Annotated in this window: 51 protein-coding genes, 1 other RNA gene and 3 pseudogenes (2 of these 55 only partly in view); 19 read left to right on the top strand and 36 right to left on the bottom strand. The window is 40.4% G+C overall.

Going from position 1 to position 57671, the window contains the following annotated elements:
- The 6 genes from AAEU30_RS06780 to AAEU30_RS06755 form a co-directional block, all read right to left on the bottom strand.
- A protein-coding gene (locus AAEU30_RS06780) for an amidohydrolase family protein (protein ID WP_421959855.1) crosses the window boundary here: on the bottom strand, positions 1-161 show its 5' portion. 3025 nt of this gene lie to the left of the window's left edge; only the first 161 of its 3186 coding nucleotides appear in the window; its start codon is at positions 159-161; its stop codon lies off the left edge, out of view.
- 102 nt (positions 162-263) lie between these two features.
- Positions 264-1088 carry a M90 family metallopeptidase gene (locus AAEU30_RS06775; protein WP_421959854.1) on the bottom strand — a complete coding sequence of 275 codons (825 nt, stop codon included), beginning with the start codon at positions 1086-1088 and terminating at the stop codon, positions 264-266.
- A gap of 88 nt (positions 1089-1176) precedes the next feature.
- Entirely contained in the window at positions 1177-4068 is a 2892-nt protein-coding gene (locus AAEU30_RS06770) for a ligand-binding sensor domain-containing diguanylate cyclase (RefSeq protein WP_421959853.1), read from the bottom strand.
- Between the two features lie 162 nt (positions 4069-4230).
- On the bottom strand, positions 4231-4869 hold the full coding sequence (locus AAEU30_RS06765) for a CatA-like O-acetyltransferase (protein WP_421959852.1): 639 nt from the start codon (positions 4867-4869) through the stop codon (positions 4231-4233).
- 97 nt (positions 4870-4966) lie between these two features.
- Positions 4967-6007, bottom strand: coding sequence for a Leu/Phe/Val dehydrogenase (locus AAEU30_RS06760; RefSeq protein WP_421959851.1), 1041 nt, complete (start codon positions 6005-6007; stop codon positions 4967-4969).
- 399 nt (positions 6008-6406) lie between these two features.
- Positions 6407-7933 carry a fumarate hydratase gene (locus tag AAEU30_RS06755; RefSeq protein ID WP_421959850.1) on the bottom strand — a complete coding sequence of 509 codons (1527 nt, stop codon included), beginning with the start codon at positions 7931-7933 and terminating at the stop codon, positions 6407-6409.
- A 160-nt stretch (positions 7934-8093) separates the two neighbouring features.
- On the opposite strand from AAEU30_RS06755, the gene pabB reads away from it, so the two are divergent.
- The 3 genes from pabB to AAEU30_RS06740 all read left to right on the top strand — a co-directional run bounded on the left by pabB (position 8094) and on the right by AAEU30_RS06740 (position 11503).
- Positions 8094-9440 (top strand): aminodeoxychorismate synthase component I, encoded by a 1347-nt coding sequence (pabB, locus tag AAEU30_RS06750; RefSeq protein ID WP_421959849.1) that lies wholly within the window; start codon positions 8094-8096, stop codon positions 9438-9440.
- 6 nt (positions 9441-9446) lie between these two features.
- A complete protein-coding gene (locus tag AAEU30_RS06745; protein WP_421959848.1) occupies positions 9447-10028 on the top strand; it encodes an NUDIX hydrolase in 582 nt (193 codons plus the stop codon).
- Between the two features lie 98 nt (positions 10029-10126).
- Complete coding sequence (locus AAEU30_RS06740) at positions 10127-11503, top strand: L-serine ammonia-lyase (protein ID WP_421959847.1); 1377 nt, start codon at positions 10127-10129, stop codon at positions 11501-11503.
- A gap of 54 nt (positions 11504-11557) precedes the next feature.
- Here AAEU30_RS06740 and cysB read toward each other — a convergent pair whose 3' ends face one another.
- On the bottom strand, positions 11558-12535 hold the full coding sequence (gene cysB / locus AAEU30_RS06735; protein ID WP_421959846.1) for an HTH-type transcriptional regulator CysB: 978 nt from the start codon (positions 12533-12535) through the stop codon (positions 11558-11560).
- 322 nt (positions 12536-12857) lie between these two features.
- Between cysB and AAEU30_RS06730 the strand changes: the two genes are divergently transcribed.
- Positions 12858-13616, top strand: coding sequence for a hypothetical protein (locus tag AAEU30_RS06730; RefSeq protein ID WP_421959845.1), 759 nt, complete (start codon positions 12858-12860; stop codon positions 13614-13616).
- 36 nt (positions 13617-13652) lie between these two features.
- Here AAEU30_RS06730 and AAEU30_RS06725 read toward each other — a convergent pair whose 3' ends face one another.
- Positions 13653-14945 carry an NCS2 family permease gene (locus AAEU30_RS06725; RefSeq protein WP_421959844.1) on the bottom strand — a complete coding sequence of 431 codons (1293 nt, stop codon included), beginning with the start codon at positions 14943-14945 and terminating at the stop codon, positions 13653-13655.
- Between the two features lie 127 nt (positions 14946-15072).
- On the opposite strand from AAEU30_RS06725, the gene AAEU30_RS06720 reads away from it, so the two are divergent.
- The 3 genes from AAEU30_RS06720 to AAEU30_RS06710 all read left to right on the top strand — a co-directional run bounded on the left by AAEU30_RS06720 (position 15073) and on the right by AAEU30_RS06710 (position 16653).
- Entirely contained in the window at positions 15073-15528 is a 456-nt protein-coding gene (locus AAEU30_RS06720; protein ID WP_421959843.1) for a tetratricopeptide repeat protein, read from the top strand.
- Positions 15529-15697: 169 nt separating this feature from the next.
- Positions 15698-16132, top strand: coding sequence for a SulA-like leucine-rich domain-containing protein (locus tag AAEU30_RS06715; protein ID WP_087534226.1), 435 nt, complete (start codon positions 15698-15700; stop codon positions 16130-16132).
- A 38-nt stretch (positions 16133-16170) separates the two neighbouring features.
- Positions 16171-16653 (top strand): YchJ family protein, encoded by a 483-nt coding sequence (locus AAEU30_RS06710; protein WP_421959842.1) that lies wholly within the window; start codon positions 16171-16173, stop codon positions 16651-16653.
- A gap of 41 nt (positions 16654-16694) precedes the next feature.
- Here AAEU30_RS06710 and AAEU30_RS06705 read toward each other — a convergent pair whose 3' ends face one another.
- Positions 16695-16928, bottom strand: a complete 234-nt coding sequence (locus AAEU30_RS06705) for a DUF6500 family protein (RefSeq protein WP_421959841.1) — start codon at positions 16926-16928, stop codon at positions 16695-16697.
- Between the two features lie 487 nt (positions 16929-17415).
- On the opposite strand from AAEU30_RS06705, the gene AAEU30_RS06700 reads away from it, so the two are divergent.
- Positions 17416-17811, top strand: a complete 396-nt coding sequence (locus tag AAEU30_RS06700) for a YkgJ family cysteine cluster protein (RefSeq protein WP_421959840.1) — start codon at positions 17416-17418, stop codon at positions 17809-17811.
- 789 nt (positions 17812-18600) lie between these two features.
- Entirely contained in the window at positions 18601-19779 is a 1179-nt protein-coding gene (locus AAEU30_RS06695) for an alginate export family protein (protein ID WP_421959839.1), read from the top strand.
- 104 nt (positions 19780-19883) lie between these two features.
- Here the strand turns inward: AAEU30_RS06695 and AAEU30_RS06690 are convergent, their stop codons facing one another.
- The 5 genes and pseudogenes from AAEU30_RS06690 to AAEU30_RS06670 all read right to left on the bottom strand — a co-directional run.
- Entirely contained in the window at positions 19884-20615 is a 732-nt protein-coding gene (locus AAEU30_RS06690) for a MauE/DoxX family redox-associated membrane protein (protein WP_421959838.1), read from the bottom strand.
- Positions 20616-21374: 759 nt separating this feature from the next.
- Positions 21375-22208, bottom strand: coding sequence for a hypothetical protein (locus tag AAEU30_RS06685; protein ID WP_421959837.1), 834 nt, complete (start codon positions 22206-22208; stop codon positions 21375-21377).
- A 142-nt stretch (positions 22209-22350) separates the two neighbouring features.
- A complete protein-coding gene (locus tag AAEU30_RS06680) occupies positions 22351-22818 on the bottom strand; it encodes a hypothetical protein (protein WP_421959836.1) in 468 nt (155 codons plus the stop codon).
- 114 nt (positions 22819-22932) lie between these two features.
- Complete coding sequence (locus AAEU30_RS06675; RefSeq protein WP_421959835.1) at positions 22933-23589, bottom strand: hypothetical protein; 657 nt, start codon at positions 23587-23589, stop codon at positions 22933-22935.
- 339 nt (positions 23590-23928) lie between these two features.
- Positions 23929-24195: pseudogene (locus tag AAEU30_RS06670) on the bottom strand (transposase); the annotation flags it as partial.
- Between the two features lie 2 nt (positions 24196-24197).
- Between AAEU30_RS06670 and AAEU30_RS06665 the strand changes: the two are divergent.
- Positions 24198-24529, top strand: a pseudogene (locus AAEU30_RS06665) (tyrosine-type recombinase/integrase); the annotation flags it as partial.
- Positions 24530-24716: 187 nt separating this feature from the next.
- On the opposite strand, the gene ffs reads toward AAEU30_RS06665, so the two are convergent.
- Positions 24717-24813, bottom strand: an RNA gene (ffs, locus tag AAEU30_RS06660) — signal recognition particle sRNA small type.
- A gap of 155 nt (positions 24814-24968) precedes the next feature.
- Complete coding sequence (locus AAEU30_RS06655; protein ID WP_421959834.1) at positions 24969-25838, bottom strand: DUF3014 domain-containing protein; 870 nt, start codon at positions 25836-25838, stop codon at positions 24969-24971.
- 175 nt (positions 25839-26013) lie between these two features.
- Between AAEU30_RS06655 and AAEU30_RS06650 the strand changes: the two genes are divergently transcribed.
- On the top strand, positions 26014-27159 hold the full coding sequence (locus AAEU30_RS06650) for a patatin-like phospholipase family protein (protein WP_421959833.1): 1146 nt from the start codon (positions 26014-26016) through the stop codon (positions 27157-27159).
- Between the two features lies 1 nt (position 27160).
- Here the strand turns inward: AAEU30_RS06650 and AAEU30_RS06645 are convergent.
- Positions 27161-27670: pseudogene (locus AAEU30_RS06645) on the bottom strand (TrkA C-terminal domain-containing protein); the annotation flags it as partial.
- Positions 27671-27737: 67 nt separating this feature from the next.
- Here AAEU30_RS06645 and AAEU30_RS06640 point away from each other — a divergent pair.
- Complete coding sequence (locus AAEU30_RS06640) at positions 27738-28634, top strand: GGDEF domain-containing protein (protein ID WP_421959832.1); 897 nt, start codon at positions 27738-27740, stop codon at positions 28632-28634.
- Between the two features lie 31 nt (positions 28635-28665).
- Here the strand turns inward: AAEU30_RS06640 and AAEU30_RS06635 are convergent, their stop codons facing one another.
- From AAEU30_RS06635 to lpxB, 6 genes are all read right to left on the bottom strand, one after another.
- On the bottom strand, positions 28666-29004 hold the full coding sequence (locus tag AAEU30_RS06635) for a hypothetical protein (protein ID WP_087530678.1): 339 nt from the start codon (positions 29002-29004) through the stop codon (positions 28666-28668).
- Positions 29001-30314 carry a tRNA lysidine(34) synthetase TilS gene (gene tilS / locus AAEU30_RS06630; RefSeq protein WP_421959831.1) on the bottom strand — a complete coding sequence of 438 codons (1314 nt, stop codon included), beginning with the start codon at positions 30312-30314 and terminating at the stop codon, positions 29001-29003. Before tilS ends, AAEU30_RS06635 begins: the two co-directional genes overlap by 4 nt.
- 107 nt (positions 30315-30421) lie before the next feature.
- Positions 30422-31378 (bottom strand): acetyl-CoA carboxylase carboxyl transferase subunit alpha, encoded by a 957-nt coding sequence (gene accA / locus AAEU30_RS06625; RefSeq protein WP_087530680.1) that lies wholly within the window; start codon positions 31376-31378, stop codon positions 30422-30424.
- 16 nt (positions 31379-31394) lie between these two features.
- Positions 31395-34886 (bottom strand): DNA polymerase III subunit alpha, encoded by a 3492-nt coding sequence (dnaE, locus tag AAEU30_RS06620; RefSeq protein ID WP_421959830.1) that lies wholly within the window; start codon positions 34884-34886, stop codon positions 31395-31397.
- Positions 34886-35482, bottom strand: coding sequence for a ribonuclease HII (gene rnhB / locus AAEU30_RS06615; protein WP_421959829.1), 597 nt, complete (start codon positions 35480-35482; stop codon positions 34886-34888). The genes dnaE and rnhB overlap by 1 nt, the downstream gene beginning before the upstream one ends.
- Positions 35472-36629: a lipid-A-disaccharide synthase gene (gene lpxB / locus AAEU30_RS06610; protein ID WP_421959828.1), complete on the bottom strand. Its 1158-nt coding sequence runs from the start codon at positions 36627-36629 to the stop codon at positions 35472-35474. Before lpxB ends, rnhB begins: the two co-directional genes overlap by 11 nt.
- A gap of 372 nt (positions 36630-37001) precedes the next feature.
- Between lpxB and AAEU30_RS06605 the strand changes: the two genes are divergently transcribed.
- Genes AAEU30_RS06605 through cydC form a run of 5 tightly spaced genes read left to right on the top strand, consistent with a single transcriptional unit; the run spans position 37002 to position 43364 of the window.
- The gene (locus AAEU30_RS06605) at positions 37002-38588 is read left to right on the top strand and encodes a cytochrome ubiquinol oxidase subunit I (RefSeq protein WP_421959827.1); all 1587 of its coding nucleotides are present in this window, start codon (positions 37002-37004) and stop codon (positions 38586-38588) included.
- On the top strand, positions 38585-39724 hold the full coding sequence (gene cydB / locus AAEU30_RS06600) for a cytochrome d ubiquinol oxidase subunit II (protein ID WP_421959826.1): 1140 nt from the start codon (positions 38585-38587) through the stop codon (positions 39722-39724). The genes AAEU30_RS06605 and cydB overlap by 4 nt, the downstream gene beginning before the upstream one ends.
- A gap of 11 nt (positions 39725-39735) precedes the next feature.
- The gene (gene cydX, locus AAEU30_RS06595) at positions 39736-39888 is read left to right on the top strand and encodes a cytochrome bd-I oxidase subunit CydX (protein ID WP_421959825.1); all 153 of its coding nucleotides are present in this window, start codon (positions 39736-39738) and stop codon (positions 39886-39888) included.
- A complete protein-coding gene (gene cydD, locus AAEU30_RS06590; RefSeq protein WP_421959824.1) occupies positions 39878-41638 on the top strand; it encodes a thiol reductant ABC exporter subunit CydD in 1761 nt (586 codons plus the stop codon). Before cydX ends, cydD begins: the two co-directional genes overlap by 11 nt.
- A complete protein-coding gene (gene cydC, locus AAEU30_RS06585; RefSeq protein WP_421959823.1) occupies positions 41631-43364 on the top strand; it encodes a thiol reductant ABC exporter subunit CydC in 1734 nt (577 codons plus the stop codon). Before cydD ends, cydC begins: the two co-directional genes overlap by 8 nt.
- Positions 43365-43525: 161 nt before the next feature.
- On the opposite strand, the gene lpxA is transcribed toward cydC, so the two are convergent.
- The 13 genes from lpxA to rpsB form a co-directional block, all read right to left on the bottom strand.
- Positions 43526-44296 carry an acyl-ACP--UDP-N-acetylglucosamine O-acyltransferase gene (lpxA, locus tag AAEU30_RS06580; RefSeq protein ID WP_421959822.1) on the bottom strand — a complete coding sequence of 257 codons (771 nt, stop codon included), beginning with the start codon at positions 44294-44296 and terminating at the stop codon, positions 43526-43528.
- A 2-nt stretch (positions 44297-44298) separates the two neighbouring features.
- A complete protein-coding gene (gene fabZ / locus AAEU30_RS06575; RefSeq protein WP_421959821.1) occupies positions 44299-44751 on the bottom strand; it encodes a 3-hydroxyacyl-ACP dehydratase FabZ in 453 nt (150 codons plus the stop codon).
- A gap of 10 nt (positions 44752-44761) precedes the next feature.
- Positions 44762-45802, bottom strand: coding sequence for a UDP-3-O-(3-hydroxymyristoyl)glucosamine N-acyltransferase (lpxD, locus tag AAEU30_RS06570; protein WP_421959820.1), 1041 nt, complete (start codon positions 45800-45802; stop codon positions 44762-44764).
- Between the two features lie 9 nt (positions 45803-45811).
- Positions 45812-46330, bottom strand: coding sequence for an OmpH/Skp family outer membrane protein (locus AAEU30_RS06565; protein ID WP_087530693.1), 519 nt, complete (start codon positions 46328-46330; stop codon positions 45812-45814).
- An 11-nt stretch (positions 46331-46341) separates the two neighbouring features.
- Positions 46342-48813, bottom strand: coding sequence for an outer membrane protein assembly factor BamA (bamA, locus tag AAEU30_RS06560; RefSeq protein ID WP_421959819.1), 2472 nt, complete (start codon positions 48811-48813; stop codon positions 46342-46344).
- Positions 48814-48906: 93 nt separating this feature from the next.
- Entirely contained in the window at positions 48907-50259 is a 1353-nt protein-coding gene (gene rseP, locus AAEU30_RS06555; RefSeq protein WP_421959818.1) for a sigma E protease regulator RseP, read from the bottom strand.
- 1 nt (position 50260) lies between these two features.
- Positions 50261-51466 (bottom strand): 1-deoxy-D-xylulose-5-phosphate reductoisomerase, encoded by a 1206-nt coding sequence (gene ispC / locus AAEU30_RS06550; RefSeq protein ID WP_421959817.1) that lies wholly within the window; start codon positions 51464-51466, stop codon positions 50261-50263.
- The gene (locus AAEU30_RS06545; protein WP_421959816.1) at positions 51463-52329 is read right to left on the bottom strand and encodes a phosphatidate cytidylyltransferase; all 867 of its coding nucleotides are present in this window, start codon (positions 52327-52329) and stop codon (positions 51463-51465) included. The genes ispC and AAEU30_RS06545 overlap by 4 nt, the downstream gene beginning before the upstream one ends.
- 16 nt (positions 52330-52345) lie before the next feature.
- The gene (gene uppS / locus AAEU30_RS06540) at positions 52346-53125 is read right to left on the bottom strand and encodes an undecaprenyl pyrophosphate synthase (protein WP_087530697.1); all 780 of its coding nucleotides are present in this window, start codon (positions 53123-53125) and stop codon (positions 52346-52348) included.
- A gap of 58 nt (positions 53126-53183) precedes the next feature.
- Complete coding sequence (gene frr, locus AAEU30_RS06535) at positions 53184-53705, bottom strand: ribosome recycling factor (protein ID WP_370693511.1); 522 nt, start codon at positions 53703-53705, stop codon at positions 53184-53186.
- 50 nt (positions 53706-53755) lie between these two features.
- The gene (pyrH, locus tag AAEU30_RS06530) at positions 53756-54505 is read right to left on the bottom strand and encodes a UMP kinase (protein WP_087530699.1); all 750 of its coding nucleotides are present in this window, start codon (positions 54503-54505) and stop codon (positions 53756-53758) included.
- Between the two features lie 158 nt (positions 54506-54663).
- Complete coding sequence (gene tsf / locus AAEU30_RS06525; protein WP_087530701.1) at positions 54664-55515, bottom strand: translation elongation factor Ts; 852 nt, start codon at positions 55513-55515, stop codon at positions 54664-54666.
- 104 nt (positions 55516-55619) lie between these two features.
- Positions 55620-56348, bottom strand: a complete 729-nt coding sequence (gene rpsB / locus AAEU30_RS06520) for a 30S ribosomal protein S2 (RefSeq protein ID WP_421959815.1) — start codon at positions 56346-56348, stop codon at positions 55620-55622.
- A gap of 245 nt (positions 56349-56593) precedes the next feature.
- Here rpsB and map point away from each other — a divergent pair, with 245 nt between their 5' ends.
- Both map and glnD read left to right on the top strand, forming a co-directional pair.
- Positions 56594-57406 carry a type I methionyl aminopeptidase gene (map, locus tag AAEU30_RS06515; protein WP_254911125.1) on the top strand — a complete coding sequence of 271 codons (813 nt, stop codon included), beginning with the start codon at positions 56594-56596 and terminating at the stop codon, positions 57404-57406.
- Between the two features lie 12 nt (positions 57407-57418).
- Positions 57419-57671: the 5' portion of a [protein-PII] uridylyltransferase gene (gene glnD / locus AAEU30_RS06510; protein ID WP_421959814.1), read on the top strand. It continues 2363 nt past the right edge of the window; only the first 253 of its 2616 coding nucleotides appear in the window; its start codon is at positions 57419-57421; its stop codon lies off the right edge, out of view.

Raw genomic sequence — 57671 nt, 5'->3', positions numbered from 1 at the left:
ATCCAAGTGCCTTGGTTAACATTAATCGTCGCATCGACGAATTTGCCTTGAGGGGCATCTACTTGCCATTTTTGTCCATCAGCTTTATCAGCTGCTTGCGCATTTGAATAAAGTGCTAATGATACTGATACCGCTAATGCTGTTTGAAGCAGTTTTTTCATCAAATTCTCGCTTGTTCTTGTTGTTTATTATTACCTTGATGATTGCAACAAAAAGCAACGCAAGTTACCAGCGATATTTGATAAAGCGTGTTTATTTAGCGGTTAATGCCATTTAATTGGATCAAACTGGTAATAGTTCACCAACATAGTGTAAATTTCAGGGTCATAGTGACGCAGCTCACTGGGCTTTTCCAAAAAGGTTTCAGTGATCACTGCAAAAAATTCAGCTTCGTTAGTCGCGCCATAACTATGGATAACATGGGGCATACTATAGGCTACATGCATTTTTAGTTGATTATAAGCGCGGCTAAACACTCTCGCCCACTCTTGATAATCACCAGTTTTTGATAAAATTGGCGTACCCGTAGTTTTGCCTGTTTCTTGATCAAGTTGGTGCGCAAATTCATGAAACACTAAATTATGGCCATCACTTGGTAATCGGTTGCCTTCAAGTACATCACGCCAACTTAAAACCAATGTACCTCCGGGCCATGACTCGCCTTGGCGCACCGTATTATGGTAGCTGACTAAACCAGCATTATCACGAGAGGTTTGTGGGGCATAATAGGCGCTTGGGTATAATAAAATCTCTTTAACATTTTTATACAAAGGCCACGGCTTATTTAGCACGAGTACACAGGCGTCCGCTGCAACAATCAATTTCATTGGTTCGCTAAGCTCTAAACCATCGCAACCTATAAAGCGTTTTTCATTTAAAAACCACACAATATGACGCTCAAGTTTAGCGCGATCTGCATCGGTCATCTTTTGATAAATAGGCATATAGCGCAGTAATAGTGCTTTTTGTTTATCGTTAAGGCGGTATTCTCGGTATTTTGTTTGCCAAATGCGATTTTGAATTAACGGCCAGCGCCAATAAACGACAACGAACGCTATTAACGCCAAGATAAGTAAACCATTAACCATGTGTAGGCTCGGTGAAGAAAGTCTAACTTATTAATATGACCGTCAAAGCCATATTTCAATCGTTGACTTTAAATTTAACAATGTGTGATTACGGTTGCACTACTTCAACTCGATTGCGCCCAGTGTTTTTTGCTTTATATAAAGCTTGGTCTGCTTGCACTAATAACCGATCATATTCATCCACCAAGCTTGAATCTGCGATGCCAAAACTCACCGTCACTTTGAGCCCCATGGCAATGGGTGAAAAATCATAACTCTCTATATCGAGCCTTAATTGCTCACAAATTTCAACTGCTTGCGTGGCCGTTTTATTTGGTAGAAGTAAAGTAAATTCTTCACCTCCCCAACGTGAGACTTGGTTTGCATTATCATTACAGCATTGTTGCAAGATAGTAGCGATCACACATATCACTTTATCTCCCACAATATGTGACCAGTTATCGTTAATACGTTTGAAGTGATCAATATCAATTATTGCAATGCTAAGTGGTTGACCTGATTGCTTAATATTGTCGAAATTTTCAGCTAACCAATTATCAAATGCACGTCGATTTGGCATTCCGGTTAATTGATCATGACTTGCCTGATGAGCAAATGCATCGGTTTGCTGCTGTAAATCTCGAGTTTGCTGTTTCACGCGTAGCTTTAACTCTTTTTCAATTTTTTTATAGTGATATAAACGGTATTTATAAAGCCCAAAGAACAGCAAAATCAATGAGAAAAACACCATTAATTTGAAACTTAGTTTTTGCCAGAAAAATGACTGAATAACAAAATCCAACGCTTTATGGTTTTCTTGCCATTGTCCATTAGGGTAGCCTGCTCTGACCATAAAAGTGTATTTGCCCGGCGCCAAATTTGTATACTCGGTGATATTGAGTTGCTGTCGGTCGACCCATTTATCATTATAACCTAACAACTTGGTTTGAAACTTTATCCGCTGGGGCATTATAAAACTAAGCCCGGCGTAGTGAAATGAAATACGATCAGAACCCGGCGGTAATAATACTGCTTCACCTTTTGTTATAAGTGGTGTGTTTTTACCATCGACGAGGATACTTTCTATCACAGTGGGTAATTCAAGCTGCGACGCTCGTTTTAATCGCTCTGGTAATGCAGTAGCTGCACCTTGCGCCGTAGCAAACCAAATACTGCCATCCTTATGCAGTACAGCGGCAGGGTTAGAGCCACCATTTGCCTGAGCACTAAGCATGCCATCGCCTTCATCGTACATTTGATAATGTAAGGCATCAGCTTTGTGCTGTGAGTTGTTTAATAATTCATTAACTTGATGCTGATTGACTTGAATGATTCCACGATTACTCGAAAGCCAAAAAGAATCGCCCTGCGCAACAATCTGAAAAAGTTTATCAACAGGTAAACCTTGCTCTCGACCTAGCATTGCAACATCACCTGTATCAATGTTGAATCGAATAAGGCCGCGATCGGTTGCCATCCACATGTATTCATTTTGAGAGTAAAAGCCAAACGCATATTCAGCATTAAATTTACGAGGGAAAAGCTGACCTTTAAACTTACCTAAAGTGTCATTAAACATGGCAACTCCGACCCCAGTACCAACCCAAACGTTACCTTTTGAGTCAAGCTCCAGCGCCATGATAAAATCACCAGGGAGTCCTTGCTTTGTTGTAAACTGTGTTAGTGAACCATCTACTTCTATACGTGTCAGGCCTGTCGCAGTGCCAAGCCACAAGCGCTGTTGATTATCAAACAGTAACGCTCTGACTTCATTACTTGCCAGACCTGAGTCACGATTAATAACAGTATGAATCTGACCATTTAAAACCCGCATTACACCCGCAGTATAAGTGCCTAACCAAACACCACCGCTGTCATCTTCGGCTAAACTTAATACTGACAAAGGTTTGTCACTATCAACAAGTGAAAATGATTCAATGTGATCATTGTACATTCTATTCAAGCCAGTACTGCCGCCCAGCCAAATACTGCCATCAGAGTGCGACATAACTGTACGTATATAATCAGAGCTTAGGCCACGTTTTTTAGACCATGATGAAAAAGGCGCTTCTCTTAAACGGTATAGGCCACCGTTCGTACCAACCCAAATACTATTCTCTCTATCTTGTAGCAGGGAAAGAGTACGATTACCAGGCAGACCAGCTTTTGCATCAAGATGCTCAAGGCCAAAACCACTCAACCTAAAAACACCGTTATTAATAGTACCAAACCACAGATCATGATGATCATCTTCTAATAAACTAGAAATTGACTCACCATTGAGCTGTTGATGAACAGGAGTGAACTTCCCATTACTGAATTTCCATGCCCCTCTTTCACCACCCACTATAAGTTGCCCTTGACGTGTCAGTAGTAAGGTATAAATAGGAGCACTTGGCAAACCCATATCAGCAGTAATCAAGCGCGCTTTTTTATTTTCTATTTTATATAAACCATCACTGGTTGCAGCCCAAATAACCCCATCGAGGTCTTGAATTAACCGATAAGCACTTAAATTAATTAATATATGAGTTTCAATATCCGAGTCAGCCGCGCGATACACTAAGCCTTTTCCCTCAAGGGCTAGCCAAAGTTCGTTAGTATTGGTTTTTAAAATATGATTAACCATGGCCTCAGCTTGAGGTTTGGTATGCCATTGCCCATGTTGTAAATGACTTACGCCACCGCGAGCACCAACAATATATAAACTCCCGTCCGCTTGAGCAGATAAACTACGTAAGCCCGAATCTGGCAGGCCTGGAATTTCAGAGCGGGTAAATAACTTAAACTCACGGCCATTATATCGTGCAAGCCCTTCCCAGGTCGCAACCCAAATATAACCATCATTGGTTTGAGCTAAACTATTAATACTATTGTGAGGTAAGCCCGAGCGAGTGCTCCATGTTTCAGAGAAGTAATCATTTAAAGGAAGACGCGTCTGCTCATTTGCAAAGCACACAGATTGAATCATTAAAAACAGAAATACACTTATTCGTAGCATTATATCGAACGCCTTTCCAACTACTAATTAATGATTTAGCTATAAAAAAATTAATTGCATAATGATTTAGACTTAATTTGTTGTCATTATTATTGACCGCTTAGTAAGCATACTAGCATAGTATTAATTTCAATTTCATTAACAAGCTATTTATACAAGTAATTATTTTTTGCAATAAGCCTTAATACTTTCAGTATAGCAATCAACAAATCTGGCAACATGTAGTCCATCCATCAAAGCATGATGTACATCAATGGAGAGTGGTATTTTTCCGGTCTCGGTATTGTATTTACCAAAGACTAATTTAGGAATACCTAAGCTTGTACCTTGGTGGTGCGCATGGGAAAAACTAGTAAAGTCCAACCAAGGTAATACGGAGATATGAATTAAGTCAGCTTGGCCTTCTGTTTTAGCAAAGGCAGCAGAAAATAACGACTGCTGCTTAGTTGACTCACTCACTTGATGGGCATGTTTTGCAAACGTTGAAAAGTCATCATAGGCGTTAAAGTAACTAAATCTAAAGGTGTCATCTGCCGCCAGCTCTACTACGCTGGCTCGCGTGCTTTGGAGTTGTATAGGCTTATCATCAACAATGCGCAACTGCATCGGCTGGTACTGATGACAGGCACGTAGTGCTAAAAATATATAGCTTTGAAAAAATGAGTGCTGGTGAGATTTACAATATTGATATAACTGCTGTACATCTAATTGTATACAAACATTAAAGTATGGTTGGGTAAAGTTTTTAAAAAGCTCAAAATGTTGAGCCCGTGGCCAGTTATTTAAATCAATAGGAGTCATTATAATTTTTGTGAGCGGTAAAACTAAAGTGTAGCTTGATTTTGCAAAGCTATAAAGAAAAAGGCGCGCGCCTGCACGCCTTTAATTTACTATGGTGTTAAAGACCGTTAGCAATGATCTCTTGTGCCAGTTCATCGGCAATAAGATGCGTAGATTTTTGCTCTTTTTCGCTACGAGCAAAAATTTCCGTCAAGGTCGTAAAAATACCTTCAACATGTTTATTAGATGCTTCTTCAGAATAACCTTCTGGTGCAGTTTCATAATAAACATTAATAATGCCACCAGCGTTAATTACATAATCTGGTGCATATAAAATGCCTTTTTCACGAATAATTTCACCATGGCGAGACTCTGCTAACTGGTTGTTTGCACACCCTGCAATGATTGTCGCTTTTAAACGCGGGATAGTATTATCATTAACCGTAGCGCCCAGTGCACACGGCGCATATACATCAACATCTAAGTCATAGATATCATCAATGCCAACGGCTGTCGCTGCAAAATCATTGACTACTCTATCAATTGCAGCCTGATTTATATCAGTAACAAATAATGTTGCACCCGCTTCATGTAAATGTTTACACAAACCATAAGCAACCGCGCCTAAGCCTTGCACGGCTACTTTAACGCCGCTCAAATCTTGATGCCCGCGTTGATGCTGTAACGCCGCTTTAATACCTAAAAACGTACCATAAGCTGTAAAAGGAGATGGGTTACCACTTTTACCTTCAAGGCCAAGTACATAATTAGTTTCTTTATTCATAATAGCCACATCAGCGCAGGTGATATTTACATCCTCAGCAGAATAGTAACTACCATTTAAACGCTCTAATTGACGACCAAAGGCACGAAATAGTTGTTCTGATTTGATTTCTTTTGCATTACCAATGATCACCGACTTGCCCCCACCAAACGGCAAGCGTGCAACGGCATTTTTATAAGTCATACCTTTTGATAAACGCAATGCATCGACTATCGCATCATCATCGTTGGCATAATCCCACATTCTACAGCCGCCAACAGCAGGCCCCAAGTTAGTATTATGTACGGCAATGATTGCACGTAGGCCTGATTCTTTATCTGAACAAAAAACCACTTGTTCGTGGTTATCAAAGTCAACTTGATTAAACACAGCCACTTTATTTTACTCCGAAATTTATTACCCGTGAGAGGGTATGAGCGCTGAAATTGCCAAGACTTTATCACTTCAAATTGCGCCTTACCACTATATGAGATGATAAAACCAAGCAAAATACTTACACATCATAAAGAAATCATAAAACCAGACTTCAATGAACACTTAATTCAAAATAAACCAGAAATATAAATTTATTATGCAAGACAGGAAAGGTGAGTAACTATTACGTTTACGTACACGTAAGATGTTCATTGAGTGTAAAGTAAATATTACAATCTAAAAATCGCTTATATAGCTTTAAATATAGTGGTTTGAGGAGATTACGAGGGTTTTAGAACAACTGGTAAGAGCTGTTTGCGGTATTCAACAGTGTCGAATACCGCATCAGTAAATAACAACTTATTTTAATTTGCTATCTAACTCGGCTATTTTAGCTTTCCAAATTGCAGGGCCTTGCGTATGCGCGTTAGCACCTTCGCTATCAACTGCTACGGTTACGGGCATATCTTCAACTTCAAATTCATAGATGGCTTCCATCCCTAAATCTTCAAATGCCACAACACGTGCTTTCTTGATTGCTTTAGACACTAAATAAGCAGCGCCACCAACAGCCATTAAGTAAACTGACTTATTGTTTTTAATAGACTCTACAGTAGCTGGACCACGCTCAGCTTTACCTATCATGCCTACAATGCCTGTTTTTTCTAGCATCATATCGGTAAATTTATCCATACGTGTCGCTGTTGTTGGGCCAGCAGGACCCACAGCTTCATCACCAACAGCATCCACTGGGCCTACGTAGTAAATAAACTTGTTATCGAAGTCCACACCCTCTGGTAAGCCTTCACCTGAGTTGATCATATCTTGCAGGCGTTTATGTGCAGCATCACGACCCGTTAAGATAGTGCCCGAAAGTAATACCGTTTCACCCATTTTCCATTCTTGCGTATCTTCTTTGGTTAGGGTGTTTAAATCAACACGGCGAGTGCCCTCGCCTACTTCGAACGTCACTTCTGGCCAGTCTTCAAGTTTTGGTGCTTTTAAATCAGCAGGGCCTGAACCATCAAGGGTAAAATGCACATGACGTGTTGCTGCGCAATTAGGGATCATAACCACAGGTTTAGACGCAGCATGAGTCGGCGCAGTTTTAATTTTTACATCAACTACGGTAGTTAAACCACCTAAGCCTTGTGCACCAATACCTAATTTATTCGCACGCTCAAAAATGTCTAAACGCATTTTTTCTTCCGTTGTTTGTGCGCCGCGTTCAATTAGCTCATGAATATCAACCGGATCCATTAGTGATTCTTTTGCAAGTACCGCTGCTTTTTCTGCAGTACCACCAATACCTATACCCAACATGCCCGGCGGACACCAGCCAGCACCCATTGTTGGTAACGTTTTTTCAACCCATGCAGCCACATCATCAGAAGGATTAAGCATAACCATTTTAGTTTTATTTTCAGAGCCACCGCCTTTTGCAGCAACCATTACTTCAATTTCGCCACCCGGTACTAAATCAATGTGTACAACAGACGGGGTATTGTCTTTGGTGTTTTTACGTGTGCCAGCAGGATCGGCAACAATTGATGCGCGTAACGGGTTATCTGGATTTAAGTAAGCACGACGAGTACCTTCGTCAACCATTTGCTGCACAGTTAAATCAGTTTTATCCCATTTAACATCCATACCTACTTTAACGAAACACGTGATGATACCTGTGTCTTGGCAAAGCGGGCGCTTACCTTCAGCTGACATGCGAGAGTTAATTAGAATTTGTGCAATGGCATCTTTAGCAGCTTTACTTTGCTCTTTGTTATACGCTTTTTCGAGTGCTTGAACAAAATCAAGTGGGTGATAAAACGAAATATATTGTAAAGCATCTTCAATGCTATCAATGAAGTCTTGCTGACGGATAGTACTCATAGGGGTTCCTTAAGTTACTTTTACGTATTAATACACGTAACATAAATCAAACCGGTGACGGTGGTTTGTAACGCAATAGGCAACTAAACGCTGCCAAAAAAATTTAACTTATGATACCCTCCCAGCCCGTTTCGAGCCAGTTTTTCAGGGTAAAAAATAGATGATAAAACAACATAAAACCTGTATTCAATTAGACATTTCGCTCAACTGTGTCGAGGTTTTTAGCTATTTCTGTGATTTACCTTATGCCGTCTTGCTTGATTCAGCCAATAGTGAACATGAAAATAGCCGCTTTGATATCATCACCATTGCGCCATTGCAGCGCTTAGAAGTAAAAAACAATCAGGTGTTCATTGATGACGAATTAACAGAACAAAATTGCTTTAGCGTGTTACAAACTCAACTGGATAAGCTAGACAGCACTAAAGCCCACCCTGAGCTGCCATTTAACGGAGGTTGGCTTGGCTATTTTGGTTATGATTTTGGCCGTGTAATTGAAAAACTGCCTGAAAATGCAATTAATGATATTGATATGCCACAACTGGCAGTCGGTCTATACCCTGATGCACTCATCTACGACAAACAACAAAGCACATGGTTTTATATCGCTCAACCAAATACAGATAGACTAGCGCTTTATTTGTCGGCCTTAGACGATACAGCTAAACAGCGCCCCCCTTTTGAAATAACACAAAGGTGGTCATCTAACATGAGCAAAGCGCAATACACCGATAAGTTTGCGCAAATTCAAGCCTATTTAAAAAGCGGTGACTGCTACCAAATAAACCTCGCTCAGCGTTTTAGCGCACAATATAAAGGCAGCGCTTGGCAAGCATATTGTACTTTGCGAGAAGCGAATAAAGCCCCATTTTCAAGTTTTATCAATCACCCCGATGGCGCTATTTTATCAATCTCGCCAGAACGCTTTATTGCCATTAATGACGGACAAATTCAAACAAAACCAATTAAGGGCACTTTGCCCCGCTGCGCCGATGAATCAGCTGATCAACAACAAGCAATTCGGTTACAACGCTCAAATAAAGACCGTGCCGAAAATGTCATGATCGTTGATTTATTACGAAATGATTTAGGTAAAGTCGCAAAGCCTGGCACTGTAAGCGTCCCCTCGCTGTTTGCCATTGAAAGCTTTCCTGCGGTGCATCATTTAGTCAGCACTGTGACTGCCCAATTAGCTGAGGGTAAAACCGCCGTTGATCAACTTCATGCTGCATTTCCTGGCGGCTCAATTACCGGCGCACCTAAAATTCGCGCAATGGAAATAATTGAAGAACTCGAACCCCACCGCCGCAGTATTTACTGTGGCTCGATTGGCTATTTAAGCGCCTGTGGCAACATGGATACCAGTATTACTATTCGTACCTTGGTCTGCCATAAGCAACATATTTACTGTTGGGCAGGCGGCGGCATCGTAGCCGATTCACAAGCTGACTTGGAATACCAAGAAACATACGATAAAGTAAATAAAATACTCCCATTACTGAAGTAAAATACCGTGAACAGCCAACAAATACTGGCCCGTTTTCAGCTGAGTGTTGCTGCCAATTCGCAGCCTTTAATTACGCACCCACAAAAAACACGCCGTGCCAGTGCTGTTATGTTGCCTTTAATCGACGTAAATAACAGCGCACATATTTTACTGTGTAAACGCCCTCATTATTTAAAACACCACCCTGGGGAGATCTGTTTACCTGGTGGAAAGCGAGAATTGAACGACAAAAATTTACGCGATACCGCACTACGTGAATTATATGAAGAGCTTAATATTAACAGCACTCATGTTAATGTAATTGGGCAACTTTCTGAGTATGCAACGTTAACCGGGTTCACTATCACGCCATTTGTTGGAGTATTAAACCCACATACGCAATGGCTTGAAGATCCTAATGAGGTCGCAGCAAGTTTTTTAATTCCACTTAGCGCATTGATTAACACTGACAACTGGCAACCTATACCTTTTCAACGTTTTGGCAAAACGCTCACCCTTGAAGGGTTTTCAACCTCACATGGCCTGCTGTGGGGCGCAACTGCCAGCATTATAAAAAACTTTACAAAACAGCTAGCCATACCAGTTTAAATCTGTGCTACAAAAGGTTACAAGTACTGCATTACACGTTATTATGTGCGACCGTTCAAAGACAGCAGTCGTGCTGAGTAAAAAGTAGAGTAAAGTATATGATCAGTGCATTCGATATGTTTAGTATTGGCATTGGGCCGTCGTCGTCTCACACCGTCGGACCTATGCGCGCTTCGCGTTTATTTGTTAACGAATTACAACAACAAAACCTGTTAACCGATGTCACGAGCGTCAAAGTAGAGTTATACGGTTCACTGGGTCAAACAGGCATTGGCCATGGCTCGGGTAAAGCTGTTATTTTAGGCTTAGCAGGGTACGACCCTGAGACTATCGACGCCGATTTAGTCGATGACATTCTTGCTACTATTGAGAACGAACAGGTTATTTACCTCAATAAAACTCACAAAGCTAAATTTCCCAAGCAAGGCGCCATTGTTTTTCATCGTCGAAAAACACTCCCTAAGCACTCTAATGCAATGGAAATTATTGCGTACAAAGAGTCAGAGCCTGTATACAGCAAAGTGTACTACTCAATTGGTGGCGGCTTTATCGTTACAGACGAAGAGTTTGATAACGAAAAGCAAGCAGCGTTAGATATTCGCGAGCAAAACCCAGCCCCTTACCCGTTTGAAACAGCTAAAGATCTGCTCGATATGTGTAAAGAGTCAGGCTATAGCGTTTCAACACTGATGATGAAAAATGAAAAAACACTTCGTAAAGAAGATGATATAAAAGACGAGTTATTCAATATTTGGCAAGTTATGAAAGCCTGCATTGAACGCGGAATGCGCACCGAAGGTATATTACCCGGTGGTTTAAAAGTAAAACGCCGTGCGCCTAGCCTTCATTTAAAGCTCAATATTGAAGTAAATAACGACCCACTACGTGCAATGGATTGGGTTGATTTATTTGCCCTTGCGGTCAATGAAGAAAACGCCGCTGGTGGTCGTGTTGTCACTGCGCCAACGAATGGCGCGGCAGGTATTTTACCCGCCGTATTGATGTATTATCACACATTTATAAAAGAAGTAGATCGTGATATTGCAACTCGTTACCTGCTCACTGCGGCAGCCATTGGTATTTTGTATAAAAAGAATGCCTCAATTTCAGGTGCTGAGGTAGGCTGCCAAGGCGAAGTAGGCGTAGCCTGCTCTATGGCCGCCGGTGCATTAACTGAAATTGTCGGCGGCAACGTAGTTCACGTTGAAAACGCTGCTGAAATCGGCATGGAGCATAACCTAGGCCTAACATGTGACCCAGTTGGTGGACTCGTGCAAGTACCTTGTATAGAGCGAAACGCTATGGGAGCAATTAAAGCAATTAACGCATCTCGTCTTGCTATTCGTGGTAGTGGTGAACAAAAGGTATCTTTGGATAAAGTAATCAAAACCATGCTTGATACCGGTAATGACATGAAAACCAAATACAAAGAAACCGCCCGTGGTGGTTTAGCTGTAAATATTATTGAGTGTTAAATTTAAACCATTAAAAAAGCCGCAATTTGCGGCTTTTTTATAGCAATAAATACGTTACTTTACAGGTAACTCAATATCTTCAAACAATTTATCAACGTCTTCTTGGTTACGTAATAAACTTGCACGCTCTACGCGCTCTTTTGTTAGGTGCGGTGCAAAACGCTCAATAAAGTCATACATATAACTACGCAAAAAACTGCCTTTTCTAAAACCAATTTTTGTCGTACTGGCTTCAAATAAATGGCTCGCATCAATACACACTAAATCTGTATCAGAGATTTGATCAATCGCCATTGAAGCAACCACACCTACACCTAAACCTAAGCGTACATAGGTTTTAATAACATCGGCATCGGTTGCAGTAAACACAATATGCGGCTCTAAACCTTGCGCATTAAATGCTTTATCAAGCTCAGAACGTCCAGTAAAGCCAAACACATAAGTAATTAATGGATATTGTGCAATATCTGCAACGCTTAACGAGTTTGCTTTTTTAGCAAGCGGATGATCTTTTGCAACAACAATACTGCGATTCCAGTGATAACACGGCAACATCACCAAGTCTGAATATAAATGCAATGCTTCTGTGGCTATGGCAAAATCAGCATCACCGCGGGCTGCCGCATCAGATATTTGCTGTGGAGTGCCTTGGTGCATATGCAATGATACTGCCGGGTACTTTTTCATAAAGCCTTGAATTACACTTGGCAACGCATAACGTGCTTGCGTATGAGTAGTCGCAATATTTAACTTACCTTGATCAGGAAGTGTATGCTCATTCGCAACCGCTTTAATCCCTTCAACTTTAGATAGGATCTCACGAGAGATATTAATTATCTCATTACCGGCGCTGGTCACATGAGTTAAGTGCTTACCACTTCGACCAAAAATTTGTACACCCAACTCATCTTCTAACATGCGCACTTGCTTTGAAATACCAGGCTGAGAAGTAAATAAGCTCTCAGCAGTTGCTGACACATTTAGTTTATGATTTTGGACTTCGACGATGTATCTGAGTTGTTGTAATTTCATAGCTACATTTTTAGTGTTGTTATACTGCTTATTTATAAATGTTGAAGCACGCCAAGCCAAGTTTTATTTCTAATATTTAGAATAAAAAGACTAAACCGACCATTATTTATAAGATTATTGTCCTTAGGCTAGCACAAACGCTCGATATGAGGTAGCCATCTTTTTACAAGATAAGCTGACGAAAAAGCAAAAAATGCATTTTTATAGTTATAAATAATGAGAAAGACATTTTTATTTGTCACAAGCCGCGCAAAACTACCCTGTTAGCATATATTTAATGTAAGATAAAAATTATTAGCTTATAAAACCAGAGACCTAAACCATGATCGTTTCTATTATTATTATGTTGATAGTTGCACTGATTGTTATTGCCTTATGGGTAAGTGCGGTACAACAACATAAAGAGAAACAAGAAACTGAGCGCCGAAAAGAGCTCACAAAGCAAAAAAAGATCATAGAAGAATCTGAAGATATATTGCTCAATAGCGCCAATATCCCAATGTCAGAAAACGCCTACCGCGTAATTCAACGCCGTATATATGATGCACTCACAGCTATGGTGCAATTATCACCGACCTCAAAAGAGCTAAAAAACCGCTTAAATGAAGCAAAAACACGTATGTCAGACCCTGTAGATGCCAGTAACTCGGAAAACCTCGCATTACCTGATAGCGATAAACAATTAATCACGCTTATCCAAGGAATTAAAAAATTAAGAGCGGTTTTACGTTCAGAGCATGGCAAAGGTAAAGTAGATAGCCAAGTATTCGTAGCAGAAGATAAACGTTTAGAAAAACTACAACTGAGAATAAATATCGAAAGCCAAATTAAACGCGGTATATCAGCACGCTCGGCAAATATGGTGGGCTCTGCTCGTCAATACTTTGAAAAAGCCTACGCCACTGTGTCGGCTGTCGCTTATAGTGATGATTACATCAATTCAAAAAAACAAGAACTCGAAGGTTATTTAGAAGCAATAAGTACCGAGCTAAAAGCATCCAACGCAACAGCTTTAAAAAAGAAAACAGAACAAGAGCAAGACGACTTAGATGTACTTTTTGCACCAAAGAAAAAGTGGTAACTCACTTTTTCTTTGGTTGTATTTTATTAGTTTAAACTAGGATAAAAACGCAAATTTAATGACAAACATCGCCGTTAAAATCCACACACTGATACTTACCTCATCACGCTTACCGCATAACACCTTTACCGCTGTGTATGAAATAAAACCCAATGCAATACCATGCGCAATTGAAAACGTTAATGGTGTCATCAGCAATACCACACTTACTGGTATAGCGTCTGTCATATCATCCCAATTTACAAACTTTAAATTTTGTAGCATTAGTACCGCGACATATAAGATTGCTCCAGCGGTCGCATAGGCTGGCACCATTTGCGCAAGCGGTGCAAAGAACATCATTAATAAAAAGCAGATACCCACTACTACAGCCGTTAACCCTGTTCGACCACCAACAGATACACCGGCAACAGATTCAATATAAGAGGTAGTTGTTGACGTGCCTAACATTGAGCCTGCAATTGTTGCCGTACTATCAGCACTTAATGCACGGCCCAAACGTGGCATGTTACCCTTTTCATCCGCAAGTCCTGCTTTTTGTGTAACAGCTACAAGCGTGCCTGAGGTATCAAATAAATCAACAAACAAAAATGCAAAGATCACACTGAGCATTGAAAGCTCAAACGCAGCTGCAAAATCTAACTGCATAAAAGTAGGTGCTATAGAAGGAGGCATTGACACAACGCCGTGGTATTCTACTAGCCCTAAACCAAGCGCAATTAAGGTAACCGCTAAAATACTGATTAATACACCACTTTTGAAGTCACGATAAAGTAATGCAGCAATAATGAAAAAGCTAAAGATAGCTAACAACGGACCTGCAGCAGTAATATCACCCAACTGAACTAATGTAGCGGGACTCGCTACAATAATACCTGCATTTTTAAGGGCTATTAACGCGAGGAACGCACCAATCCCGGTGGCAATTGCTTGTTTGAGCACCAGAGGGATCGCGTTGATTATCCACTCCCTTACTTTGAACAAACTTAAAAACAAGAAGATACAGCCTGACATAAACACCGCACCTAATGCTGCTTGCCAAGTATACCCCATGCCTAAAACAACGCCGTAGGTAAAAAAGGCATTGAGCCCCATACCAGGGGCAAGCGCTAACGGGTAGTTAGCCCAAAAGCCCATAATAAAGCAACCAATAGCCGCAGCAATACAGGTTGCTACAAATGCAGCACCTTGATCCATCCCTGCTTCTGCTAACATGGCAGGGTTTACAAAAACAATATAAACCATGGTGATAAACGTAGTTAAGCCCGCAATACACTCCCGACGAACGGTCGAATCATGAGCTTTGATCTTGAATAGCGCATCAAGCATAATAAAATTTCAGCTAACAAATGAATAATTACGTAATTTTACCATAGATTTTACGAATAACAGGACAAATTACCTTGTATTAGACTAAACTTATGCTGTGAATGAAAACAATAACATGCGTGGTATTATGACAGATACATCTCCAAGCGGGCTGGACTTAGAGCAACAACTAAATAATGTTTTATCCTTTATTACTCAACCGACTAATACGGTACAAAATGAGGGTAAAGCAGATACTCCCGACAATGTCGTTACCAAAGCATTATATTATTTAAAAAACGACCAACCTCCCCTTGCAGCAAAGTGGATGAGACTTGCAGCCATGGCAGGTAATCATCGTGCGCAATTTTACCTAGGCTTGTTTTTTATAAAAGGCCAAGGCGTACCACAAAGTGTATTTCATGGTGCGGTTTGGCTTAGCCTTGCAAGTAGTCAAGGGTATGAACCTGCTACAACAGCGCTAACTGATTTGAGAAAACACCTGACAACAAAGCGCTTTCAAGATGCAAAATGTTATGCGGCAACACTGTATGAACAAATTCACCAGCAACAATTTAATCACTTAATCCCAGCAGCTCCTTAATATGAGCTTAACCACAAAAAACATAAACCACTGATATTTAATGTGATTATATATTTCCGTTCATTTAAAACAAAAAAGTTGATTAAAAAATAGCAAAAAGCACTTGCGCAAAACAACTGTATAAACTACTGTATACACATACTGTATAAACAACCAGTGAGTGAAAGTTATGTTACAGCCTATTACCGTAAGAACTGTTAAAAGCTACCAACAAGATAATCAAAGTGCAGCCGTCAATTTAATTCAAATTGAAGATGAGATATCTGCAACTTTTGAATTATTAAAAGTGCTTCACCATTACAACAGTCAAAATGCGTGGACCCTTTTAATTGCACCTGACCATGTACCAAGTAAAGCATTGCTAGACTCTTGCTCAATTGATACCTCAAAGCTATTAGTGATCAGACAAAAGCACTTGGTTAACTTAGAGTATGTATTAAATTCTGCACTTCATAATGGTAACTTTGCCGCAGTGATCACCTGGACTGATATAGTAAAGGATAATCAGCTTGCTGATTTATCAATCAATTTAGAGCACACTAGCGCAAAATTATATTGTTTTACTAAAACGAAACAGCCAAGTGAGTTAGCATTAGCTCAGTAAGCTGTTAAAATATCGTTTTATCTAACAGGTAAAACATAATGACCTCACTCACGCAAAGCCTTTGCTTGTGCAATAGTAAGCTGAGTTATGCTGACTGCTGTGAAAAGCTACATGCTGGTTCAGCACAGGCAACATCGCCAGAGCAACTTATGCGCTCGCGTTACGTAGCTTATGCTCTAAAAAATGCCAAATACGTTTATCAAACATACGCAAAAGAAAAACAACCCGAAAACCCAGTTAAAGAAATAGCTGACTTTGCTAATAGCTGTCGTTTCAGTAACCTAGATGTAATGGCCGCTGAACACGGTGAGCAAACAGGGGTCGTCGAGTTTTGTGTAAGCTATTTTTATCAAAATTTATATTGCCAGTTGCACGAAAAGTCACGATTTGTAAAAGAAGAGGGGCTATGGCGCTACTTAGATGGTGATATATTTCCCACTACCGATATTAAAGTCGGTCGTAACGATGAGTGCCCATGTGGCAGTGGTAAAAAATATAAAAAGTGTCATGTAAGCTCGTAGTAATAAACAACCACGACACTTGTTTAAAGTAATGGCAGAATTTAAGCCTGCCTTACTACTTGCTCAGCTAAAATCATATCTTTTATTATGTGAGCTTTCACAAAGTGGTCTAACTGATGTGTTTGTATCCACCAACTTGCAACTTCCATTAGTAGTTCTGGCTCATTATTTTTATTGGCAAAAAAAGCATAAAAAGATAAACCTACCTCATCGCCTTTTGCTGCTATTTTCTTATCACATACCTCTATAATGCGGTTTCTTAGCTCTGTACGCATACCTAGTAACCCCCTTAATTTAACAAACACGACTACACCCTTGCAGCTGGGTTATTATGTGATTAATTATATATGAATTAAACTTTTCTTATATCCATAGGTTAAGATAAATAAGACAAGTATGAAACTGGGAACGTCTTGGGAGCTGGGAACTAGAAGTACTAGGCACACCTGAAGTGTTACCGCGGGTAAACTGATTTATGATTGGTATATAGCACATGGTTGCACAGCTACCGCAGTTGTAGTGTGTAACTCATTACAAAAACAAATCATAAAAGATATTTTTAAAAGCACTGCAGCTGTTTTTACTGATATTGAACAAGCTATACAATGGCTAGAACAGAATGACCATGAGGCTGACCTTCTGCAAACTGGTTAATCGCTTATATCTACACTAAATTTAAAGCTGCTTGTATCAAACATTTCTTGGCGGCATTGGACATAATTACTGTATAGTAAAGTAAAGCTATTACAACCAATGTAAAACATGAAAGCATGTAATCAATGTGGTAAATGCTGTATTAAATATGGCGGTGGTGACCTTAATGCCACACAAGAAGAAATTGATTTATGGGAGCTCTTCAACCCCGATATTTTTGCATTCGTTAAAGATAATCAAATATGGCATGACCCACAATCAGGCGAAAAACTCACACAATGCCCATTTCTCGAAATAGCACCTAAAAGTGATCCTCACGCCACCAATAAATATACCTGCAGCATCTACTTAGACAGGCCAGAAGATTGCCAACACTACCCTAGTTTAATAACCGAAATGGTTGCTGATGAATGTGAAATGATCGAAGTCAGTGATTTAAAAAATTACAAAAGAGCACAAACCAAACTAGATTTTATTATGCTTGATAGCCGCCCTAAACGTTGATATTGACATTAAGTAATACGTGCTAAAAATATCTCAACATACCTAAACCTCCCTTTTAATTTTATAAGAAAAATTTAATGATTAAATATGCACCAGTTTAAAGCACACATTATGTCTTAATGATCCATTATTGGTAGATTTCATTGCCCATTCGAATTAACAAAAAAGTAACATGCTGTATTGTATACATTTTAAATAACTGGCACTAACTATGCTTTAACTAAGAAAATTAGTCTTTTAAGACGTATTTTTGCATCTTAAAAATGTACTAACTAATTTAACAACTTATTCAGTTAAAGCTAATAACAATGCAAAGTAGCATTTATTAGTTTGGCATCGTGGCCCACAACAATTCAGATTTATCTGCATTGTTGTGGGCTTTTTTTTTGGAGAAAAAAATGTTGAAAATACCATTAAAGCACCATTGCAAAAGATTATGTCAAGCAGTCATCGCCGGTACTTACTTATCCGCATCATTGCTTACGAGAAAGACGAAGGCTTATACAGTACACCGCAAGCCAATACTACTTATGTTATTGCGTAGGTGAACAATGGAACCAGCACCTTGGATGTGAGAAAAGCGATAAACGACCAGTGCCTGACTTTAGTGTGCACTATCGACACCCATAAGACCGCCTAGCGCTAGCAGAAAATCCGCCGTACAACCGATTACGATCAGACGTACTCACTTTTTATATAACAAACAAAGAAAAGTTGAAGAGATAACTAAATCAACAAAAAACAATCTGATGTCGCTTAATAACAATTAATAAACTTTACGGAATCAACATGAAAAATCGATTTAAATTATCAAAAATTACTTCATTGATATTATTAACTAGTATTGCCTTGCCCACTTATGCCAATACTGAATCAAAAACCACACTTGATTTTAACCTTCGCTATGAAGGCGTTCAGCAAGACAACTTGTTAAAAGATGCTTCAGCCTTAACACTTCGTTCGCGTTTGAACTTTGCAAGCGCAAGTTACAAAGGTTTTTCTGGCGTGATTGAATTTGAAGACTCCCGCCAAGTGGCTGGTGTCGATAGCTACAACGATACAGTAGTTAATAACCCGCTATATTCTGTTATTGCCGATCCGCAAACCACTGAGCTTGACCAAGCTTTTGTAAAATATCATTCAGATAAGTTCACAGCTAAGCTAGGTCGCCAAGTAATTGCGCTTGATAATCAGCGCTTCGTAGGTCATGTTGGCTGGCGCCAAGACAGGCAAACATTTGATGCCCTAACCTTCAATGCTAATGTGGCTGCTAATTTGAAGGCAAGTTACAGTTACATCAATAAACGTAATCGTATTTTTGCACAAGACAAAGACCTTCATTCCAACGACCACCTTTTAAACTTAAGTTATCAAACCGGTTTTGGCACACTCAACGGATATAGTTACCTTCTCGAAGTTGATGAAGGTATAGACAATAGTCTAGATACTTATGGCATTAACTTTAAAGGTAAGAGAGATAAATTTGCGTACTATGCTGAGTTTGCAACACAGCAATCACAAACCAACACAACAGATTATTCAGCTACCTATATCGCCATAGAAGGAGCTTACAGCTTTGAAACGATAACAGCCAAATTAGGTGTAGAACAGCTCGGCAGCGATAATGCTATGTATGGGTTCTCAACACCACTGGCAACACTGCACAAATTTAATGGTTGGGCTGATCAGTTTTTAGCAACCCCTAACGAAGGGCTCGTTGACTTATATGCAGCAATTTCAGGTAATATCTTAGGTGGAAAGTGGACATTTGCTTATCACGACTACTCCGCCGACGAAGCAACACAAAGTGTCGACGATTTAGGTAATGAAATTAACGCTGTTTACAGCAAGAAGTTTGCAAAAAATTATACCGCAGGGATTAAATACGCCATGTACTCAGCTGGCGACGCTGGTGCAGGTAAAGTTGATACCGACAAAATATGGTTATGGATAGCCGCTAAGTTCTAAATTATAGCGCTAGCTTTTGGTTCACTCTTAAAGCTAGCGCTGAACTCATAAACATCTAAACGTTTACCGTGGTAAAATAAAATACGCACTTTTAATCACTTAATTTAGCGAACTAACATCCATATACCTGCTGCAATCATAAACACGTTTTCTGTTAATGAAATAAACCCTAAAGGCACATTACTATCTCCACCGACACAGGCACACTTTAGCTCTCGTTTATCAACGTACACAGCTTTAAATACTGACACAGCACCAATTGTACCTATGAATAACGAAATAGGTGCAACAAGATAAGCCGTGAGCCCGGCCACCATGCCAATTCCTACAAAGGCTTCTAAAAATGGGTAAACATAAGCATAAGGTACAACTTTCATTGCAAGTAAATCATACGTAATAAAGGAGTTTGAAAAACGATATAAATCTTGCAGCTTTTGAATAGCAAGCACAGCCATGGTTAATGCAACAAATAGCTCAGCAGTGCCAATAGAGAATAGCCCCGCACCTAGAGAATAACTAAACGCGATACTCAATAAAAAGGTTACAGCAAATATTGCAAACACAGGTGTATAACTTGTACCTTGCTGACCGGCTTGAGATTTATTAAAAAATGCACGTAAATCGTCATAGCCTCCAATACGTCTATTGTCTATAAATGTTTGAGGTGTCGCTTTTACATTATATTGCTTTTTAAATTCATCAGTTTGCTCTCGCGAAGCTAATAAATGGTCATCAACGTCATAACCCTCGCGCTCTAATAAATCTTTTGATTTAAGTCCAAATGGGCAAATGTGTTCATTCGTAGCCATTCGATAAAGTTGAGCTGACTTACGCATTTTATGCTCCTTTTAATATTGAAAATAAAACTGGACTGTGCGCTTTAACCCTCAGTAGCAAGTTGTTATGTTTAATAATTAAAAAACAAATAAACCAATATCGCTATGCCCTTTGAGATTGTTCATTCGGTATATTATTCAAACATGACTGTAGCTATTACATCGCAGAGCTTAAAAATCAGCTTTACCTGTGCATTTCACGCCGATATCTAACCTCATTCAAAAACTATACCGTAGCATTGCAAAGCAGCGAGTAAAGACAGCAAACGATAAAAAATCACGAAACCTATTTGATGATAACCACCTATGAAAGTGGCTGTTTTAAAGGTATAAACCAAGGGAATTAACATTGCGCTAGGCAATGACTATTTAGCATCACAAGGTTTAGTGTCATTAAGGGATATTTGGATCAACTAAAATAAAAAGGACAGCCATATTTTTCTGGGTAAAATTTACTCAGCGAAATTGACAGGAATGAATTTTTTTGCCAGGGTAAGTCTGGCTTGACTCCTTACCCAACGAAAAAGCCATAACCGTTTACCGTGGGTGAATAATATCTATTAGATCACAGTCACCCAGTGGATTCAAAGTTAAAAAACGAACAATTCAAATTAGGAAGTTAAGTTCCTAAAAAGAGTAATTCTACAGCCTCAACGCTCAACTAACCGGTGAGGTTTGCTGGCACGTTGTTTTGCGTATTTTTGCAAAACGCGTGACCGTAAATCGAATCCGCGTTTAGTTGCTTGTTATGCGTGTTTATTAAAAGCTCAAAGCTTTATCACGACTTATGAAACCGTTTCCATTACATAAATCACAGTCCAATGAAATGTTACGACACTTTGGGCAAGTAATTTGATCATACTCAGCTAGATCTACGCTATCAGCAAGTGATTGCTTTACAGATCCCATGCCATGGCAAAATTCGCAATCATCTCCAGCTAGTTTGCAGCAACCGTTGCATATAGGACATGTGGTTAAAGTTTCTGTGATACTTTGATCTAACCTTGTTACATTAACAGTACTGCTTTGAACTTGCTCAGCAATTTTTATTTGATGTTCAAAATACTTCTTTATAGCGATTTTAAATTGATTTGGATCTTTTTTCCAAGCATCTTGAGATATTCGGATTGATAGAATACCTTCGTCAGAAGCAATAGCAGTATCACGTAAATATGTTTTTTTTATGTTGTTTTCTAAAAAGTGTGTTGGGTATCCATCATACTCAACTCCTATTGAAGCAATCTTTACGATTTCAAAACCTATTTTACGATGTAGTTCAATAACTATGTCAATTGCCCAAGGGTGAGAATTATTGATACTATTTTTCACCTTGTATTGCGGAATTATTTTTACAGTGTGCCCTTTAGAGCCTTTTCCACTGAGAATGAGCTGACTTAAATCTACAATTTGTAAAGGCCTGAATTGACTGATCAGATTGGCGATAACCTCTAACTCTGCAAAAGAGGTTTGCTCAGTACCTTTCAAGTTTACCAATGCTATAGAAACATCATTGCCTACAAGAGGGGTAATTTTTTTATGTAATTTCTTCTGGTTGTTCGTAAAACCACTTACTATGTCGTTTAGACTATTCATTATTCCCCCTTACAAGTTTAGATAATGTGGGGACTTTTCGCAGGTTTTCAAGTAAAACGCATAACGTCCATAACAGCGGACGTGTTTTAAGTTGATGTAGCGTAGCGAAAGCAGCTTAAAACCGTTCCGCTGATTGTGTTTGTTAAAACTTTTTAATTTTAAGGACACGACTAAATGCTTCTGTAAGCTCGTCTCTAAGACTATCTAACTTAGGCTCCAGCTCTTCGATTGCTTTCTGTACTTTTATTAATTCAGATTCATTTTCCGGCATACCTTCTAATCTTTCTCTTCGCCTCAAAAACTCACGATGTACTTGGGTGTTTATTTCAGCTTTTTTAACAACTTTATAAATATCATCAGGCAAAAGGAATTTAGCCTCATTAAAGGCTGTATACAATGCTGTCATCTCGTCGCCTTCATAATCACCCAATCCAAATTGCACGTTATATATAGAATGAACAACTAAATCGTAGATTTTAAAGCGTCGGTCATATAGGTCTAACCTTAGTTTTTCTCTATTGGCAGAATACTGTTGCCATGCAATAAACACAGATGCCATAGCAATAACAGGTAAAGATAACTTCGATACTTCAACTATTTCAGATATCACAACTTTCCTTAGTTTTAACGCCTCGTTAAGAGGCTAAAAATTGTTTGCTAAAATGTGTAGCGAAGCGAAACCGAGCAAACTGTTTTTAGTCCCGCTTAATTGGCTTGTTAGTGTTCAGGGCTGCGATCTATCAAGCCAAAACTCATATTCAATATTATCAATGCTTGATTGACCAGTTAACTCTTTAACTGCAAGTAACATAGCGTAATTGTATTTGTCCAAAGAGCTGCAGATTTGAGGCCCCATATACGCAATAACTTTGTTTTTTTGTATAGCATAATGTGTTGATTCTAGGCTTTTTAAATTAGAGCAAGTTTTAATGTATTTTAAGCAAGCCATAGCACCGCACCACATAGAAAATAATTTGTGATAATTTTGATTAAGTTCGAATACCTCACTTAAATCCATTTCGTCTATTGTATCGATATTTTTAGTGTTAAGTATATTAATAAAATAAGTACGCAATGTAACACCGTCGCTAACATCTTTGTCGAGTTCAAAGTTTAGTTCATTTAAGTATTCAGTTAATTGAGCTTCTTGAATACTTACCAAGTTTTGGCGGTGTTGAATAACTTGAAGGTAAATTTGTACGCATAAAACTGATAAGGTTAATAGCGTTAATATTGGAGCGTAGATCCCGCCAATGTAACCCCCAAGACTTGCCCATTCTGATGACTCTTTCCAAAAGCCTAGACCGAATTGATACACATAGGCCGCAACAGGAAAAACGAGTACAACGGCAAGAATTAAAAATATTATATTTCGACTCACTCAAGACTCCATGTGCACACTAACATTTTAGTATTTATGCGACACGCAGTTTGTGTTGCATAATCGCTTGTTGGACTGAGACGCTACCTGCTCGGTATATCAGAGTTGGTGTTGTTTATGCTATGGGAATTTGCTTTTTAGAGGCGCTAGCTAAATCAGCTAATTTAATAAGCTTACCTATTATAAATTAAGCTTTCCCTGCATTGCTCAGCGTTTATTATCTATTCATTAAACCTAATGTTTAACCGTTAAGCAAGGATATTTTTCTCACGCACAGTCGGGACTAGCCTGAGCAGTTAAGCAGGTTAACTTATTGATTTTATGCAGCAAGCAAGGCTGCTAACTCGTTCGCGCTATTTTATTTGTCGCCACATCTAAATTCATCACGCCAATAAATCGTAAGATACCCGCCTTGCACGACTGACAAGGCCAATGCGGTATTAGTCGTTCTTGCTCTGTCTTCGGCTTCACCGCTTTGAATGGGATTGCTGATGCTTGAGCCTTTATTAACCCTAACTTTCGCTTGCGACACGCATTAGCTAAAAACCCATAGTGTCGAATGCGCATAAACCCTTTCGGTAATACATGTTGTAGGTAACGCCGTAAATTCTGCCTCAAAATCACTGGCGTGGCAGTATTTATTTCCCTCACATATATTAAGTACAGATCCTCAAAGTGGTGAAATAAGACGACATCATTTTCATCATTCGTGTATAAGAAAAGAAATAAAGAAAGCCGTTCAAAAATCGGGATTAACAAAAATAATAACACCGCATACTTTACGCCATTCATTTGCAACGCATCTATTGCAAAGTGGTGCCGATATCAGAACAGTTCAAGCTCAGCTTGGTCATTCAGATGTAAAACAACGCAAATATATACTCATATTTTACAGCAAGGAGCGAACGGTGTAATTAGTCCATTAAGTAAAATATTTTAAACTTTATCAATGCTCACTTCACGGCAAAGGTATGATGAAAAAGCACGCCTATTTGATTAAAAATGATGTCATTACAATTTTGATGAGGATTTACCAAAAGTGCATTATGAGAAAACAATATTCGTAATTTTTACGATAGTTTGAAAAGGGAAATTTACAACACCCAAATGAGGAATTTGGGTGGCAGTCTTACCAGCCACATCTCGGCACACACGTCACAAACTGTGGCTGCTCCCTTCCGGGCCTGACCAGGTTCGCCTGCTAGTGTTGCGAGAGGACCAATAAGACTACCATTGAGGGCCTTGGTTGGCGCGGGAAGGATTATCTCTACTTTTGCACTCTTATTCAAGAGGAAATCAAAAAAGAAAGTGCGATTGCATGTTAAACACACAATCGCACTGTTTTTTATACGATTTAAATCATTGTTCTGATTAATGAGCTATTGCTTATCTAACTCTGCCTTTACATTGCGCAGTACTGCTTTTACTTTTTTCATGTTCTCTGGGCCCATGCGTAATAGCTGCTTTTGTGCTGCAGGTAAACGTTCCCACTCTGAGTAGGCATATTGATAAGTGACAGAGTCTCTTAGTAGCGGCATATCGCCTTTAGGCTCTGGGGTATCAAGTAGTAACTCAATTGCTTCTTCAAGGGTTTGATTAAACGCATCACCTTGATAACCAATTTCAGTGTAGGCATCGTTTATAAGCGGCTTATATTCGTCATACAAACGTACAATTTGTGCTGCACTCATGCTAGTAAATATTTTAACGTACGGGGTATAACGCTCATAGCTATTAGGGTCAATCGTGAGTATTTCCCCCTCAATAACGCTAAAGCTTTCTTCTGGACGTTCTACTGGGGCGTGCTTAGCAGCCACTTTACCTTTTGCTAAATTATCGATAAACACAACACCACGACGAATAACGTCATCAGTAACCAATAACCCCATCACTTGGTCACTTAGGTACTCGTCAATATTAGCAACAACCACCTCATCACTTTCATTTAAATTAGGTAACGGCTTCACTTCTAGCGCAGGCTCCGCATCTCTATTTGGTGGGCGGTTTACAACCTCGGGCTCTGGTAGCGCTTCTGGTTCAGGCTCTGTTACTGCCGGCTCTGGTGTTTTATATTCTTGAATGGGTTGTTCTACAGGTGCTTGCTCAACAACGGGCTGCGGTTCTTCATCCGAGCTTAATAAAACAAATGCGGCAGCACACGCAATAACAATGAGTATAACAAGTGCAAACAGCAAATTGTTATTTGGTGGACGCTTTTCGACATCTGGCTGTGGTGATTGATCTGACATACGAACTCCATAAAAATTAAAATGCATTATTCAAACACTTAGAGGTGACTAAGTGAGTAAAATTCCCAACCAAGCGATAAAAAAGTGTTCTCGCTCAGGTATCCTTTGATTCTTCTAGCTTAAAGACTTACAGTTAATAAATAAAGTAAAGACGGTCAACAGTTTAATTGCAACTATGAGAATAAAACAAGTCGATATAAATAAGCCTAAAGTAGCTCTTCTCTTAACTGGGGGTGGCGCACGTGCGGCTTACCAAGTAGGTGTTTTAAAAGCGCTGGCGCAAAGTATGCCTCGCACAGCTCCCTTACCTTTTACCATTATTAATGGCACATCTGCGGGGGCGATTAACTCTGCAGCGTTGGCGTGTTATGCATCCTGTGCCCACCTTGCCAGTCGAAAATTAGAGCATGTGTGGAAAAACTTTTCTACTTCAATGGTTTACAAAAGTGACTTCCTCAGTGTATTTGGTCACGTTGCGCGGAATATGCTAACCAGCTTTCAGTCTGAACATATTAATCATCCACCAGCGAGTTTGCTTAATAATCAGCCGCTTCGTAAGTTACTCAGCGAAATTTTAGATTTAACCAGTATTGAGCGAAACCTGCACCGCAATTATTTAGATGCATTGTCAATTACGGCGTCTAGTTATACCACGGGTGACTCTGTGGCATTTTTCCAGTCGAATACTCAATCACCTTGGCAGCGGGCCAAACGTGAAGGCAAAGCGACACGTATTAATGTTGAGCATTTAATGGCATCAAGTGCTATTCCTTTAGTATTTCCAAGTGTTAATGTGCAAAACCACTATTTTGGTGACGGCTCAATTCACCAATTGTCGCCACTCAGCCCGAGTGTGCATTTAGGTGCTGAAAAAATATTTATTATCGGGGTTGATGAGCCTAAAGAATTACATCCACCGGGTTATTTACCGCATTTCCCAGGATTATCATCTATTGCTGGTCATTTGCTTGATAGTGTATTTAGCGACACCTTGCAATCAGATTTAGAGCGTTTACAACGCATAAACCGTACTTTAGGGCTCATGCCAGGGCGAGATAAACACCAAGAGTTAAAACAAATTGATACCTGTGTGGTAAACCCATCTGAAAACTTTAATGCCATCGCTGCGCAGTACTATGATGATATGCCACTGCCAATAAAAGTGTTATTACGTATGATTGGCGTAAAGAAGCATTCGCAATCGAGTTTAACCAGCTATTTATTATTTGAAAAACGTTATACTCAGCATCTCATTGCGATAGGCTACAAAGATGGCATAGAAAAACTTCCACAGATCAGGGCATTTTTAGAGTTAGATTAAATTATTCACTGCCATCGATAAGGTAACGCTCAACCCGCTCAACTCGTCTTGGCTTTCCTTGTAGTACTAAGATATCACCGGCGAGTAAACGAGTATGCTGTGATGGCGAATCTATTTCTCGGTCTTGTCGGCGCAAAGCTCTGACTGATACGCGGCGCTTTTCTAAATTGAGCTCACTAATACTTTTATCAACCGAAAACGCCCCCTCTGGTAATGCGATAACATGTAAGTATTCTAATCGCTCTGCGTTATTATCCTCTGTGCCGAATTTGTCGCCTGCAAAAAAACCATGTAAATATTTATAACGGTTACGCCGCTCTTTACTCACCCTTCGAACGATGCGTGTCATCGGCACACCTGACATATACAACACATGCGATACCAACATTAAACTGGCTTCGAGGGCCTCGGGGACTACTTCAGTTACGCCCAGCGCTTGTAGTAATTCGAGTTCACTGTCGTCTCTCGTACGCAAAAGGATTTTAACGTCTGGCGCGATTTGTTTTTCAGCCAGTTTGAAATAGTGGCACAAAAATCGCTTTATCTAAGCTATAACACACTCCTGGGGGGAGATTTCAGTGGAAAACGTCCATATTTTGACGCAACGCATTTCGGCACGTGGCGAGTTTCTGCCGTTTTCGGCAGAGCATTACCGAAATAATGAGCCTGCGGCTATTCATAGCTTAGTTGCAAAGCTGCAAACTACGTTGAATATTGAGGAAATACTCAGTATTTACGCAGAAAATGCAAAGCAGGTTATTAATTTTTCAGGAATGCAGTTTCAATCGTCGCAAGGAGTGACACAAATTGATAACAGTGATAACACCAATCCACCTTACTCGTTTGATTTAGATATAAACAACGAGCATTTGGGGCAATTAATCTATTTTAGCCAGTATCCGCTTACAGGGAATATTGAAGCTAAACTAGTGGGATTACACAATGCCTTAGTGTATCCCTTAAGAAATGCATTAATGTATAACCGTGTGTTACGTTTAGCCACTAAAGACACGCTAACAGGGCTCAATAACCGCAGCCAATTTAATGACATTTTATTAGAAAAGCTGGAGCGATGTCGCCGTCAGCATCGACCGTTTAGTTTGATGTTGCTTGATTTAGATAACTTTAAACAAGTTAATGACAGCTTTGGTCATAAAATTGGCGATGACGTATTGAAAGAGTTTTCGACAGTATTACAAACCAGTATTCGCGGCACCGACTCTGTATTTCGTTTTGGTGGCGACGAATTTGCAATACTTATTGACGATCCTGAATTTATTACTAATAAAGTCATTGCGCAGCGCATAATGCGTTTAGTCGGTGACTCCAGTGTTATGGCACAATACCAAGTCACCACGAGCATTGGCTACACTTTGGTAAATAGCCATGATTGTGAAGATGAGATTTTTTCGCGCGCTGATAAGGGCTTATACAAAGCTAAAGCCGCGGGTAGAAACTGCGCCAGAGCGTATTAACAAAATAGATAGCGCCTAGCCCCCAAGGCGCTTAACCTTTACTTATTAGCTTATAACCTAGTAACGCTAAGCAAAAACCAAAAAAGAACCCACTCACTAAATAAAGTAACGCAGCCATTGTCGCAAGCGGCATCATGACGACTAATAATAACGGCACGCTCACCCCAGCAATAAAATAAACTCCCCCTTTACCCAGCCAATAAGCGATTAAAATAATTCCACAAGCTAGGCCACCTATAAACGCATAGAGTAAAGTTAATAAGTCGATTTCAAATAAAAAACCTGCTGCTATTGCAATCAATGTTGTTACTAACAAGCCAAGCGGTGCTTTATTAACCAGTGATAAGCCGACATGAGGCTGTTGGTTCATGTATGGTACTCCCAAAAAATTCCTTCATCGCTAACATGATTTGCACTGATGAAGTAACCGACGACTTGAACTAATTCGTCGTTATAAAAAATAAGTGGCACACTGGCTCGTAACCAAGGGGCTACTTTTGCATCTTTAAACCAATGCTTTACAGTATTGCGGCCGGGTTTATTCAAAGGTTTTATTTTTGCCTGAGAATGATCAAACTTCACTGTTACATGCTCATCGGCTTGAGGCAGCCTTATACCCTTCCCTTGCATTGGACTAATACAAGCGCCGGTATTTAGAATAAAAGTATTATCAGAGCGCTCAGTTACAACCAGAGGCGCTTGTGCTTTGTGTTTTACAAAATACAAAAAACCTTGATGACGACGGATGTCTCCGTCTTTTAATTGTATTTTTAACTGTGCGTCAACCTGTGCATTAATCCCTTGCTCTAAGATTTGCTCAGTTTGCTTTTGCGATGGCATTAAGGCGGTAAATTGCTCAAGCCAACAACGTAATACATTTGCTTGGCGTGCAGCACTGTACATTGCAAGCTCGCTACAGCTTAAGCCTTGAGTTTCACTTTGGCATTTAGCTAAATCTTGCAAGGTATATTCATGCAGTAAATCTTGCTGCTGCTGCAAAAGTGTAATGCTGCGTGAAGCACTTTTTTCAAAACCGGTAAATTTATCCGATAAAACTGGCACCACTTTTTGGCGGATAAAATTACGGTCAAAGCGTTCATCTGTGTTTGAATCATCGGTAATATGCGCAAGCGAGAATGTTTTTGCAAATGACTCTATTGCACAGCGTGTAATATCAAGTAAAGGCCTAAAGCAAACACGACCGCTTTTCAGTAGGCGGGTTTGTCGCATAGATGCTAAGCCTTTCAAACCTGAGCCGCGTTTAAGGCGCAGTAAAAACGTTTCAAGCTGATCGTTCAAATGCTGCCCTAACAAAATGACACTGCCTTTATCACTATATTGATCTAATGCTAAATAGCGTGCATCACGGGCTTGCTCTTCTAAACTAGTGCGCGAACGCTGTTCAATTTCAACACGTACCCCGTTAAATGGCATATTTAATTGCACGCACAGCTCAGCACAAAATGCTTGCCAATCATCGGCATAATTACTTAAACCATGATTAACGTAAACAGCACTCAGTTGCAAAGCTGGTATTTCACGTTTCATTTCATTCATCACATTTAATAACACCACGGAATCCACCCCGCCTGAGAGCGCGATTGTAAATGACGTTTGATTATCATCGACAAACGGGACAATAGTGCTTTTTACTTGTTGGTACAAAGGTGTTGAATGCATGAATTTAACCGCTAAATAAGTGATTGATTAGCTACTAGCTACAGCTTACAAACATTTTAAAACAAAAAAGCCGCTAAAGCGGCTTTTTTCTGCATTCGAGCTATTTTTTAGCAATAACCAAATGACATTAATCGTTTGTAACGTTGATCAAGCATTTCATCAAGCGACAGCGCTTGTAAGTCTGCAAGGTCACGTTTAAGCTGATTTTTAAGGTTACGTGCCATTGCATCGTAGTTACGATGTGCACCACCTAAAGGCTCTTCGACTAGGTTGTTGATCAAATCAAGTTCTTTAACGCGCGCAGCAGTAACACCCATAGCTTCTGCAGCAAGCGGTGCTTTATCAGCGCTTTTCCAAAGGATTGATGCACAGCCTTCTGGCGAAATTACCGAGTAAGTGCTGTATTGCAACATGTTAACGCGATCGCCAACACCAATTGCCAGTGCACCACCTGAACCACCTTCACCAATAACTGTACAAATAGTTGGCACTTTGAGTGCTGCCATTACTTTTAAGTTACGTGCGATAGCTTCAGATTGACCACGCTCTTCTGCACCAACACCTGGGTATGCACCCGGTGTATCGATGAAAGTCATAATTGGCATTTTAAAACGTTCAGCCATTTCCATTAAGCGTAATGCTTTACGGTAACCTTCTGGCTTTGGCATACCAAAGTTGCGTTTAATTTTTTCAGCTGTATCACGTCCTTTTTGTTGACCGATCACCATTACTGGTTGACCTTCAAAACGTGCTACACCACCTAAAATAGCCGGATCATTTGCAAAAGTACGATCACCCGCTAACTCGTCAAACTCCGTAAAAATGCGCTCGATATAATCTCGAGTATAAGGACGCAACGGATGACGGGCTAACTGAGAAACCTGCCAAGCACCTAATTTAGAGAATATTTCCTCTTTTTGTTGGGCACTTTTTTCTTTTAATCGGCTGACTTCCTCTTCTAACTCAAGGTCTAATTCGCCAGCGCGGCTTATATTTTGTAACTCTTCAATTTTTGCTTCTAATTCTGCGATTGGAAGCTCAAAATCAAGATAATTGAGGCTCATGCTCTAAACTACCTAATTAGTTAAATTCTAGTTCTACATCTTGTGCAGCCATCAGTGAAAGCTTATGAATTAAGTCATCACTAGGCGTAACACACCATTCTGTGCCTAAGGTTAACTCAGCCAACGCATCTGGACGTTGATAGAAAACCCTAATCGGACATGTACCAAACTTATAAGGTTCGAGTACTTTTTGTAAATTATCGAAGAAGTTCGCCTCGATTTGCACCATATTTAGCGTCATTTTAATCGCTTTTATGCGTTTTTCTCGCGCTTGCGCTATGGTGCATATGTCTCTGGCGGTCATTGTAATGCCACCGGAGAAGTTATCAAAGCTGACCTGTCCAGATATTACCAAGATATTGTTGATTTGCAGCATATCTTGGTACATTTCAAACTGTTCTGGGAATAAGCGTACATCAATACGGGCACTCTTGTCATCTAAAGTTATAAGCCCCCATCGATTTCCCTTCTTATTTATTAGTGTACGTGCTGCTATGACAAGGCCTGCAGCGGTTGATTGCACATCACGATTAGTTGGCTGTAAATCGACTAAACGCCCTGTGGTGTAATGCTTAAGCTCTCTACGGTATTGATTTATCGGGTGACCGGTTAAATAAAGGCCTAGAGTTTCTTTTTCACCGTCTAACCACTGGTTATCTGTCAATGGTGTAGCTTTTATAAAGGCTTGTTCAACTTCATCAGGCTCTGTGGCAAGTAAACCAAACAAATCAGTTTGACCTAAAGATTCTGCTTTATTGTGTTGATCAGCAGCCCGCATCGCATCTTTTAGACTCGCTAGCAGCGTGGCACGTCCTGGTTGGGTTTTATCTGGGCCAAGTTGATCGAGTGCACCAGCGTAAATGAGCTTCTCCGTAACACGTTTATTTAAACGCTTTAAATCCACCCGGGCGCAGAAATCAAATAAGTCTTTAAACGGGCCGCCTTCACTGCGCGCTTCTAAAATTGCATCAACAGGCGCTTCACCAACCCCTTTAATAGCGCCGATACCGTAAACAATTTCGCCTTGCTGATTTACAGCAAATTTAAACTCACCCGCGTTTACATCCGGCGGTAATAAGGTGAGTTTCATGTTTTCACATTCATCCACCAAAATTACGATTTTATCGGTGTTATCCATATCTGCCGACATTACCGCAGCCATAAACTCAGCTGGGTAGTGCGTTTTCATCCACAAGGTTTGGTACGATACTAGCGCATAAGCTGCTGAGTGAGATTTGTTGAAACCATAACCCGCAAACTTCTCTACCAAGTCGAAGATTTTAATTGCAAGTTCACCGTCAATACCGTTATTTCTGGCACCATCTTCAAAGGTTGAACGTTGCTTTGCCATTTCTTCTGGCTTTTTCTTACCCATTGCACGACGCAGCATATCCGCGCCACCTAGCGTGTAACCAGCTAAGACCTGTGCAATTTGCATTACCTGTTCTTGATACAAGATAATGCCGTAAGTAGGCTCAAGAATAGGCTGTAAGCTTTCGTGCTGATATTGAGCGTCGGGGTAAGAGATTTCTTCTCGGCCCAATTTACGGTCGATAAAGTTATCTACCATGCCCGATTGCAGTGGGCCTGGTCTAAACAAGGCCACCAAGGCTATCATATCTTCAAAGCAGTCAGGTTTAAGACGCCTGATCAAATCTTTCATACCCCGGGATTCGAGCTGGAATACGGCGGTTGTTTCGGCGCGCAGTAATAACTCAATACTCTTTTTATCATCAAGAGGTATCGCGTTGATATCAACCGGCTTTTTGCCTTCACGCTCAAGGCGCTCGTTGGTCATATCAATTGCCCACTGCAAGATTGTCAGCGTGCGAAGACCCAAGAAGTCAAATTTAACCAAGCCCGCGGTTTCAACGTCATTTTTGTCAAACTGAGTAACGGGGAATTTACCTTCATCATCACAATAAAGGGCTGCAAAGTCAGTGATGGTGGTGGGTGATATAACAACACCACCCGCGTGCTTACCGGCGTTACGTGTACACCCTTCAAGGATGCGGCACATATCAATTAAGTCTTTAACTTCAGAGTCGCCATCGTAAGCTTCTTGCAAGCGCGGTTCAACATCAAAGGCTTTTGCCAAAGTCATACCTGGATCGCCAGGTATCAATTTTGAAATACGGTCAACAAAACCATAAGGGTGACCGAGCACACGACCAACGTCACGAATAACCGCTTTAGCCGCCATCGTACCGAAGGTGATGATTTGCGATACCGCGTCCCGCCCATACAGCGCTGATACGTGGTCGATTACTTCATCACGCCTATCCATACAGAAATCGACGTCGAAATCCGGCATTGAGATACGTTCAGGGTTCAAGAAACGTTCGAAAAGTAAGTCAAACTCGAGCGGATCAAGATCGGTGATCTTAAGTGCATAAGCCACCAAGGAACCCGCACCAGAACCACGCCCTGGCCCTACTGGAATATTGTTATCTTTACTCCATTGGATGAATTCCATTACGATCAAGAAGTAACCAGGGAAACCCATTTGGTTAATTACGTCGAGCTCTATTTTTAGTCGCTCGTCATATTCTACGCGTTTTTCTTTTCGCTCATTTTCATCAGGGAATAAAAACTGCAACCGCTCTTCAAGGCCATCTTCTGAGACTTTAACTAAGAAGTCTTCAATTTTTAACGAGCCTGTAGGGTAATCTGGCAAAAAGTAAGTACCAAGCTGTACCGTTACATTACAACGCTTGGCTATTTCGACGCTGTTTTGTAGTGCTTCGGGAATATCGCTAAACAACTCAGCCATTTGCTCTGGCGTTTTTAAGTACTGCTCTTGTGAAAAACGTTTTGGACGGCGTTTGTCATCAAGCGTGTAACCGTCAAAAATGGCAACGCGAATTTCATGCGCTTCAAAGTTTTCGGGTTTTAAAAACACCACTTCGTTGGTGGCAACCACGGGCAACTGCTCCACGCTTGCCAATTCAACCGCTAAATGGAGATACTCTTCTTCTTGAGCACGTGAACTGCGAATAAGCTCAATATAGTAATGATCGCTAAAATGCTGTTTATAAAAGCTGACCACTGATTCAATAATACCCGCGTTGCCTTTTAATAGTGCCTTACCTAAATCACCATCTTTTGCACCAGAGAGCAAAATAAGGCCCTCTTTATGCTCCACCAGCCAGTCTCGGTCAATTACAGGGCGGTGAAATAGATGCCCACGTTGGTATGCTTTTGAAATAAGCAGTGTTAGGTTTTTATAGCCAGTATTATCTTTGGCTAAAATAACAAGTCGGCACGGCCCTTCGGGAAATTCTGGGCTATGTAACCAAAAATCAGCCCCAACGATTGGTTTGATTCCGGCGTTGTGGGCTGTATCGTAAAAACGCACTAAACCACACAAGTTCATTTGATCGGTAATTGCTAAGGCAGGTAATTGTAACTCTTGTGCTTTGGCAACAATCGGCTTGGTTTTAGCCAAACCATCGACCATCGAAAAATCAGAGTGAACTCGTAAATGTACAAAATCAGGAGCCGCCATTATTGCTCCTGCATAGCCAGTACACGTTGCACTGGTTTAAAACTTTTACGATGCTCATCAATTGCGCCGTATTGCTCAAGTGCAGCAAAATGCGCTTTCGTCGGGTAACCTTTATGACCAGCAAAACCGTATTGCGGATAACGTTTATCTAGTTCAATCATTTCATCGTCACGAGCAACTTTCGCTAAAATAGAGGCTGCTGAAATTTCAGCCACTAAGCTATCACCTTTTACGACTGCTTGTGCTGGCATTGTTAAAGCAGGCAATCGATTTCCGTCAACAAAAACAAACTCTGGAGTCGTAGATAAGCCTTCTACTGCACGTGTCATGGCTAGCATAGTAGCGTGTAAAATATTTAGCTCATCAATTTCTGTTGGACTACACCGGCCAATTGACCAACAAAGTGCTTTTTCTTTGATTTCGATAGCTAATGCTTGACGTTTTTTATCAGTCAATTTTTTTGAATCTGCAAGACCTGCAATCGGGTTTGCTGAATCAAGTATGACCGCAGCAGTAACCACGTCACCAACAAGCGGCCCACGGCCGACTTCATCAACACCGGCAATAAAGGTTAGGTTTGGTCGTTCAATTTGCATTTAATAACTCCGCTACTGCTGCCGCTGCTTGCTCACTGGCATTTAAACGTATTTGCTGATGAATTGCTAAAAATCGGGACTTTAACTCGCTGTTATCGCTATTGAGCATTGGTTCAAGTGCGTTTGTTAGATTATCTACGTTACAATCTTTCTGCATAAACTCTGGGACTAACTCTTCATCGGCTAATAAATTAGGTAATGAAAAATATTTAATATTAAAGGTAAATAAGCTTTTGAAAATCCAGTAGCTCATTGCTTTTATTTTATAGCCCACAACCATCGGTTTTTTATACAGCATACCCTCTAAGGTGGCAGTACCTGATGCTATTAAAATAGCATCTGCTGCTTGCATGGCAATGTCAGATTGGCCATCCAACAGTTGTATTTTTAAATTGGGTGCTGTGGCGGCTAAAATTCCACTAAATTGTGCTTTACGCTTGTCATTAACAAGGGGCACAACAATTTTTAAATCTGGGTTTTTTGCTTGTAAGCCAGCGGCTGTTTTTATGTAAGTCTCACTTAATAGTCCAACCTCCGAGCCACGACTTCCCGGTAAAAGTGCTAATACTTTATCATCGTGGTTTAAGCCAAGCTGTGACCGCGCTGCACTATCGTCATGTTCTAACGCAATATCATCGGCAAGGGTGTGGCCTACAAATGTACAAGGTACATTATGTTTATCGTAAAAGGCTTTTTCAAACGGTAACAAGGCCAATACCAAATTTGTTGCTGCACTTATTTTATGGATACGCTTTTCACGCCACGCCCAAACTGAGGGGCTTACATATTGAATTGTTTTGATACCCGCATCTTTTAAGGGCTTTTCGATACGTAAGTTAAAGTCAGGCGCATCAATGCCAATGTAAACATCGGGCGGGTTATCAATTAAATGTTGCACCAACTGTTTGCGGATTTTTAATAATCGAGGTAAACGACCTAACACTTCAACCAGCCCCATTACAGCCAGCTCTTCCATATCAAAAAGGCTAGTACAGCCCTGAGCTTGCATTTTAGGCCCTGCGATGCCTTCAAATATGGCATCAGGATAACGTTTTTTCAGCGCTTTTATTAAGCCCTCACCTAATATATCACCTGATAACTCACCTACCACAATGGCGATACGTAACGGTTTAGTTTGATTATTCATTGATTATTTTGTTCGCAATTAGCGTTGCATTTATTTCTGTCAGTTTAACGTGTTTTGCCAATAGGATAAATGTCATCGAGTTAATAAATAATTTAATTATAAAAATACCATCCACGTCGGTTCTGCTCTGCCTTCGATAAATATTAGGTACAAAAGTGGAGGAAACTATAAAAAAAATTAAACAATTGAATACTTTTGCTTTTATTACTAGTATTACATTAGGATTATCTAATATAAATAAAAAGGCACGAACCTTAGTGTTATTTATACTATTTTTTAGTTGACTAAACTTAATATAAGATTAACATTAACGAACTTTCAGTAATTTCTGAAACATGCTGTAGCTAACCGTCAAACTTAAGGAGCTTAATAATGATAGATGAAGCCTTTGTGGATCTATCGCGATTGCAATTTGCAATCACCGCCCTGTTTCACTTTCTTTTCGTACCGTTAACTCTCGGCATGACTTGGATTTTGGTGATCATGGAATCTGTCTATGTAATGACAGGCCGCGAGATATACCGCGATATGACTAAGTTCTGGGGTAAGCTTTTCGGCATTAATTTTGCCGTAGGTGTTGCAACAGGTTTAACTATGGAATTTGAATTTGGTACCAACTGGTCTTATTACTCTCACTATGTTGGTGATGTGTTTGGTGCTCCTTTGGCGATTGAAGGCTTAATGGCTTTCTTTTTAGAATCAACCTTTGTTGGTATGTTCTTTTTAGGGTGGCAACGATTAAGCAAACGCCAGCATTTAGGTGCAACATTCCTGATGGCCATTGGTACTAACTTATCTGCACTGTGGATACTGATCGCAAATGGTTGGATGCAAAACCCTGTGGGCGCTGAATTTAACTATCAAACTATGCGTATGGAAATGACCAGTTTTGCTGAACTTGTTTTCAACCCGGTGGCACAAGTTAAGTTTATTCATACCGTATCTGCAGGTTATGTAGCTGCATCCATGTTTGTGTTGGGTATTAGTAGCTGGTACATCTTAAAAGGCCGTGATTTAGCCTTTGCAAAGCGCTCATTTTCTGTTGCATCAGGCTTTGGCTTAGCCTCCATATTATGTGTTATTTTACTCGGCGATGAGTCAGGCTACGAAGTAGGCGAAGTACAAAAAGTTAAACTCGCTACTATTGAAGCTGAGTGGCATACCGAAGAAGCTCCGGCTGCATTTACCGCTATCGGTATTCCTGACTCAGATGAGCAAGTTACTCATGCTGCGGTTAAAATTCCTTACGCATTAGGCTTAATAGCAACACGCTCGCTTGATGAGCAAGTAACCGGTATTAGTGATCTGGAGAAAAAACACGAAGTACGTATTCGAAATGGCATGATTGCGTATAAGTACCTTGAGAAACTTAGAAACGGCGAGGATACTCCCGCCAATATTGCAAAGTTTGATACTCTAAAAGATGACCTTGGTTATGGCTTATTATTAAAGCGTTATACCCCTAATGTGGTTGATGCAACCGAAGAGCAAATTCAACAAGCGGTTAAAGATTCTTTCCCACGGGTTGGGCCTATGTTTTGGTCGTTCAGGATCATGGTTGGTTGCGGCGTGATAATGCTGGTTGTATTCGCCCTATCATTTTACTACAACGCTCATCGCGTTATTGAACAAAAACGTTGGCTACTCAAAGCAGCATTATGGAGTATTCCACTGCCATGGGTAGCCATTGAGTTCGGTTGGATTGTTGCCGAATATGGCCGTCAGCCTTGGGCAATCTCAGAGGTACTGCCTACATTCTTAGCGACCTCGTCACTGACCGTAAATGACTTATTATTAAGCATTACTGGCTTTGTTATTTTCTACATTATTCTAGCAGTTATAGAAGGCTGGTTGATGCTAAAATTTGTTAAGCAAGGTCCCAGTTCTCTACATACAGGTAAATACCACTTTGAACTTGAAAAAGCCGATAAACAATTAAACCAAGGAGCACAATCATGATTTTTGATTACGAAACCTTAAAGTTCATTTGGTGGCTGTTAATTGGTGTGTTACTCATTGGTTTTGCTATCACTGATGGTATGGATATGGGGGTAGCAATTTTATTACGCCTGGTTGGTAAAACAGATATAGAACGCCGTACTGTGATAAATACCATTGGTGCACACTGGGATGGTAATCAGGTATGGTTTATCACCGCAGGAGGGGCTTTGTTTGCAGCTTGGCCAATGGTTTATGCTGCGGCATTCTCTGGCTTTTACTTTGCGATGATGCTGGTATTGTTTGCTCTGTTTTTACGCCCGCTCGCATTTGATTATCGCTCTAAACTTGAGTCTGCAAAGTGGCGTGATAATTGGGATTGGGCACTCCTAGTTGGTAGCATTGTTCCGGCATTAGTATTTGGTGTTGCCTTTGGTAATGTACTACAAGGTGTACCTTTTAATATTGATAACTTTATGCGTATAACATACCAAGGCTCGTTCTTTGGCTTACTTAATCCCTTTGCTCTTGTTGCAGGTGTAATAAGTGTCGCCATGCTTGTGGGACATGCTGGTATGTGGCTACAACTTAGAACAGATGCTGAAGTTGCACAGCGCTCTGCTCAATTTGGCCGCTACGCACTAATATTATTTATTATATTATTTGCCGCTGCTGGCTTCTGGGTTGCAAATATGGATGGTTATCAAGTTGTGTCAATGAGTGATACTCAAAGTTATGCCAACCCATTAGCTAAAGTAGTCACAACAAGTTCAGGTGCTTGGCTTGATAATTACTCGAAAATGCCATTAACCATGATATTCCCAGCACTGGCATTTGTTATGGCAACTATGGCAGTTATTTTCTCAGTAATAAATAAACCTGCTTTAGGCTTAGCCTCAACTAGCTTGATGTTAGTTGGCGTTATTATGACTGCGGGGACTGCTATGTTCCCATTCGTTATGCCATCAAGTAATAATCCCAATATTAGTTTGACTATGTGGGATGCGGTATCAAGTCATATGACCCTTAATGTCATGTTCATTGCGGCAATAATTTTTGTGCCAATTATATTAATTTACACAACTTGGTGTTATGTGAAAATGTGGCGAAAAGTCACTAAAGATGAAATTGAAAATAACACTCATGGTAGCTACTAAGGAGATAAATTATGTGGTATTTCGCATGGATACTAGGCGTTCTACTTGCTTGCACTTTAGGCGTTATTAATGTTATGTGGTATGAGTTTCAGCAACACAAAGACAGTATTGCTGATGATGAACTTGAGTTGCATAAAAGACTAAAACGCCAAAATGACAACTAAATCCCGTCCTGATCGCGCGCAGCAAATTAAGCTGCGCGCTTTTTTAAAGCAATATAGTCACAGCGGTTCTCGCCTTTTAAAAATCAGTATTTTACTTGGTACATTGAACGCATTATTGATGATAGCGTCGTGTTATTTAATCGCCAATGCCGTACATTTAGTCATGTTTGCAGATAAGCAACTCGATGAGATAACTCACTTGTTGTGGCCTCTTGCAGGGTTAATTTTGCTTCGTGCTGTGTTTTTAGCGCTTAGTGAGCGTATTAGCCATTACGCAGCACAGAAAATAAAAACCACGATGCGTAAAACTTTATTGGCAAAGCTAAATCGCCTTGGGCCGATTTACAGTGAGCAGAAAGGGCACGGTGCTACATTGAATACCTTACACAATGGTGTTGAGGCTCTACATCAATATTATGCTAATTACTTACCCAGCGTCGCTTACAGTGCATTAATACCCTTAGCTATCTTAGTTATTATATTTCCTACTGATTACAAAGCCGGGCTTATCTTTTTATTTACAGCCCCACTGATCCCTTTTTTCATGATTTTAGTTGGCCACAAGGCTGAAGAAATCAATCAACAACGTTGGCAACAACTTTCTGTGTTGGGCAATTACTTTTTCGATAGATTAAATGGCTTAACTCAATTAAAACTTTTTAATGCTACGCGCCGTGAGCTATCCAATATAGCTAAAATCTCTGATGATTTTCGTACTTCGACCATGAGCGTGTTAAAAGTCGCTTTTTTATCTGCATTTGCTTTAGAGTTTTTTGCCACCATAAGTGTTGCTTTAGTCGCAGTCATCATCGGCTTTAGATTGTTTTTTGGCACGCTAGACTTTGCGACAGGTTTTGTTGTGTTACTACTGGCTCCTGAATTTTACTTACCTCTTCGCCAAATGGGCACTCATTATCATGCTCGCTTAGAGGGCATTAGTGCAGCCGCTGATATGATTGATATTATTAATGCAGATGAAGAATTACCGCCAGCGCAAAAAACAAAACTATCATTACCTATACAAAGTATAAGTACAAAACAGCTAAGCTTTTATTACCCGCAAAGCAAAGAAGGCGTAAGTAATATAAACCTAGTATTTCCTGTCAAAGGGTTAGTGGCTTTTGTAGGTGACAGTGGCGCGGGTAAAAGTACCTTATTTGACTGTCTATTGGGTTTTCATCAGCAAGCTAATAGCCAAATAATTATTAATAATACCCCCTTATCTAAGCTAGACTGCCAAAGCTGGCAACAGCATATAGCCTGGATCCCCCAACAGCCTACGTTGTTTTACATGAGTGTTGCAGAGAATTTGCGCCTTGGTAAAGCAGATGCCACCCAAGCGCAATTAGAGCAAGCCGCTATCAAAGCCGGTGCACTTGAGTTTATACAAGCGCTACCTCATGGGTTTGATACCCTCTTAGGAGAACACGGTGAAGGTTTATCAGGTGGCCAAAAGCAGCGCATTGCGTTAGCTCGCGCCTTTTTAAAAGATGCGCCTATCCTCATGCTAGACGAACCCAGTGCCCATCTTGACAGCCAAACTGAAAAACTGATCAACTCGGCAATTGTTGATTACGCTAAAGATCATTTGGTGTTGGTTATTGCGCACCGCTTAAACACTATAACAAATGCAGATAACATTTATGTTTTAGAGCAAGGAAAAATAATTGAACAAGGTAATTACCAGCAACTTTATCAGCAACATGGAAAGCTGTGGCAATTAGCAAGTGTAGGTGCGCAACATGACTAATTTTATTCGCTTACTAAAGCTATGCAAACCTCACGCTGGAATGCTTTTACTCGGTGCGTTTCTATCTACTCTTACGGTACTTGCAAATGTGGGCTTACTGGCAATATCCGGCTGGTTTTTAGCAGCCATGGCCGCAGCAGGCATTGCATCCGTGCATATGAATTACTTTACCCCAGCAGGCGTAATACGATTTTTAGCTATTATTAGAACCGCATCACGTTATGGCGAACGATTAATTACTCATAATGCAACATTTTTACTATTAAGTGAAATACGAGTTAACGTGTTTGCAACGTTAAGTAAACTCAGTAATGTGGACTTAGCCATGAGCCGCAGTGCTGATCTATTTAGCCGAATGCAAGATGATGTAGATGCACTGGATACATTTTATTTAAATGTGTTATTGCCAATCATAGTTGCATTAATCAGTATTCCGGTAGTCATGTTGTTTATGAGTGCCTATAACCCTAATGTGGCACTCTTATGCTTTACCTCTTTAATGATTGTAGGTGTTGTTGTTCCTGCCTTTTTAGGGCATAAATTTAATAAAACTGCAGCACAAGAGCGCGTGCAATCAGCATTATTGCGAGCGCAACTATCTGACTCCTTAAAAGGCGCACGTGAGCTTGCCCTATATCAAGCATCAGCTCAACAACGCAGTCAATGTGATAAAGCCAGTGAACGCTATAATCAACATATTCAAAAGCGCCACAGCGCACTGGCCAATAGCGATGGTTTTACATTATTAATCACCCAACTGACTATGCTGGGCAGTATTATTATATTAGTGCCGCTAGTAAGCAGCAATGAAATAGCAAACGTAGAGCTGGCAATGATGAGTCTATTTGTATTAGCTAGCTTTGAAACCGTATTAAACTTACCGAATGCGTTTATCCAATTACCTAACGCCCTCAGTGCTGCTGCACGTATCTTTGAACTTGAAGATAAACTCCCCCATCAAAGTGATAAAACGACCATAAATGTAAAAAACCTACCTCTTGGTATTAATTTTACTGATATTGATTACAGCTATAACACCCAAAATTCAGCGTTAAGTAAAGTAAATATAACCATTAAAGCAAAACAAAAGATTGCCTTAGTTGGCCCAAGTGGCAGCGGTAAAAGTACGTTAATAAACCTACTAAGTGGTTTGTGGCCGATACAACATGGTCAAATAGAGCTACTTAGTGAACAAGGCCCAATCAATATTAACCAGCTATCAACTGACAATCGGCATGAACTACTTACTATCGTTGCACAGCAGCACCATATATTTGATGGAACATTAGCACAGAATCTAAGGTATGCAATGCCAACAGCGAGCGATGAAGCACTAATACGAGCCTGTGAACAAGCTCAACTGGGGTCATGGCTAGCACAATTACCTGATGGTTTAAAAACACGTTTAGGCACAGCTGGGCGTACAGTTTCGCAAGGCCAAGCACGGCGAATAGCCATTGCACAAGCATTGCTTCGAGACAGCGCAATTGTTGTTCTTGATGAACCAACCGAAAGCTTAGATAACCAAACTAAACATGCCGTAATAGACACTGTTATGAATGTCATGGCGGACAAAACAATTATTACCATTACTCATGACCCTGCCCTATTGAATACGATGGACCAAGTAATTTGGCTTGAACGGGGAGAAGTCAGAGCTGTTAATTCTCACCAGTCATTACTAGAAACTGAGCCAGATTATGTATCTTTAGTAACCCGCTTTTAGTTTATTGGACGTGGGTTATTTTATTACCTCTAATCAGTCCATCGTTCAGGTTTGCTATTTGACTAAGCACGCCGAATGATTATGGCTGAATTATCACTAAAAAATAAATACAAAAAAGCCACCGATTATTGCTAAGCGGTGGCTTTTAAAAAACACTAAGATTATCGAATAATCCCGCGCTCTGAATTCTTTACAAAATCAACCATAAGCTGTACCGCAGGATATTTAGCTGCATCTTCACTCAGTGCTGCAATCGCTTCCTCAACACCTAAGCTCTTACGATAAAGTGTTTTATAAGCACGACGTGTCGCCATGACTTCATCACTTTCAAAACCACGACGTTTCATGCCTTCGGTATTAATCGCAACTGGTCCCGCTGGTGTGCCAATCGTTGTAACAAACGGCGGTACATCTTTATTGACACCAGAGTACATACCAACAAAAGCATGTGCGCCCACTTTACAAAACTGATGGATACCTGAGTTACCAGCTAAGATAACCCAATCGCCAATATGTACATGACCAGCAACAGAGGCATTATTTGCAAAAATAACGTTGTCACCTATCACGGCATCATGGGCAACATGGGTATACGCCATAAACAAGTTATTGCTGCCAATCTTGGTGACACCTTGGTCTTGTATCGTACCGCGATGAATAGTCGCGCATTCACGGATAACATTGTTATCACCAATAATAAGTGTCGTTGGTTCATCATTGTATTTTTTGTCTTGGCAGGCTTCGCCAACTGACGCAAATTGAAAAATATGATTGCCAGAGCCAATAGTAGAAGGCCCTTTCACAACAACATGAGATTCAATAATACAGTTATCACCAATAACTACATCGTTACCAATATAGCTGTAAGGACCAACTGAAACATTATCGCCTAATTTGGCACCTGATTCGATTATCGCTGTAGGATGGATCACAATTAAAGCTCTCTTCTCGCACACATGATTTCAGCAGTACACACTACCTTACCATCAACTTTCGCTTCTGCTGCAAATTTCCATATATTGCGGCGCTCTTTTAAAAACTGTACATGTAAATGCATAGTATCTCCAGGGACAACAGGCTGTTTAAAGCGTGCATTATCAATGGCTGCAAATAAGTATAGTTCATTCTCGCTGCGGTTTTCGACTGTTTTGAAACCAAGTAAGCCTGTAGCTTGTGCCATCGCTTCTAAAATAAGTACGCCCGGAAAAATAGGCTGATTAGGGAAATGACCAGTAAAAATTGGTTCATTAAAGGTCACATTTTTAATTGCATGAAGTGACTCGCCCGGCGTGTAATCTAATACACGATCAACCAACAACATTGGGTAACGATGCGGAAGTAAGCTTAAAATTTCTTGTATGTCTAGGCTATTTAATTCGTTTGCCAAAATAGCATCCTTATAAATTATCAACGTTTAATGACTTAGTCAGAGTCTCTAGCGCTTTAAGGCGGCCTTTCATCTCTGGCAAATTACGTAAATGAGCAATATTACGGCGCCACTCTTTATTGGTAGAGTGCGGCATACCTGATGAATAAATACCAGGCTCTGTAATTGCTTTGGTGATCATGCTCATACCCGTAAGTATAACACCATCACATATATCAATGTGACCATTTATGCCAACAAGTCCCGCAATCTGACAATTTTTACCGATTGTAGTACTACCTGCGATCACTGTACATCCAGCAATGGCTGTACCTGAGCCGATTTCTACGTTGTGGGCAATGTGAACTTGATCATCGATAATAACGTTACTGTTAATAATTGTATCGTCTAATGCGCCACGGTCTATTGTGACACCTGCGCCTATTTCAACTTTATCACCAATGGCCACAGCACCCAGCTGAGGTATTTTGATCCATTCGCCCTTTTCGTTAGCATAACCAAAACCGTCACTACCAATGATTGCACTTGATTGAAATAAACAATTTTCACCTATTTCAACATTATGATATACAGACACGTTTGACCAAAACTTAGTATTGCGCCCTACTTTCGCATTTTGACCAATAAAACAATTGGCACCCACTTGCACTTTATCTGCAATGACCGCGCCCGCTTCAATCACAGCATTAGCCCCAATAGAGGCTGTTTTAGCGATATCCGCATCTGGGTGAACAACTGCACTGGGGTGGATCCCTGGTGCTGCAGAGGCTGGGGTAGTATCCATTATTTGCGCAAGTTGTGCATAGCTATTGTAAGGATTCGCTGCTATGAGCTTATTACCTCGATAATACTTAGCATCGGCGGCAGATAAAATAACAGCAGTGGCATTTGTTTCATCTAATTGCGATCGATATTTCTTATTCGCTAAAAATGCAATATGCCCAGAGCGGGCATTTGCGAGAGTAGCAATTTTTGATATTTCTAAAGCGCCGTCACCATCAAGCTCGGCGCCTAAAAGTTCCGCAATCTGCGAAAGCGTATAATTTTGCATCTTTGTATTCTATTGCTTACTTACTTTTTCAACAACTTTCTCTGATAAGTCAGAAACAGTTTTCGGGTTAAAGTAGACTGTTGTGTCTTTCACTTTAACTTCATCAAATTTACCGTCTTTAGCAACATCTTGAATTGCATCAATAATTAGCTTTTGTACTTTTGCTAGCTCTTGGTTTTGACGTGCTTTTATTTCTTGCTCTAAAGGACGGCCTTTCTCTGCAAGACTTTTTTGCATGCCTTCAACTTTTTCACGTAGCGCATCTTTTTGTGCTTGGCTCATCGTGGTAGCTTCACGTTTGAACTTCTCAGCTTCAAAACGGATGTCACCTTGTAGCTTTTCTAACTCTTGACGACGTTCAGCGAATTCAGATTGCAAAGTTTGTTCTACTTTCGCCATTTGAGGAATTTGCTTGTAGATTTCTTGCATATCTACAATACCTACTTTGTGAGCAAATGCACTCACTGATGTACCCATCATAAGTGTCGCTGAAATGGCAATTGCTGATAATTTAAATGATTTTTTCACAAAAAACTCCTTTAGAAAGTGTTACTAATATTAAAACTGATGGTCTTCGTATCGTCATCTTCTTCTTGTTGCAATGGATACGCAAAACTAATCAGCATTGGACCCATTGGAGAGATCCACTGTAATGATAAACCAGTCGAAACCCTAAAGCGTAGTGGATCTGAATAATCCTCTAGTTTTGCGCGTTGATCCGGCCCTAAACTTTGATAACGGTCAACGTTAAATTCTGTATCCCATACGTTAGCAGCATCAACAAAGAAGCTGGTACGCACAGAGCTGGTATTTTCTTCATCTAAGAATGGTGTAGGAACAATTAGCTCCATACCTGCCACTGCTTTAGCATTACCACCAATACGGCCTTGTGGTGTTAGTTCATCGAACTCTGAGGCGCCGCCTATATTGCCTGTTGGCGTACCATCTTTGGACGGTGTACCTAGAATTAGTTGCGGTGTACGCGAAATAGCAAGTGGTAATATTGTATTTCTATCAAATCCACGTAGTTCCATTTCAGTAATACGGAAGTATTCTTGGAACGGCAACGTTTGGTCATAACCGTTAGTATTACCATACCCATTACCATAACCTAGAGCCGCACGTGTTGAGAATACCCAACGATGGTCATCACTGATAGGCCAATAAAAACGTGAATCATAATTTAACTTAAAGTAAGTTAAATCAGAATTAGGTGTAGTACCTGTTAAGTTCAGTGTTTGGCGAGAGCCAGCGGTTGGAAATAAACCGCGGTTAACTGTCACTCGTGACCAGCCTACACTCAGCTCGTACTTAGTAAAGTCAAAACCAGCATCTGGGTTTTCAGGATCTAAGAAGGTTTCACGCATAACGCGGGTTTGTTCGTATTCAGCAATCTCTGACAATTCTTCTTGGATCCAACGTACACCAAAGTTAACTCGGTTTACAGCATCAATAGGGAAACCAATGTTCGTCCCGATACCATAACTTTTTGATTTATAGTCAATCAAGCTAAATTTACTGGCGTCATAGTTGCTATAAAATATGCTACTACCTTGCGATACACCATCTGGCGTAAAGTACGGGTCGGTGTAGGATAAACTTACTTGCTCTGAACCACGCGAAGTATTAATATTAAAACCAATTTGATTACCCGTGCCTAAGAAGTTTGACTCAGTAACTCCAATATTAAATTGCAGACCCAAATAAGAACCATACGCAAGACCTGCATTGAAGCTGCCCGCTGATTGCTCTTTTACCGTAAAATCAACATCAACCTGATCATCAACTCCTGGTACAGGCATAACATTAAAATCAACACTTTCCATGTAAGGCAAACGCTGAATTTGTAGTTTTGAGCGCTCTAGGTTTTGGTTTGAAAGCCAAGCACCTTCTAGCTGCGTCATTTCACGGCGCAGTACTTCATCAGCCGTATTTTGGTTACCACCAACAATGATGCGACGAACGTAAACTCGCTTACCTGGATTAACTGATAAGGTTAATTGTACTTCTTTATTTTCATCATCAATTTCAGGGATAGTGCGCACTTCTGCATTGGCATAACCAAACCGGGCTAAATAACTTTTAATAAACTCTTCTGAAGAGGTAACCACTGAGCCATTATAAAGCTCACCTGCTCGAAGTGGGATAACACTTTTTATGAGTTCTTCACGGCCAAGTAAGTCCCCTATAAAGTCAAAGCCTTTAACTTTATATTTGACACCTTCACTGATATTAGCCGTTACGTACACTGATTCACGCTCAGGGCTAACTGAAACCTGAGTTGAGTCAATATTAAAGCGTAAATAACCACGATCTAAATAATAACTACGAATATTTTCCAGATCCCCTTCGATGGTTTGCTTTTGGTAACGATCGCTCCCCATAAACTGCCACCAAGGTAAATCTTGTTGTGATTCGGCCAGTGCTAATAACTCTTCATCCGAGAACAACTCATTACCGACTAGGTTAATTTGACGAATTGAAGCTGCGTCGCCCTCGTCAAACTCAAGTTTAAGTTTTACCCGGTTACGGGGTAATTTAATAATACTGATATCTATTTTAGCGTTGTACTTACCAATACTATGAAAGAACTCAATTAAGCCTTTTTCAATATTATCAACCACGGTTTTATCAAGTGGCTCACCTTGGCGAATATCTTGTTGCTCTAAAGACTGGTTTAATTGCTCGTCTTTAATATCTTTGTTGCCATCAAATTCTATTTTACTAATAGTCGGGCGTTCAGTTACTTTAAAAATAACTTTATTGCCATCACGTAATGCTTTTATATTGTCGAAGTGACCTGAGCCATACAATGACTTAATTGTTTTTGAAATTGTATAGTCATCTACACTGTCACCGACATTGATAGGGATATGCGTTAACGCAGCACCTAGTGCTACACGCTGTAAACCTTCAACTTTTAAATCGTCAACAATAAAGGAGTCTTGGCCAAGGGCTGCAAAACTTGCCCCTAATAAACTTGTTACTGCCAAATGTTTTTTTATAGCCATTTTATTATCTTTATCCTTTACAACTGTATTACCGCTCAACACCAAAATTAGGTGTTTTACAATCGTGTTTTAATTCGAGACCGTCGCTATTTTCTATAAACGGGATACATCATTGAACAAAGCGAAACATGTTAAAAAAATGAGTAGCAAGGCTCCCACTTTAAAACCAAATTCTTGTGTCTTTTCAGAGACCGGCTTTTTACGGAAAAGTTCAACTATGTAATACATTAAGTGACCACCATCAAGCACTGGTAAGGGTAATAAGTTAAATACACCCAAGTTAACACTAATTAATGCTAAAAAGCTTAAAAAGGCAACAAAACCATAGCTTACGCTAGTTCCAGCCCCAACGGCAATACCAACTGGACCACTTAAATTTTTCACTGACACTTGACCTGTAATTAAGTTACCGATCATGTCAAAACTTAAACTAATTAAACGCCATGTTTCTGTTATGCCCAGCACAATACTATCGAGAGGACCATAATGTCTAGTCTCTATGTACCCGTCAGGCCATTGTTCAACAACAGGTGCGACACCTAAAAAACCTTGTTTCTGTCCGTCTGCGCCATTACGCGCTTTAGGCGTAACGACCAACTTCTTTATACTATCTTGTCTTTTTACACTAAATTGTAATGATTTGTTAGCTGATTGCTGAATAAGATTAACTAATTGCTGCCAACTGCTTATTGTTTCATCACCTACCATAATAATTGTATCGCCAACTCTTAAATCTGCTTCAGCAGCTGCCGAGTTTGCAGTAATTGCTGCTACCTCTAAAGTTGCATTAGGTCTAAACGGCACAATACCCAATGACGCTAAAGGTGGCACGTCTTGTTGGTCTAACTTCCAGCCATCAATATTTATGGTTTTTACTTGTTCTTGATATTTTTCATCGCGCACTATTACAGCAACATCACTATCCCCTAAGCTTGCCATAAATGAAAATGTCGCATCTTGCCAGGTTGCTATTTCGTCATCACCAATTTTGATAATTTGCTGCTTTGCAGTAATACCAGCCAGTTCTGCTCGGCTGCCTTCATTAACGCTACCAACCACCGGTTTGATTGACTGCACACCGACCATGTACATAACGGCTAAAGCAAAAATAGCAAAAATAAAGTTTGCCATAGGCCCGGCTGCAACGATAGCAATACGCGCTTGAACAGATTTAGCATTAAATGAAAGGTGACGCTCAGATTCAGGTACTTCATCAACTCGCTCGTCAAGCATTTTAACATAGCCGCCAAGTGGGATTGCTGCGATTACATATTCAGTTCCTTGCTTGTCGTGCCACTTTAATAACGGTTTACCAAAACCAATGGAAAAACGCAGTACTTTTACACCTGCTTTTCGCGCTACCCAAAAATGACCATATTCATGCACGGTAACTAAAATACCAAGTGCCAGAATGAACGAGCCTAGATTCCAGAAAAAATCGAACATATTAGCGTTGTACCTTGCGTATTTGTTGTGCGGCTTGCTCACGTGCTAATTGATCACACGCTAAGATTTCATCAAGCGTATGCACATTTACATCGGTTGTTGCCTCAAGTGTTTGCGCATTAACGCGGTATATATCTGTAAAAGCGATATCACCATTTAGAAAAGCAGCAACTGCAATTTCGTTAGCCGCATTAACAGTAGTTGTTGCCCCTTGCCCTGCTTCGCACGCTGCAATTGCCAAGGCTAAATTAGGGTAACGGGTAAAATCAGGTTTGGTAAACGTAAAATCGGCAATTTGCGAGAAGTCTAATGGCTTAACACCTGCGTCAATACGCTGCGGGTATGCCAGTGCGTGTGCAATTGGGGTGCGCATATCAGGATTACCCATTTGCGCCAGTACAGAGCCATCTTGGTACTGTACCATTGAATGTATGATGCTTTGTGGGTGAATCACCACTTCAATATCTTGTGCTGAACAATTAAATAACCATTTGGCCTCAATAAACTCTAAACCTTTGTTCATCATTGTGGCTGAATCAACAGAAATCTTTTGTCCCATAGACCAATTTGGGTGGGCAACCGCTTCAGCGACCGTCACTACAGGCAAGGTGTTTATATCACGGGTCAGAAATGGGCCACCAGAACCTGTGAGTAAAATTTTACTCACACCATGCTGCGCTATTTTAGCGTTACCTTGCGAGCCCTGTAATGCACTAGGTAGGCATTGAAAAATTGCGTTATGCTCACTGTCTATTGGCAGTAACGTAGCCTTATGCTGTTTTACTTGATCAATAAATAATTGACCCGACATAACCAGGGATTCTTTGTTTGCGAGGAGTACTTTTTTACCTGCGGCCACCGCACTCAAAGTGGGTATTAAACCCGCGGCACCGACAATGGCAGACATCACGGCATCAACATCAGGGTGAGCACTCATCTCACTCATGGCCTCTGTGCCACTTCGGATAATCGTGTTGCAATTTGTGCCGGCTAAGTATTGAGTTAACTGCTCTGCCGCTTCAGTTGTTGCCATAACAGCAAATTTAGGCTGATGTGTAACACATAACTGCGCCATTAATTTAGCATTAGCACCTGCTGTAAGGGCAAATACTTCGAACTGACTTTGATTGCGGGCAATAACATCTAATGTGCTAATACCAATCGAGCCTGTTGCACCAAGTATTACTAGTTGCTGCTTACAACTCATAAACTAAGCGTCCACGCGTAACATAAAACAAAAATAGGTGCTGCAGCAGTTAAACTATCAAGCCTATCTAAAATGCCACCGTGGCCAGGCAGGCATGATCCACTGTCTTTTAAGCCAGCTTCGCGTTTAAACATGCTCTCTAATAAGTCACCAATCGCTGAAAACAAAGCGATAAAGATTGTCATCACAGCGTAAATTGGCCATACACCCATATCTACGTCAGTAAAATAACAAAACGCTAAAACAAAGATAACCGCAGCAGCAACACCACCAGCGAGTCCTTCAATTGTTTTATTGGGGCTAACCTTAGGCATTAATTTATGTTTACCAAAGTTCTTTCCAGTAAAGTAAGCGCCGATATCAGCACTCCATACAATTCCCAATACGACAAGGATTAACATCGAACCAAAATGAGTAGACTCTACGTAGTTAGCACTTCGCAGGGTATTCAATGCAAGCCACAATGGCACTAAGGTTAATATACCTGCGATTGCACGCATAACTAGACCATCATTCCATGCTTTAGCCATAGCGGGATAACGCCATACTAAGTATGTTGCAACAATCCACCATGAAAATGACAAGGTAAATATATAATTTGCATCCCCTACTAGCTGACCATCGACCCAAAGCGACTCTATCGGCCAATGCCAATTCAGCAAGGCTAAAAATACACCTATAAATACGACAAATGCCACTCGTTTGACTTTATCGCACAATCCCATAAATGCGGACCATTCCCACGCGCCTAATAAAACAATGGCGCCAGCGATGTAACTAAATAAAGTCAGTGGCGTATAAAAAACTAATAACAGCGCCAAAGGCGCTAGCACTAAAGAAGTTAAAATTCGTTGTTTTAGCAAAGTGTTACCCTTTTAATTAGGTTTCGGCGAGTAATTGTTTTATTTGTTCGCCGGTACAACCGAATCGTCGCTCTCTGGCAACGTAGCAGGCGATAGCGTCAGCAAAAGCAGCTTCATTGAAGTCTGGCCAAAGCGTATCTGTAAAATAAAGCTCAGCATAAGCTGCTTGCCATAATAAAAAGTTACTTATGCGCAAATCACCACCAGTGCGGATCAGCAAATCAGGTTCAGCCTGATCGTGCATGCTCATTTGCGAAGCCATAAGTTGCTCAGTAATATCGTTAGGATCTAATTGCCCAGCAGCAACCTGCTTCCCTAACTGTTTAGCTGCATTAGCAACATCCCACCGGCCGCCATAATTTGCAGCCACGTTTAACTTAAGCCCTGTGTTATCTGCAGTCAGTGCATGCGCTGCATCCACTTTACTGCGAAGAGTGTCAGAGAAACGAGATAAGTCGCCAATAATCGTTAACTTTACATTATTTTTATGAAGCTTTTTCACTTCCTTGCTTAGGACAAATAAAAATAATTCCATTAACGTACTAACTTCATCTTCTGGGCGTTGCCAATTTTCACTACTGAAAGCGAATAACGTCAGCGACTCTACACCCAATTTAGTACAAAATTGGACAGACTGACGCACGGCATCCACACCTTTTTTGTGTCCGTAAACACGCGGTCTGTTTTTAGCCTGCGCCCAGCGCCCATTGCCGTCCATGATTATAGCGACATGCTTGGGTAAACATTGCTGTGAAATTTTGTCAGCATTAAGAACCATAAATATCGAGTATTCCATAAAAAAACGCCGCCTAGTATACCCTAGACGGCGTTTCAAAACTAATAAATTTAGTTGCCTAGATTTCCATCAACTCAGCTTCTTTCGCTGTTAATTGAGTATCCATCTCTTTGATGAACTTATCTGTTAGCTTTTGAATTGCATCTTCAGCTTGGTGCGCTTCATCTTCTGAAATATCTTTATCTTTCAATAAGCTTTTTACATCACCATTGGCATCACGGCGAATATTACGTACTGCAACACGGCCACTTTCTACTTCACCACGTACGATTTTAATTAAATCTTTACGACGTTCTTCAGTTAGCGGAGGTAGTGGTACACGAATAACGGCACCCGCTGACATAGGGTTTAAGCCCAGATCAGATGCCATAATTGCTTTTTCTACTGCTTGAGCAAGAGACTTATCAAATACACTTAGTGCAAGTGTACGTGAGTCTTCAATTGTAACGTTGGCAACTTGGTTTAACGGCGTTGGTGCACCGTAATAAGACACCATAATACCATCTAAAAGTGCCGGATGAGCACGACCTGTACGAATTTTAGATAATTGACTGCCAAGTGCCGTTACACTTTTCTGCATACGTTCTGCAGCATCTTTTTGAATATCGTTAATCACGGTTCAATCCTAATCTAGTTAGTTACTTCATCTGAGGCTTGTGAAGAGATAAGAGTACCTTCTTCTTCGCCCATAATAACACGCTTCAACGCGCCTGATTTATTCATATTAAATACGCTCAGTGGCATATTATGATCACGTGCTAGTGTAAATGCAGCGAGATCCATTACTTTTAATTCTTTATCAATGATTTCATTGTAGCTTAAGTGACGGTAAAGTGTTGCATCTGGATTTTTTACCGGATCATCACTAAATACACCATCTACTTTAGTTGCTTTTATCACTGTGTCTGCTTCGATTTCAATACCACGTAAACACGCTGCTGAATCAGTAGTGAAAAATGGGTTACCTGTACCCGCAGCAAAAATAACTACACGGCCAGTTTTTAATAAACTAATTGCTTCAGCCCAATTGTATGCATCACACACACCATTTAATGGGATTGCTGACATCAAACGACAATTAACAAATGCACGATGAAGCGCATCACGCATTGCAAGACCATTCATTACTGTTGCAAGCATGCCCATGTGATCGCCTACTACGCGATTCATTCCAGCTTCGGCAAGTGAACCACCACGTAAGAAGTTACCACCACCGATAACTAAACCCACTTCTACGTCGAGTTCTACTAGCTCTTTGATTTCTTGCGCCATGCGATCAAGTACTTTTGGATCGATGCCAAAGCCTTCGTCTCCCATTAAGGCTTCACCACTTAATTTGAGAAGAACACGTCTAAAAATAGGTTTACGATTGATAGTCATAGTATTGGGGCCAACTTTTATTAAATTATGGATAAAAAATAACCGCGCTTATGATAAACATAAAAGCGCGGTTATTTTAAAGAATTTCTATGCGTGACGCAAAAGCAAATAGTACTTTAATTTCATGTATTTTCCTTTTGCATCACAAATAGTTAATCTTACTCACCTTTTGCAGCAGCAATTTGCGCAGCTACTTCAGCAGCAAAATCTTCTTCTTTCTTCTCGATACCTGCACCAACTTCCATACGTACGAAGCTAGTAACTGTCGCGTTTTTCTCTTTAAGAATTTCGCCAACAGATTTTTTCGGTTCCATGATGAACGCTTGACCAGTAAGAGAAACCTCACCAGTAAACTTCTTCATACGACCAACAACCATTTTCTCAGCGATTTCAGCAGGCTTGCCTTCGTTCATCGCGATATCGATTTGTACTTGCTTTTCTTTTTCTACAACATCAGCAGGTACGTCATCAGGCGTTAGATAATCTGGGTTTGAAGCAGCAACGTGCATTGCAACGTGCTTAAGTGTTTCTTCATCAGCAACACCAGCAACAACAACACCAATACGCTCGCCGTGACGGTACTCAACTAGTTGTTCACCAGTGATGTACTGAAGACGACGTACATTGATGTTTTCACCAATTTTAGTCACAAGCTCAACACGGTCTTCTTCAAACTTAGCTTGTAAGTCTTCGATAGTTGTTGTGTCAGCGATAGCAGCGTCAGCAACTTTGTTAGCAAATGCTAGGAAGCTTTCGTCTTTAGCTACGAAGTCAGTTTGACAGTTAACTTCTACAAGTACTGCAACACCCGCGTTTTGCTTGATGATGATAGTACCTTCAGCAGCGATGTTACCTGCTTTTTTAGCAGCCTTTGCAGCACCGCTCTTACGCATGTTTTCAATCGCTAACTCGATGTCGCCATCAGTTTCAGTTAACGCTTTTTTACAATCCATCATGCCAGCGCCAGTACGCTCGCGTAATTCTTTAACTAGGGCAGTAGTTACAGCCATTAGTAAATCCTCAAATCTGAATTCAGGTTAGATAAGCGGGTTACCCGCTCTACAAGAATAGCAAGTCTTCATCTAAAATTAGATGAAGACTTGATGACAGCTAATTACTCAGCTTCAACGAAATCGTCTTTCTCAGCTTGAGCAACGATGTTGTTTTCACGACCTTCAGTGATTGCAGCAGCAACAGAGGTAGTGTAAAGGTTGATTGCACGGATAGCATCATCGTTACCAGGTACGATGTAATCAACACCGTCTGGGTTAGAGTTAGTATCAACGATTGCAACAACTGGGATACCTAGGTTGTTAGCTTCACGGATTGCAATGTGCTCGTGGTCAGCATCGATAACGAAAAGCGCGTCTGGAAGACCGCCCATGTTTTTGATACCACCAAGGCTCTTTTCAAGCTTTTCCATTTCACGGTTAAGCATTAACGTTTCTTTCTTAGTTAATTTCTCGAAAGTACCGTCTTGGCTTTGTACTTCAAGGTCTTTAAGACGCTTGATTGATTGACGAACTGTTTTCCAGTTAGTCAACATACCACCTAACCAACGGTGGTTAACGTAAAACTGATCGCTTGCGATAGCTGCATCTTTAACTGCTTCGCTTGCTGCGCGTTTTGTACCAACGAAAAGTACTTTACCTTTGTTTGCTGCAGCACCAGATAAAAACTTAAGTGCGTCGTTGAACATTGGTACAGTTTGCTCAAGGTTGATGATATGAACACGGTTACGAGCGCCGAAGATGAAAGGCTTCATCTTAGGGTTCCAGTAACGTGCTTGGTGACCAAAGTGAACACCAGCTTGAAGCATATCGCGCATTGAAACGTTTGCCATTTTGTAAATCCTCTATGTAGTTTAGGGTTAGGCCTCCACATATCCCATAGCACCAACACCGAAGTTTAATTAACTTCAAATGCACCCAAGTGTATGTGACGATACGTGTGTGTGTTAAAATAAAATTGTGTTTGCCTTAAATACAAAAAATCATTTAAGAATTTATTTGTAAAAAGACGGCGCGCTTTATACCATATAAAAAACAAATATTCAACGTCGCGTGCAAAAATTGTGCGACGATAAATGTGTTAAAACTCGACTATGGAGCCTCTATGAGTGCTGTGATCAAGACCCCTGAAGAAATAGAGAAAATGCGTGTAGCTGGGCGCTTAGCGGCAGAAGTGCTAGAAATGATTGAGCCACATGTAGTGCCAGGTGTGACCACTGATGAACTAAATACAATTTGTCATAATTATATTGTCGATGTGCAAAAAGCGATCCCTGCTCCACTTAATTACCATGGCTTTCCAAAATCGATTTGTACGTCTGTAAACCATGTTATTTGTCATGGTATTCCAAATGATAAACCATTAAAAGACGGCGACAGTGTCAATATCGATATCACTGTTATTAAAGATGGCTACCATGGCGACACCTCAAAAATGTTCCATGTTGGTACACCTAACATTCAAGGTAAACGTCTTGCACAAATTACCCAAGAAAGTCTGTACTTGGCGATAAAAATGGTAAAACCAGGCGTTCGCCTAGGTGATATCGGTGAAGCAATTCAAAAATATGCCGAAGGATTTAATTATTCTATCGTTCGTGAATATTGTGGTCACGGTATTGGTGCTGAATTTCACGAAGAACCTCAAATCATGCACTATGGCCGTGCAGGCACTGGAGAAGCTTTAAAAGCGGGCATGTGCCTAACAATTGAACCTATGGTCAATGCCGGTAAACGCCAATGTAAATTACTAAAAGATGACTGGACCGTGGTCACAAAAGACCGTTCTTTGTCAGCGCAGTGGGAACACACGCTACTAGTAACTGAAAATGGTGTTGAAATTTTAACGCTCCGATCAGATGATACGATAGACAGGATCATCGAACATTAGGAGCCAGCCCACGTGGCATTACCCAATAAAGTAAAAAAGTTGCTTAGCGATGCTGAGCAACTAACCGATTACCGCGACTGTTCTGCTTACTTTTACAAATGGTTGCAAAACGAGTTTTCAAAACAACCCGTTGGTAATTTGATTAATGCCCGCGCTGAATTTATAGACCGCTTACTGATTAAACTTTTTCATGTTTATGACTTAGCTCATGAGCCTGATTTAGCACTTATTGCAGTAGGCGGCTATGGCCGTGGTGAATTACACC

Origin of the sequence: Pseudoalteromonas mucoides, from assembly GCF_049257175.1 — a bacterium.
Classification (GTDB): domain Bacteria; phylum Pseudomonadota; class Gammaproteobacteria; order Enterobacterales; family Alteromonadaceae; genus Pseudoalteromonas.
Note: the sequence above shows the minus strand (reverse complement) of the source record. Positions and strands in the feature narration are given on the sequence as shown.

Excerpts from the sequence above, each read along its gene's own strand:
- bamA (WP_421959819.1), bottom strand. The coding sequence starts at position 48,813 with ATGGCTATAAAAAAACATTTGGCAGTAACAAGTTTATTAGGGGCAAGT.
- AAEU30_RS06705 (WP_421959841.1), bottom strand. The coding sequence starts at position 16,928 with ATGCGTACAGAGCTAAGAAACCGCATTATAGAGGTATGTGATAAGAAA.
- cydD (WP_421959824.1), top strand. The coding sequence starts at position 39,878 with ATGACAACTAAATCCCGTCCTGATCGCGCGCAGCAAATTAAGCTGCGC.
- AAEU30_RS06650 (WP_421959833.1), top strand. The coding sequence starts at position 26,014 with ATGAGAATAAAACAAGTCGATATAAATAAGCCTAAAGTAGCTCTTCTC.
- AAEU30_RS06635 (WP_087530678.1), bottom strand. The coding sequence starts at position 29,004 with ATGAACCAACAGCCTCATGTCGGCTTATCACTGGTTAATAAAGCACCG.
- AAEU30_RS06730 (WP_421959845.1), top strand. The coding sequence starts at position 12,858 with ATGATCGTTTCTATTATTATTATGTTGATAGTTGCACTGATTGTTATT.
- pabB (WP_421959849.1), top strand. The coding sequence starts at position 8,094 with ATGATAAAACAACATAAAACCTGTATTCAATTAGACATTTCGCTCAAC.
- cydC (WP_421959823.1), top strand. The coding sequence starts at position 41,631 with ATGACTAATTTTATTCGCTTACTAAAGCTATGCAAACCTCACGCTGGA.
- tilS (WP_421959831.1), bottom strand. The coding sequence starts at position 30,314 with ATGCATTCAACACCTTTGTACCAACAAGTAAAAAGCACTATTGTCCCG.
- pyrH (WP_087530699.1), bottom strand. The coding sequence starts at position 54,505 with ATGACTATCAATCGTAAACCTATTTTTAGACGTGTTCTTCTCAAATTA.
- AAEU30_RS06755 (WP_421959850.1), bottom strand. The coding sequence starts at position 7,933 with ATGAGTACTATCCGTCAGCAAGACTTCATTGATAGCATTGAAGATGCT.
- AAEU30_RS06740 (WP_421959847.1), top strand. The coding sequence starts at position 10,127 with ATGATCAGTGCATTCGATATGTTTAGTATTGGCATTGGGCCGTCGTCG.
- AAEU30_RS06710 (WP_421959842.1), top strand. The coding sequence starts at position 16,171 with ATGACCTCACTCACGCAAAGCCTTTGCTTGTGCAATAGTAAGCTGAGT.
- AAEU30_RS06690 (WP_421959838.1), bottom strand. The coding sequence starts at position 20,615 with ATGCGTAAGTCAGCTCAACTTTATCGAATGGCTACGAATGAACACATT.
- AAEU30_RS06765 (WP_421959852.1), bottom strand. The coding sequence starts at position 4,869 with ATGACTCCTATTGATTTAAATAACTGGCCACGGGCTCAACATTTTGAG.
- AAEU30_RS06775 (WP_421959854.1), bottom strand. The coding sequence starts at position 1,088 with ATGGTTAATGGTTTACTTATCTTGGCGTTAATAGCGTTCGTTGTCGTT.
- AAEU30_RS06715 (WP_087534226.1), top strand. The coding sequence starts at position 15,698 with ATGTTACAGCCTATTACCGTAAGAACTGTTAAAAGCTACCAACAAGAT.
- AAEU30_RS06700 (WP_421959840.1), top strand. The coding sequence starts at position 17,416 with ATGAAAGCATGTAATCAATGTGGTAAATGCTGTATTAAATATGGCGGT.
- ispC (WP_421959817.1), bottom strand. The coding sequence starts at position 51,466 with ATGAGTTGTAAGCAGCAACTAGTAATACTTGGTGCAACAGGCTCGATT.
- AAEU30_RS06770 (WP_421959853.1), bottom strand. The coding sequence starts at position 4,068 with ATGCTACGAATAAGTGTATTTCTGTTTTTAATGATTCAATCTGTGTGC.
- accA (WP_087530680.1), bottom strand. The coding sequence starts at position 31,378 with ATGAGCCTCAATTATCTTGATTTTGAGCTTCCAATCGCAGAATTAGAA.
- rnhB (WP_421959829.1), bottom strand. The coding sequence starts at position 35,482 with ATGCAAATTGAACGACCAAACCTAACCTTTATTGCCGGTGTTGATGAA.
- AAEU30_RS06695 (WP_421959839.1), top strand. The coding sequence starts at position 18,601 with ATGAAAAATCGATTTAAATTATCAAAAATTACTTCATTGATATTATTA.
- cydX (WP_421959825.1), top strand. The coding sequence starts at position 39,736 with ATGTGGTATTTCGCATGGATACTAGGCGTTCTACTTGCTTGCACTTTA.
- dnaE (WP_421959830.1), bottom strand. The coding sequence starts at position 34,886 with ATGGCGGCTCCTGATTTTGTACATTTACGAGTTCACTCTGATTTTTCG.
- AAEU30_RS06605 (WP_421959827.1), top strand. The coding sequence starts at position 37,002 with ATGATAGATGAAGCCTTTGTGGATCTATCGCGATTGCAATTTGCAATC.
- AAEU30_RS06655 (WP_421959834.1), bottom strand. The coding sequence starts at position 25,838 with ATGTCAGATCAATCACCACAGCCAGATGTCGAAAAGCGTCCACCAAAT.
- lpxD (WP_421959820.1), bottom strand. The coding sequence starts at position 45,802 with ATGCAAAATTATACGCTTTCGCAGATTGCGGAACTTTTAGGCGCCGAG.
- cysB (WP_421959846.1), bottom strand. The coding sequence starts at position 12,535 with ATGAAATTACAACAACTCAGATACATCGTCGAAGTCCAAAATCATAAA.
- cydB (WP_421959826.1), top strand. The coding sequence starts at position 38,585 with ATGATTTTTGATTACGAAACCTTAAAGTTCATTTGGTGGCTGTTAATT.
- frr (WP_370693511.1), bottom strand. The coding sequence starts at position 53,705 with ATGCAGAAAAGTGTAACGGCACTTGGCAGTCAATTATCTAAAATTCGT.
- AAEU30_RS06685 (WP_421959837.1), bottom strand. The coding sequence starts at position 22,208 with ATGAATAGTCTAAACGACATAGTAAGTGGTTTTACGAACAACCAGAAG.
- tsf (WP_087530701.1), bottom strand. The coding sequence starts at position 55,515 with ATGGCTGTAACTACTGCCCTAGTTAAAGAATTACGCGAGCGTACTGGC.
- AAEU30_RS06725 (WP_421959844.1), bottom strand. The coding sequence starts at position 14,945 with ATGCTTGATGCGCTATTCAAGATCAAAGCTCATGATTCGACCGTTCGT.
- AAEU30_RS06720 (WP_421959843.1), top strand. The coding sequence starts at position 15,073 with ATGACAGATACATCTCCAAGCGGGCTGGACTTAGAGCAACAACTAAAT.
- rseP (WP_421959818.1), bottom strand. The coding sequence starts at position 50,259 with ATGTTCGATTTTTTCTGGAATCTAGGCTCGTTCATTCTGGCACTTGGT.
- lpxB (WP_421959828.1), bottom strand. The coding sequence starts at position 36,629 with ATGAATAATCAAACTAAACCGTTACGTATCGCCATTGTGGTAGGTGAG.
- rpsB (WP_421959815.1), bottom strand. The coding sequence starts at position 56,348 with ATGGCAAACGTTTCAATGCGCGATATGCTTCAAGCTGGTGTTCACTTT.
- uppS (WP_087530697.1), bottom strand. The coding sequence starts at position 53,125 with ATGGAATACTCGATATTTATGGTTCTTAATGCTGACAAAATTTCACAG.